The following is a 57050-nucleotide window of genomic DNA, read 5'->3' as shown; positions in this document are numbered from 1 at the left end:
TTAGTCAGGCTGAAACCATTAATCGTCTCTGGTTGACCTGGTATCTCAATTTATTCTGATTTAATTGAATTTTTTATTCGACACCTTCCATGATCACCGGCGTAACAAAATCTCACTGATATGTGCTCCTTGTCATACTTTGACAAATCTCCCGCATTTTTCATTTGATAATTCGCGTCGCGAAAAATAGTCTGTCTGTAGCAATTAGTGCTGTGGGAATAACATCTCGTCGGCAATATTTTTTACCCGTTCGGGTTTTTTATTGGCAGTCGTGCAGGGCAGTGGTGAACACAGGCGGCTGCAACTTTTAAGTTAAGTCAAAGAGGAATTTCAATATGGGTACGCACGGTGCTCAGCGTAAAACGCTGGCGCTCGCAGTCGCGGGCGCGCTGTTGGGAACAGGGTTTGCCATGGCGCCTGAGGCGAAAGCCGCAGGGTTTATCGATGATTCCACGCTGACCGGCGGCATCTATTACTGGCAACGTGAGCGCGACCGTAAAGATCTCAATCCGGACAGCAAGGACTACAACCAATATACCACCAACCTGTCGCACTCCACCGCCAACCTGAGCCTGGATTTCGCTTCGGGCTACGCCTGGGATATGTTCGGTCTGGACGTCGGTGCCTTCACCGCTATCGAGCTGGCGGAATCCAGCGCCAGCGGCCACCCGAACGAGATCGCGTTTTCCTCGAAAAACCGGACCTACGACGAAGACTATTCCGGTGACAAGGGCGGCATCAGCCTGTACAAAGCCGCCGCCAAATTCAAATACGGCCCGGTCTGGGCGCGCGCCGGCTATATTCAGCCGAGCGGCCAAACCCTGCTGGCGCCACACTGGAGCTTTATGCCGGGCACCTATCAGGGGGCCGAAGCCGGCGCCAAGTTCGACTACGGCGATGCCGGCGCGTTGAGCTTCTCCTACATGTGGGCCGACAAATACAAGGCACCGTGGCATATCGAGGTGGACGACTTCCGCCAGAACGACAGGAAAACCCGCGTCTCCTACCTGCACTCGCTGGGCGCCAAATACGATTTCAAAAACGATCTGGTGCTGGAAGCCGCCTTCGGCCAGGCGCAGGGATACGTGAATCAATACTTCACTAAAGCGTCTTACAAATTCGATGTGCTGGGCAACCCGCTGACCACCAGTTACCAGTTCTACGGTGCGGAAGACCGCATCAGCGACAAGAACGATCCAAACAGCATCTACGACGGCCTGGCCTGGCTGCAGGCGCTGACCTTCGGTTACACCACCGGGCAGTTCAACTGGCGTCTGGAAGGCACCATGGTCAAGGCGGAAGGCAACCAGGGCTTCTTCCTGCAGCGCATGACCCCAACCTACGCCTCGTCCAACGGTCGTCTGGACGTGTGGTGGGACAACCGCTCCGACTTTAACGCCAACGGCGAGAAAGCGGTGTACGCCGGAGTGATGTATGACCTCAGCAACTGGAACCTGCCGGGCATGGCGGTCGGCGGCTCCTACGTTTACGCCTGGGACGCCAAGCCGAGCACCAACCCGATCTACGATCAAAGCCAGCGCCTGAAAGAGAGCGCCTGGAGCCTGGACGCGATGTACACCATCCAGGAAGGGCGCGCCAAGGGCACGCTGATCAAGCTGCACTACACCCAGTATGACAACCACACCAACATCCCGAGCTGGGGCGGCGGTTACGGCAACATCTTCCAGGACGAGAAAGACGTCAAGTTCATGGTCATCGCGCCATTCACCATCTTCTGATGCGTTCCCCGGCCTCGCCGCCGGGGGCAGTTAAGGGAATTCAACGATGAAAAAAATCATGCTGATGTTGGCGGCCGCCGCGGCCTTGAGCGCCTGCGCGCAACCCGCCGCGCCGCCGGAAGACGCCAAATTGAAGCAGGCTTACAGCGCCTGCATCAACACCGCCGAAGGTTCACCGGAGCGTCTGCAGCCCTGCAAGGCGGTGCTGAACGTGCTGAAGCAAGAGAAGCAGCACCAGCAGTTCGCCGCGCAGGAAACGGTGCGGGTGATGGATTATCAGAACTGCATTATGGCGGTTCACAGCGGCAACGGTCAGGCTTACGACGCCAAGTGCGGCAAGCTGTGGCAAGAAATTCGCGATAACAATAATTAAGAAGGACAAGAACATGAACGCATTCAAACTGAGCGCATTAGCCGCTTTGACGGCAACGATGGGATTCCTGGGCGGCATGGGAAACGCCATGGCTGATCAACAGCTGGTGGATCAACTGAGTCAGCTGAAGCTGAACGTGAAAATGCTGGATAACCGCGCCGGCGAAAACGGCGTGGATTGCGCGGCGCTGGGCGCCGACTGGGCCTCTTGCAACCGGGTGTTGTTCACCCTCAGCAACGACGGCCAGGCGATCGACGGCAAAGACTGGGTCATCTATTTCCACAGCCCGCGCCAGACTCTGCGGGTGGACAACGACCAGTTCAAGATCGCTCACCTCACCGGCGATCTGTACAAGCTGGAGCCGACCGCCAAATTCAGCGGTTTCCCGGCCGGTAAGGCGGTGGAAATTCCAGTGGTGGCCGAATACTGGCAGTTGTTCAGAAACGACTTCCTGCCGCGCTGGTATGCCACGTCCGGCGACGCCAAGCCGAAAATGCTGGCGAATACCGATACCGAAAATCTGGATCAGTTCGTGGCGCCGTTCACCGGCGACCAGTGGAAGCGCACCAAGGACGACAAAAACATTCTGATGACGCCGGCTTCGCGCTTTGTCAGCAATGCCGATCTGCAGACGCTGCCTGCCGGCGCGCTGCGCGGCCAGATCGTGCCGACGCCGATGCAGGTGAAAGTGCACGCGCAGGATGCCGATCTGCGTAACGGCGTGGCACCGGATCTGAGCACGCTGGTCAAGCCGGCGGCGGACGCCGTCAACCAGCGCTTTGCGCTGCTGGGCGTGCCGGTTCAGGCCAACGGCTATCCTATCAAGACCGACATTCAGCCGGGCAAGTTTAAAGGCGCGATGGCGGTGTCAGGCGCCTATGAGTTGAAAATCGGCAAGAAAGAGGCGCGAGTGATCGGTTTCGATCAGGCCGGGGTGTTCTACGGGCTGCAGTCGATCCTGTCGTTAGTGCCGAGCGACGGCAGCGGCAAGATCGCCACGCTGGACGCCAGCGATGCACCGCGCTTCGAGTATCGCGGCATTTTCCTCGACGTGGCGCGCAACTTCCATAAGAAGGACGCGGTGCTGCGCCTGCTGGATCAGATGGCGGCCTACAAGCTCAACAAATTCCACTTCCACCTGAGCGATGACGAAGGCTGGCGCATCGAGATCCCCGGTTTGCCTGAGCTGACGGAAGTCGGCGGCCAGCGCTGCCACGATCTGAGCGAAACCACCTGCCTGCTGCCGCAGTACGGCCAGGGGCCGGACGTCTACGGCGGCTTCTTCAGCCGTCAGGACTATATCGACATCATCAAATACGCCCAGGCGCGCCAGATTGAAGTGATCCCGGAGATCGACATGCCGGCGCACGCCCGCGCCGCGGTGGTCTCGATGGAAGCGCGCTATAAAAAGCTGCATGCCGCCGGGAAAGAGCAGGAGGCCAACGAATTCCGCCTGGTGGATCCGACCGATACCTCCAACACCACCTCCGTGCAGTTCTTTAACCGCCAGAGCTACCTGAACCCGTGCCTGGACTCTTCCCAGCGCTTTGTCGACAAGGTGATCGGCGAAATCGCCCAGATGCATAAAGAAGCCGGCCAGCCGATCAAGACCTGGCACTTCGGCGGCGACGAAGCGAAAAACATTCGCCTGGGCGCCGGCTATACCGACAAGGCGAAACCGGAGCCGGGCAAAGGCATCATCGATCAGAGCAACGAAGACAAGCCGTGGGCCAAGTCGCAGGTGTGCCAGACGATGATCAAAGAAGGCAAGGTGGCCGACATGGAGCACCTGCCGAGCTACTTCGGCCAAGAGGTCAGCAAGCTGGTGAAGGCGCACGGCATCGACAGAATGCAGGCCTGGCAGGACGGCCTGAAAGACGCCGAGAGCGCGAAGGCGTTCGCCACCTCGCGCGTGGGCGTCAACTTCTGGGATACCCTGTACTGGGGCGGTTTCGATAGCGTCAACGACTGGGCCAACAAAGGGTATGAAGTGGTGGTTTCCAACCCGGACTACGTCTATATGGACTTCCCTTACGAGGTGAACCCGGACGAGCGCGGTTACTACTGGGGCACCCGCTTCAGCGACGAGCGCAAGGTGTTCAGCTTCGCGCCGGACAACATGCCGCAGAACGCGGAAACCTCGGTCGACCGCGACGGCAACCCCTTCAGCGCTAAGAGTGACAAGCCGTGGCCGGGCGCCTACGGGCTGTCCGCTCAGCTGTGGAGCGAAACCCAGCGCACCGATCCGCAGATGGAATACATGATCTTCCCACGCGCGCTGTCGGTGGCGGAACGCGCCTGGCACCGCGCCGGTTGGGAGCAGGACTATCGCGCCGGCCGCGAATACAAAGGCGGGGAAACCCACTTTGTCGATACCAAGGCGCTGGAGAAAGACTGGCTGCGCTTCGCCAATATTCTGGGCCAGCGTGAACTGGCCAAGCTGGACAAAGGCGGCGTCGCTTACCGTCTGCCGGTGCCGGGCGCGCGCGTAGCGGGCGGCAAGCTGGAGGCGAATATCGCGCTGCCGGGATTGGGCATCGAGTATTCCACCGACGGCGGCAAGCAGTGGCAGCGCTATGACGCCAAGGCCAAACCGGCGGTTTCCGGTGACGTTCAGGTGCGTTCGGTCAGCCCGGACGGTAAACGCTACAGCCGCGCCGAGAAGGTTTAAGCCCGGTGCAACGGCCTGCTGCCCGGCGGCAGGCCGTATAACGAAGGGGGAATGCGTCTGCCTTCGCGCGTGTCGGCGCGGGGCGGACGTTGAAGTGAGAGTAGTACGTGGAGTCGCAGTGCCGCTGTAATTGTGATATTTCATGACATGATTTTCCCCGGCTGGTCCGGGGATTTTTTTGCCCGTTGCACGGCGGGCATAAAAAAACCGCCTCGGTGTGAGGCGGTTTTTCATAGCCGGTCAGGCTTATTTCTTGTCGTGCAGCGTTTCGTCTTCACGACAGTCACCGGTTTCGCAGTGGCCGTACAGGTACAGGCTGTGGTTGGTGAGCTTGATGCCGTGCTGCTTGGCGATATCACGCTGGCGAACTTCGATGGATTCGTCGCTGAATTCAATCACTTTGCCGCAGTCCAGGCAAATCAGGTGATCGTGGTGATGCTGTTGGGTCAGCTCGAACACGGACTTGCCGCCTTCGAAATTGTGACGTGTCACAATGCCCGCATCGTCAAACTGGTTCAGTACGCGATAAACCGTTGCCAGCCCGATCTCTTCGCCCATATCAATCAGTTTTTTGTACAAATCTTCCGCACTGACGTGATGGCATTCCGGATTTTGCAGTACTTCCAGGATTTTGAGTCGCGGAAGCGTGACTTTTAAGCCGGCCTTCTTCAGTGCGATGTTGTTGTCGGTCATGCGAATTCAGTCCTGTTACTATGCTAATCAAGTTGAGGCGTACTCGCCTGTGGCATCGGTCGGCACAAAGAGTTAATGCGTCTCATTATAGAACCGGTTGTACTAAATAGAAACCGCCGGTTGTTAACAAAGATATAATTGCACTATTGCATGTTTTGCATGCAACGCCTTGATGGATGGGATAAACCGATATCTCAGTCTACCGTGACGGGGTGGGAAGTTACAAATCTGTAGCTTCTATCGCAGCAATCCCTGCTGCCGATGACGGCCCTGTGGGCACACTATGCACTTTACAGGGCCTTTGTTCAACCTTTCGCCAGCACCGGGGCTTAGCCGACGATATCGGCCAGGCTCAGCTCTTCGACGATCTGTTTGACCCAGGCGTCCACGCGTTCGTTGGTCAGCTCCGGCTGGCGGTCTTCGTCGATCGCCAAACCAATGAAGTGATCGTCGTCCGCCAGGCCTTTGGAGGCCTCGAAGTGGTAGCCTTTGGTCGGCCAGTGGCCCACGATGGCCGCGCCGCGCGGTTCGATGATGTCGCGGATGGTGCCCATCGCGTCACAGAAGTATTCCGCGTAGTCTTCCTGGTCGCCGCAGCCGAACAGCGCCACCAGTTTGCCGTTGAAGTCGACTTCTTCCAGCGTCGGGAAGAAATCATCCCAGTCACACTGTGCTTCACCGTAGTACCAGGTCGGGATACCCAGCAGCAGGATATCGAACCCTTCCAGGTCTTCTTTGCTGCTTTTAGCGATGTCATGCACTTCAGAGACGTCGTCGCCAAACTGTTTCTGGAGAATTTTCTGGATCATTTTGGCAATGTTTTCGGTATTGCCAGTGTCGCTGCCAAAGAAAATGCCTACAGTAGCCATATCGCGTATAACCTTTAAATTCAAGTAATTGCATTACTCGACGCCGGCACTGCCGCCGCTGACGCCGATTAAAATGATGCCATGGCAAGAGCCTTTCGCCTCCGGGGCGGGCGCCGACAGGCGCAGTCTCTAGCCGGTAAATGCGTATCATGCCAGAAAGTGGCGCCGGGGTTTTATCGCATTTATGCGATGCCGGAGAATGAAGAAAAGCGTGGTCGATCCGGCGTTGTCCTTAACGCCGCGCCGCGCGTGCGGCCGAAGAGATCAATGTTCCGGCTGTTCTTCCGCCAGTTGCGCCAACAGCATCTGCTCGATGAGTTCGCTGCGGCTGATGTTGCGCTGTTCCGCCAGTTTGTTCAGGGCGTCCACCGCATCCGCGTTGATTTTCAGCTCTACGCGCCGCAATCCACGCACTTTATCGCGCCGTAACTGATTGCGCTTATTGATTCTAAGCTGTTCATCGCGGGAGAGCGGGTTGGTTTTCGGGCGCCCCGGACGGCGTTCATCTGCGAACAGATCCAGCGTCGTGCGATCCGTTTGTTCTTTTGCCATAGGTAGCGGTACTGCAAGGGAGTTTGCATCAAAAAGCGCTCGCACGCTTCCGGAGGCATCGGTTAACACACTTCGGGCCAATAAACCCTAACCCAAATTCACCCCCGAACCGGCGTTCGTGAACGCGCTGGCGCGGCGGCAAAATTATAGCGCGCCATATTACCCCAGCAGATGGAGCGGCGACAATGCCTAACTGCGGGCTAAACGCGCTAAGCCGTTATCTTTAGCGCGTTTTTTCGCCAGGGGAGCGTGTTTTTCAGGCTTCGTCGAGGAAACGGTGGATGGCGCGCAGCACCGCTTCCGGTTTTTCGGCGTGCACCCAATGGCCGGTACCGGCGACGACGTGCGCGCGGGCCTGCGGGAACTGGCGGGCGATGTCCGCACGGTAACTGTCCTGCACGTACGGCGACAGGCCGCCGCGAATGAACAGGGTCGGGTGCGGCCAGGCCGGGACTTCCTGCCAGCCGGTGATGTCTTCGTAGCGTGCGATCAGCACCGGCAGGTTGAAGCGCCATTCGCCGTTGTGGAATGACTTCAGCAGGAACTGGATCACGCCTTCTTCCTGCAGGTAGTCGCGCATCAGCTCGGCGGCCGCCTGGCGCTGGGTGATGCCGGCGGCGCTGATGGCATTCAGCGCGGCGAAAATCTCGTCGTGGCGGCGGGTCTGGTAATCCACCGGCGCGACGTCGATAACGATCAGCCTGGCGACGCGCTCGGGCGCGATGGCGGTCAGCGCCATCGCCGCTTTGCCGCCCATCGAATGGCCGATGACGATCGCTTTCTCCAGCTGCAGTTCGTCGAGCAGCGCCAGCAGATCCTGCGCCATGGCGGGGTAGTTCATGTCGTCGGCGCGCGGGGAGAGGCCGTGATTGCGCAGATCGACCTTGATCACCGTGTGCTGTTTATGCAGATCGCGCGCCAGCACGCCCAGGTTGTCCAGATTGCCGAACAGCCCGTGGATCAGCAGCACCGGCAGTGCGTCTGACTCGGCGGCCAGCAGTTGATAATGTAATTTCATGGCGAAGTTCATACTGAGAGAGATTCAGATTAGGGTATCATGATTGAATCGCACGATGAATCATGCGGAATTTTCGCGGCGCGGGCTTGGCAGTGCCGGCTATAGGTATTAGTCTGCATTTGCCGTCCGGAGGCACATTGTTGTGTTCGCCCCAGCGCTTTTAACCTTATAATCCCATGGCTTGAATGCAGGATCTGGCTTCAGGTTCTAAGTAGAAAAAACAGTATTGGATAAAGATGAAAACTATTGAAGTCGACGAAGAGCTTTACCGTTATATTGCCAGCCACACGCAACACATCGGTGAAAGCGCGTCCGATATTTTACGCCGCATGTTGAAATTCACCGCCGGGCAGCCGGTGCGCGCGTTGCCTGCCGCCAGTGCCCCGCAGTCCGTCGAGCTGGAAAAAGCGGCGCCGGCGCAGCGTCCGCGGGATCGCGTGCGCGCCATGCGTGAGCTGCTGTTATCGGATGAATACGCCGAGCAGAACAAAGCGGTCAACCGTTTCATGCTGGTGCTGTCCACGCTGTACACCCTCGATGCCGCCGGTTTCGCCGCCGCTACCGAGGCGTTGACCGGCCGTACCCGCACCTATTTCGCCGGCGATCAGCAGACCCTGCTGGCCAACGGCACGCACACCAAGCCGAAGCATGTACCGGGCACCCCTTACTGGGTGATCACCAATACCAATACCGGCCGCAAACGCAGCATGATCGAACACATCATGCAGACGATGCAGTTCCCGGCGGAACTGATCGAGAAAGTTTGCGGTACCGTCTAATTTAGCGAACAGCCCGTCATGCTGGCCGTGCGCGACGTATTGCCCGGTCACCGACAGGGATGAGGGAGATATGTCGATGGCGAATAATCCACGTGCCGGGCAGCCCGCCCGCCAAAGCGATCTGATCAACGTAGCCCAGCTGACGTCGCAGTACTATGTGCTGCAACCTGAAGCCGGCAATGCCGCACACGCGGTGAAGTTTGGCACCTCCGGCCACCGCGGCAGCGCGCAGCGCCACAGCTTCAACGAAGCGCACATCCTCGCCATCGCTCAGGCGATCGCCGAAGTTCGTCATCAGCAGGGCACCACCGGCCCGTGCTACGTGGGCAAAGACACCCATGCGCTGTCTGAGCCGGCCTTCATTTCCGTGCTGGAAGTGCTGACCGCCAACGGCGTCGATGTGATCGTGCAGGAAAATAACGGTTTCACGCCAACGCCGGCGGTATCGCACGCCATTCTGTGCCACAACCGCCGCGGCGGCGCGCAGGCCGACGGCATCGTCATTACGCCGTCCCACAACCCGCCGGAAGACGGCGGCATCAAATACAATCCGCCGAACGGCGGCCCGGCTGACACCAACCTGACGTCGGTGATCGAGAAGCGCGCCAACGAACTGCTGGCGCAGCAGCTGAAAGGCGTTCAGCGCCAGTCGCTGGACAAGGCCTGGAACAGTGGCCACCTGCACGCCAAAGACCTGGTGCAGCCTTATGTCGAAGGCCTGGTTGAGGTGGTCGACATGCCGGCCATTCAACGCGCCGGCCTGAAGCTGGGAGTGGATCCGCTCGGCGGCTCCGGCATCGCCTATTGGCAGCGCGTGGCGGAACACTACAAGCTGGATCTGACGCTGGTGAACGATTCCATCGATCAGACCTTCCGCTTTATGCACCTGGATCACGACGGCATCATCCGCATGGACTGCTCGTCCGAGTCGGCGATGGCCGGCCTGCTGGCGCTGCGCGACAAATTCGATCTGGCGTTCGCCAACGATCCGGATTACGACCGCCACGGCATTGTCACGCCGAAAGGCCTGATGAACCCGAACCACTATCTGGCGGTAGCCATCAACTACCTGTTCCAACATCGCCCGCAGTGGGGCGCCGATGTCGCAGTCGGTAAAACGCTGGTGTCCAGCGCGATGATCGACCGCGTGGTGGCCGACCTGGGCCGCAAGCTGGTGGAAGTGCCGGTCGGTTTCAAATGGTTTGTGGACGGCCTGTTCGACGGCAGCCTGGGCTTCGGCGGCGAAGAGAGCGCCGGGGCTTCGTTCCTGCGCTTCAACGGCCAGCCGTGGTCGACGGACAAAGACGGCATCATCATGTGCCTGCTGGCGGCTGAAATCACCGCGGTAACCGGTGAGAATCCGCAGCATCACTATGACGATCTGGCCAAGCGTTTCGGTGCGCCGAGCTATAACCGCATCCAGGCGCCGGCAACCCATGCGCAGAAAGCGGCGCTGTCCAAGCTGTCGCCGGAGATGGTCAAGGCCAGTACGCTGGGCGGGGATCCGATCACCGCACGTTTGACCGCGGCACCGGGTAACGGCGCCTCGATCGGCGGGCTGAAAGTGATGACCGACAACGGCTGGTTCGCGGCCCGTCCTTCCGGTACCGAAGAGGCTTACAAGATCTATTGCGAGAGCTTCCTCGGCGCGGAACACCGCGAGAAGATTGAGCATGAAGCGGTCGAAATCGTCAGCGAAGTGCTGGCTTCCGCCAAGTAATCACTTTCCCTGATTGATAAAAAGCGCTGTTTTTACAGCGCTTTTTTTATGCCTGAAATTTAGATATATCTTTTTATCGGTGCGCGCTTGCGCATTTAGATATATCGATCTAGATTAGCGTTATCGACGCTGTTTAGATATATCTAAACAACCTCGTATTGATGTTCACTGTTAAAGCGAGGTATCACCCTATGTTTCATCGATTAGGTTTACACCGGCATCACCATCACCATCATGAATGTGAAGAGGGCCGCCGTCATCGCGGCGGGCGCCATCATTTCGGCGGCGACGGCGAAGAGCACGGCCGGGGTGGGCGCGGCGGCCGGGGCGGGCGTCATCGTCTGTTCGAACACGGCGATCTGCGCCTGGTGCTGCTGGCGCTGGTGGCGCGCAAGCCCAGCCACGGCTATGAGCTGATCAAGGCGATTGAGGAAGCCTCTTCCGGCCTGTACGTGCCGAGCCCGGGGGTGATTTACCCCACGCTGACGCTGCTGGAAGAGCAGGATTTCCTTGAGCCGCTCACCACCGGCAACGGCCGCAAAAGCTACCGCATCACCGCGGCGGGCGAGGGCGAGCTGCAAAAGCATCAACAGGCGGTTGACGTCATTCTGGCGCGCCTGGCGGGCGCCGGCCGCGAGCATCATCGGCACGGCAACCTGGCGGAAGGCATCTACGACGCCATGAACCGCCTGCGCAGCCTGCTGCGCGGCAACGTGATGCGCGCCGATCTTACGCCGCAGCAGGTGGAGCGCATCAACGCCGCGTTGCTGACCGCCGTGGCGGCGATCGAAAGCGAAATGCATATTCAACCCACGCAGCAGGAGAAGAACTGATGCCCGGCCACCGTTTTACTATTACCGTTGAAGCCCTGAGCGATCGCCAGGGCAATCCCGTCGAGAAAGCGCCGCTGAGTTTTGAAGTGACCAACCACGACGATATTCTCGAGATCGTCGAGCGCATCCGGGCGCGTGACGATCTGAACTTCGGCCCCGAGCAGAGCGCGGCCTTCGCCGTAGGCTTGAAGCTGTTCTCCGAAGTGATGATCGAAAACCGCAAACACCCGGTGTTCGCTCCGCTGCGCGATGCGTTTAAGGAATTTATGGTCGGATTGAAGAAAGGCCCGGCGGCGTAAAGGCGCGGCACACCGCGCCCGCCGGGGTTAAGGCATGAAGCGGTAGCCGACGCCGGTTTCGGTCAGCAGGTGTTTGGGCCGGGCCGGATCGGCTTCCAGCTTCTGCCGCAGATGGCCCATGTAGATGCGCAGGTAGTGGCTGTGCTCCACGTAGTTCGGCCCCCAGACGTGGCTCAACAGCTGACGTTGGGTGATCACCTTGCCGGCGTTGGCCAGCAGTTCCGCCAGCAGGCGAAACTCGATCGGCGTCAGGTGCAAATCTTCGTCGTTGCGCAGCACCCGGCGATTCACCAGATCGACGGTGATCGCTGAAAAACTCACCAGCGGGCTTTCCTGCTGGCTGGCGGAGTGGCGGCGCAGTGCGACCCGCACCCGCGCCAGCAGCTCGCCGATGCCGAACGGCTTGCTGAGGTAGTCGTCGGCGCCGGCGTCCAGTGCGGCGATCTTGTCCTCCTCGGCGTTGCGTGCCGACAGCACGATCACCGGAATGGCGCTCCACTGCCGCAGATCGCGGATGTAGCTCAGCCCGTCGCCATCCGGCAACCCCAAATCAAGGATGATCAGATCCGGTTTGCGCGTGCCGGCTTCAATCAGCCCGCGCTGCAGCGTTTCACTTTCAAATACCCGCAGGCCTTCGCTCTCCAGCGCGGTGCGCACGAAGCGGCGGATCTCTTTTTCATCTTCAACAATCAGAATGTTGGTTGGCGTTATGCTCACGTTTCCCCTGCGTTGATTACAGATCGAAGGCGTCGCCGTCGATCTCGGGCGGTTTTTCCAGCGGCAGCACGAAGCGGAAGCTGGCGCCGCCGTTGGCGCCGTTTTCCGCCCAGATGCGGCCATCATGCACTTCAATAATGGCACGGCAAATCGCTAACCCCAAGCCGACGCCGGGGATCGCCGACTCTTTATTGCCGCGTGAAAACTTGTCGAAAATCAGCTGCAGCTGATCGGCGGGGATGCCGGGGCCGTTATCCCAGACCTCGACTTCCAGCCACTCGGGCAGCGTGCGGGCGCGAATGCCGATGGTGGCCTCGGCGCCGGCGTATTTATTGGCGTTTTCCAACAGGTTGGTGAACACCCGTTCCAGCAGGCTGCCGTCGCAGTTGACCAGGATCTGTTCCGGCGGCAGCTCGACCACGATCGGATGCTGGCTGAGCAGCGGCTCCAGCATGTGCAGCGAGGCGCCGACGATCTCTTCCAGCGACTGCCACTCTTTGCGCAGGCTGAAACCGCCGGACTGGATGCGCGCCATATCCAGCAGGTTGTTCACCAGCCGGGTGGTGCTCAGCACCTGCTGGCGGATCTGGCTGGCCTGGGTGGCGTGATTGGAGCCTTCGGCCGCCAGGTCCAGCGTGAGGATTTCCGCCTGGCCGAACAGCACGGTCAGCGGCGTGCGCAGATCGTGCGACAGCGCCGCCAGCAGCGAGTTGCGCAGCTGTTCGCGCTCGGCGTCCAGCTTGGCTTCTTCGGCGCTGCGCGCCAGGTGCAGCCGCTCCAGTGCGCTGGCGATAAGCACCGCGAAGGTCTGCAGCAGCCGCTGCTGTTCCGGCACCATCAGCTGGCGCAGGTTGTTGGGCTCGATCGCCAGCAGGCCGAAGGTCTGCTTGGGGGTATTGAGCGGCAGCAGCTGGTAAGGCACGCCGGGCAGGGTGTCGGTGCCGGCGCCGGCCGGCAGGCCTTTGTCGAAGCTCCAGCGCGCGATGGCTTCATCTACCGACAGCAGCCCGCCTTCCTCGCCGACCATCTGTTGCAGGCGGCCGTCTTCCTGCGGCAGCAGCAGCACGGTTTTCGCCTGGAAACTGCTGGAGAGGAAGTGGCGGCTGGTGTTGGCGATGTCGGCCACGGTCAGCGCGCGGCTCAGCCCGCGCGACATTTCGTACAGGTGACGCGCCCGCTGCTCGCGGTAGCGCGCCACCCGGGCCTGATAACGCACCCCGGCGGTCAGGTTGCCGATGATGATGCCGACGGCGAGCATTACGCCGAAGGTCAGCAGATACTGCATATCGCTGACGGCGAACGACCATTCGGGCTGGACGAAGAACAGATCGAAGCTGGCGACGTTGATCACCGCCGCCAGCACCGACGGCCAGCGGCCGAAGAACAGCGCGACGATCGCCACGCCGAGCAGATAGATCATCACCAGGTTGGCCTGATCGAAGCCCGGCAGCAGCCACTGCGAGAGCAGGGTGATCAGCGCGCACAGCGCCACCGCCACCGCGCAGCCGCGCAGCTGCATGCGCCATTTCTCATTGAAGCTGCGGCCGTCGTGCTCCTTACCCGGCGGCGGCTGCGCGGCGTCGTTCTCCAGCGCCACGATCACCAGATCGAGATCCGGGCCCAGCCGGCCGAGGCGATCGGCGAAGCTGCCGCGCAGCTTCCAGCGCTGTTCGCTGCGGCGGCCGATGATGATTTTGCCGAGGTTATGCTCGCGGGCGTAGCGCAGCACCGCGCGCTCTTCGGACGGATCGGCCAGGGTGGCGGTTTCTGCCCCCAGCTCCTGCGCCAGCCGCAGCGCGCGCAGAATGGCGCGGCGCTGGTTTTCCGGCAGCCGGTGCAGCTTGGGGGTTTCCACATAGACCGCATGCCAGTGGCAGCCAAGCCGCGCCGCCAGTCGGGCGGCGATGCGCACCAGCTTTTCGTTGCCGCTGTTGTGGCCGACGCACAGCAGAATGCTGTCGCGGGTATGCCACACTTTCTCGCGCCCCTGGGTATCGCGAAACTCGCGCATCTGATCATCGACCCGATCGGCGGTGCGGCGCAGCGCCAGCTCGCGCAGGGCGATCAGGTTGCCTTTGCGAAAGAAGTGCTCGATGGCGCGCTCGGCCTGACCGGGAATATACACTTTGCCTTCGTGCAGCCGCCGGCGCAGATCGTCCGGCGGCAGATCGACCAGCACCACTTCGGCGGCTTCGTCAAACACGTGGTCGGGCACCGTTTCGCGCACCCGCACGCCGGTCACGCCGCCCACGACGTCGTTCAGGCTTTCCAGATGCTGCACGTTGACGGTAGTCAGCACGTCGATGCCGGCGTCCAGCAGCTCTTCCACATCCTGCCAGCGTTTGGGGTGGCGCGAACCCTGGGCGTTGCTGTGCGCCAGTTCGTCCATCAGCACCAGCGCCGGGTGGCGCGCCAGCGCGGCGTCGAGATCGAATTCATGCACCAGCCGGCCGCGATGCTGGATGCGTTTTTGCGGCAGCAGCGACAGGCCGTCGAGCAGGGCGGCGGTCTCGCTGCGGCCGTGGGTTTCCACCACGCCGACCAGCACGTCCAGCCCCTGAGCGCGCAAACGCTGGGCCTCCTGCAGCATGGCGTAGGTTTTGCCCACGCCGGCGCAGGCGCCGAAGAATACCTTCAACCGGCCGCGCGGCTTTTCATTGGCCAGCGCCAGCAGGCTATCGGGATCGGGGCGCTGCTGCTCTTCTTCGACCATGACAATTCCTTGTGTTACCAAGCAAAAAGGGGTTCGGCATGCCGAACCCTATCACTATGCTGAATACGGCGCGTTACTTCAACGCATCCAGCGCCAGGTTCAGCTTCAGCACGTTGACCACCGATTCCCCCATGAAGTTGGGCGTGGCCCGATCGGTATTGTCGTCGATCAGTTTGGCGACCTGTTCCGGCGGCAGATGACGCGCCGCCGCGACCCGCGCCAGCTGATATTGCGCGGCGGCGATCGAGATCTGCGGATCCAACCCGCTGCCGGAGGTGGTCAGCAGATCGACCGGGATCGGGCCGCTCATTGCCGGGTTGGCCTGGCGCAGCTGCGCTGCGCGTTCGGCGATAGCCTTATCCAGCGCCGGGTTGGTGGCCGCCAGGTTGCTGCCGGCGGAGGCCTGTGGATTATAGGCCGAATCGCCGGTGGCCGACGGGCGGCCCCAGAAATAGTCGGCGCGCGTAAAGTTCTGGCCGATCAGCGCGGAGCCGACCGCCTTGTCGCCTTGGTACAGCAGCGAGCCGTTGGCCGCGGCCGGAAACAGCAGCTGCGCCAGCCCGGTGGTCAGCAGCGGATAGGCGATGCCGGTGATCAGCGTCAGCAAAATCAGCATCACCAGCGCAGGTCGTAAATAAGTCATGTTCATTTCCCTCAATGGTTAACCGGCGACGTGCAGTGCGACCAGGATCAGGTCGATCAATTTGATGCCGACGAACGGCACCAGCAGACCGCCGACCCCGTACAGCCACAGGTTGCGGCGCAGCAGGGCCGCGGCGCTCATCGGTTTATAGCTCACCCCTTTCAGCGCCAGCGGGATCAGGAACACGATCACCAGGGCGTTGAAGATCACCGCCGACATGATGGCGGAGGCGGGGGAGTGCAGGTGCATCACGTTCAGCGCGTTCAGCTGCGGGTAGGTGGCCGCGAACGCCGCCGGAATGATGGCGAAGTATTTGGCCACGTCGTTGGCGATGCTGAAGGTGGTCAGCGAGCCGCGCGTCATCAGCATCTGTTTGCCGATGTGCACCACTTCGATCAGCTTGGTCGGGTTGGAATCCAGATCGACCATGTTGCCCGCCTCTTTGGCGGCCTGGGTGCCGGAGTTCATCGCCACCGCCACATCGGCCTGCGCCAGCGCCGGGGCGTCGTTGGTGCCGTCGCCGGTCATCGCCACCAAACGGCCTTCTCCCTGATACTGGCGGATCAGCGCCAGCTTGGCTTCCGGCGTGGCTTCCGACAGGAAATCGTCCACCCCGGCTTCGGCGGCGATCGCCGCCGCGGTCAGCGGGTTATCGCCGGTGATCATCACCGTTTTGATGCCCATCTTGCGCAGCTCATTGAAGCGTTCCTTGATGCCGCCCTTGACGATATCCTTCAGCGCCACCACGCCCAGCACCCGGGCGCCTTCCGCCACCACCAGCGGCGTGCCGCCGGTGCGCGCCACGCTTTCCACCAGATCGTCCACCGCCCGCGGGAAGTGGCCCTGATTGGTTTCGACGTGGCGGCGAATGGCGTCCACCGCGCCTTTGCGGATCATGCGCTCCTGCACGTTGACGCCGCTCATGCGGGTCTGGGCGGAGAAGGGCACGAAGGTGGCGTTCAGCGCCTGCAGATCGCGTTCGCGCAGGTTGAAGCGCTGTTTGGCCAGCACCACGATGCTGCGGCCTTCCGGCGTTTCGTCCGCCAGCGAGGCCAGCTGCGCGGCGTCCGCCAGCTCTTGCTCTTTCACGCCCGGCGCCGGCAGGAACTCCGAAGCCTGGCGGTTGCCCAGCGTGATGGTGCCGGTTTTATCCAGCAGCAGCACGTCCACGTCGCCGGCGGCTTCCACCGCGCGGCCGCTGGTGGCGATCACGTTGGCGCCGAGCATGCGGCTCATCCCGGCCACGCCGATGGCGGACAGCAGGCCGCCGATAGTGGTGGGGATCAGGCAGACCAGCAGCGCGACCAGCACGGTGATGGTGACCACGCTGCCGCTGCCGGCCGCTTCCACGCTGTATTGCGAGAACGGGAACAGGGTGGCGGTGGCCAGGACGAACACGATGGTCAGCGCCACCAGCAGGATAGTCAGTGCGATCTCGTTCGGCGTTTTGCGGCGTTTGGCGCCTTCCACCATGGCGATCATGCGATCGAGGAAGGTTTCCCCCGGGTTGACGCTGCACTGCACCACCAGCCAGTCGGATAGCACGCGGGTGCCGCCGGTGACCGAGGAGAAGTCGCCGCCGGACTCGCGGATCACCGGCGCGGATTCGCCGGTGATGGCGCTTTCATCCACCGAGGCGCCGCCTTCCAGCACTTCGCCGTCGCACGGGATGGTATCGCCGGCTTCCACCAGCACGATATCGCCTTTGCGCAGGCTCTCGGCGGCCACTTTCTCCGTGGCGCCGTCGCGGCGCGGGCCGGCCAGCTTTTTCGCCCAGCTGGTTTTCTTGGTGCCCTTCAGGCTTTCCGCCTGGGCCTTGCTGCGCCCTTCGGCCAGCGCCTCGGCGAAGTTGGCGAACAGCACGGTGAACCACAGCCACAGGGCGACGCTGCCGGTGAAGGCGGCGGCGCCGTCGGTTTGGCCGGTGAGGATCGCCAGCCAGATGGCGGTGGTCAGAATGCTGCCGATATACACCACGAACATCACCGGGTTGCGCCATTGAACGCGAGGGTCCAGTTTTTTCACCGCATCGATCAGCGCGGTGCGCACCAGAGCCGGTTCAAACAGCGCGCGTTGTTTGCGAGTCATCTCTTATTCTCTCTCTGTGACGTCGATTAGTTTGCCAACCAAAGCTGCAAATGCTCGGCCACCGGGCCCAGCGCCAGCGCCGGCACGAAGGTCAGCGCGCCCACCAGCAGCACGGTGCCGATCAGCAGGCCGATAAACAGCGGCCCATAGGTCGGCAGGGTGCCGTTGCCCGCCGGCTGGCGCTGCTTGGCGCTCAGCGAGCCGGCGATCGCCAGCACCGGCAGGATCACCCCGAAGCGGCCGACGAACATGGCGAAGGCCAGCAGCAGGTTGTAGAACGGCGTATTGACGCTCAACCCGCCGAAGGCGCTGCCGTTGTTGTTGGCGGCGGAGGACAGGGCGTACAGCACTTCGCTGAAGCCGTGGGCGCCCGGGTTGAGGATGCCGGCGCGGCCCGCGTCGGTGCCGATGGCCAGCGCGCTGCCCAGCAGCACCAGCGTCGGCGTGACCAGGATCGCCAGCGCGGTCATCTTCATGTCGTAAACGTCGATCTTCTTGCCCAGATATTCCGGGGTGCGGCCGATCATCAGACCGGCGATAAACACCGTCAGCAGCACGAACAGCAGCATGCCGTACAGGCCGGAGCCGACGCCGCCGAACACCACTTCGCCGATCTGCATCAGCCACATCGGCACCATGCCGCCCAGCGCGGTGAAGGAGTCGTGCATGGCGTTAACCGCCCCGCAGGACGCGGCGGTGGTGACTACCGAGAACAGGCTGGTGGCGAGAATGCCGAAGCGCGACTCTTTGCCTTCCATATTGATGTTGCTGTCGGCGCCCAGCGCGCTCAGGTGCGGGTTGCCTGCCAGCTCGGCGACCATCACCGCCACCACCGCCGCCACGAAGATCAGCGCCATCGCCCAGATCAGCGCATGGCCCTGGCGGTTTTCACCGGCCAACTGGCCGAAGGAGAAGCACAGCGCGCAGGGGATCAGGAAGATGGCCAGCATCTGCACGAAGTTGGTCAGCACGGTTGGGTTCTCGAACGGGTGCGCCGAGTTGGCGCCGAAGAAGCCGCCGCCGTTGGTGCCGAGCATCTTGATCGCTTCCTGCGAGGCCACCGGCCCCATCGGCAGCGTCTGCTGCGCGCCTTCGAGCGTGGTGACGTGCAGGTAAGGCAGGAAGTTTTGCAGCGTGCCCTGGCTGACGAAGAACAGGGCGATCAGCAGCGCGATCGGCAGCAGCACATACAGCGTGATGCGGAACAGATCGGCCCAGGCGTTGCCGACGGTCTTGCCGGCGCGGCGGGTAAAGGCGCGGATCAGCGCAAAGGCCACGGCGATGCCGGTAGAGGCGGAGACGAAGTTCTGCACCGCCAGCCCGGCCATCTGGCTTAAATAGCTGAGGGCGCTTTCGCCGCTGTAGGCCTGCCAGTTGGTGTTGGTGACGAAGCTGACGGCGGTGTTGAGCGCCAGATCCCAGGAGAGGCCCGGGAAGCCTTGCGGGTTGAGCGGCAGCGAGCCCTGTGTCATCAGCAGGGCGAACAGCAGCGCCAGGCCGAGCAGGTTGAACGCCAGTATTGCCAGCGCGTACTGCCACCAGTTCATCTCGGTGGCGCGGATGCCGCAGGCGCGCCAGACGCCGGCTTCCACCCCGCGCAGCGCAGGCAGCGGTTCACCTTCGATCAGGCGCGCCATAAAGCCGCCCAGCGGCCGGGCCAGCAGCAGAAGCACCAGCAGGAAGCTGGCGATCAGTAAAAAGGCTGAAGCCGCCATCAGAAATCCTCCGCGTTAAACAGGGCGTAGACCAGATAGGCCAACAGCAGCAGAACCAACAGCGCACCACCAATAACGCTGAAACTCACGGGACACCTCCAGAGGTGTTGTTTTTGATAGAGGCAGTGTAGGGAGAGGGGTAGAAAGAAGATGAAAAAATCGCGCGGGCGGGTGTAAAAAAAGTATAAAAATGGCTGAAATTTCAGCGAAAATTTAGCATTTCAATCATCAGGCCGGTGGCGAGATTGTCCCTGATGGGGGAGGGAGAACAGGCGTAAGCGGGAAATAATGAACCAGATAATAACCACAATGTAACTCATGGTAAGTTAAAAATTAACCTTGCTGTAACAAAATTACGGATCGCGGCGGCGATTAGCGATTTTTTGTGCGATTTAGTGGTCGGATGAGTAGTAAACTTTCATCAAGTGCGCTAAAATTTTGTCCAGTTACCAAATTACCGATTGTTCATTTGATACGCCGACGCCGTTTTCCCTGACAAATCAACGGCAGGCGTTTTTAAGGAGGTTCGCATGTCTACGACCTATCACGCTTATTCACTGCATCGGATTCTCCTGCGCCGCAGCGCAGTGGTTATCGCGGGCATTTTGGCCCTGCCGGTGATGCTGTTCCGCAGCGATCGCGGGCGTTTTTACAGCTACCTGCACCGCGTCTGGTCAAAAACCAGCGATAAGCCGGTTTGGCTGCAGCAGGCGGAACTGGCGTCCTGCGATTTCTACTGAGCCACTGCCGATTCACGAAAACCCTCGCCCTGCGGCGAGGGTTTTTTTATGCCTATAGTCGGCCCTATCAAGCGCAAGGTCGTATTCGGCAAGCCATTCTTCTACACTTTCCTCATCGGTCAACAACACGGGAGAGCGGTATGAGCGACAAGATCCCTATCGGCATCAGCGCCTGTTTACTGGGCGACGCGGTGCGTTTCGACGGCGGCCACAAACGGCTGGCCTTTGCGGTGGAACAGTTGGCGCCCTATGTGCGCTTTGAGCCCGTTTGCCCGGAAATGGCGATCGGCCTGCCTACGCCACGCCCGGCGCTGCGCCTGGTGAAGCAGGCGCAACCGTGGCCGGCGATGCGCTACAGCAACGACGCCGGCGTGGATCTGACCGAGGAGATGCGCGGCTTCTCCGCGCAGCGCGTGGCGGCCTTGCAGCATCTGTGCGGCTATATCGTCTGCGCCAAGTCACCGAGCTGCGGCCTGGAGCGGGTGCGGGTCTACAGCGAAAACGGCAAGGACTCGCGTAAAAACGGCGTCGGGCTGTTTACCGCCGAACTGCTGCGCCAGATGCCGTGGCTGCCGGTGGAAGAAGACGGACGATTGCAGGATGCGGCACTGCGGGAAAACTTTATCGAGCGGGTGTACGCGCTGTACGAGTTGAACATGCTGTGGCGCCAGGGGCTGACCCGCGGCGGGCTGATCGCGTTTCACAGCCGCTACAAGCTGTCGCTGCTGGCGCATTCGCAGCCGGCGTATCGCGAGCTGGGGCGCTTCGTCGCCGATATTCACCGCTGGGATTCGCTGGAGGCCTTCGCCGTGGAATACCGCAGCCGCCTGATGGCGCTGTTGGCGCACAAAGCGACGCGGCGCAACCACACCAACGTGTTGATGCACGTGCAGGGCTACTTCCGCCGTCAGCTCAGTACGGCGCAGCGCCAGGAGCTGGCGCACCTGATCGACCGCTACCGGCAGGGCATGCAGCCGCTGTTGGCGCCGATCGCGCTGCTCAAGCATTACATGGCGGAATACCCCGATCGCTATCTGGCGGAACAACGCTATTTCGAACCTTATCCGGAGGCGCTGCGTTTGCGTTACGGCCATTGATTGACAAGGAGTTTTATGACCACGCATCTGGTCTGGTTGCGTAACGATCTGCGTATCACCGACAACAAAGCCCTGCACGCCGCCTGCAGCGATCCCGAAGCCCGGGTGCTGGCGGTGTTTATCGCCACACCGCAGCAGTGGCGGCAACATGAGATGGCGCCGCGGCAGGCGGCGCTGATCCACGCCAGCCTGCAGGCGGTGCAGCAGGCGCTGGCGCACAAGGGCATTGCGCTGCATTGCCATTCCTGTGCGGACTTTGCCGCGTCGATCGACTGGCTGGCGGACTATTGCGAGCGAGAGCAGGTGGATGCGCTGTTTTACAATCGCCAGTACGAACTGAACGAACGGCGGCGCGATGCGCGGCTGGAACAGCGGTTGAGTGGCCGGGTGAGGTGTCACGGTTTCGATGACAGCCTGCTGTTGCCGCCAGGCAGCGTACTCACCGGCGGCGGCGAGATGTACAAGGTCTATACGCCGTTTCGCAACGCTTTTCTTCAACGCCTGACCGAGTCCGACGTGAGCTGCCTGCCGGCGCCGAAGACTCGCGCCGGTGGTGCGTTACTTATGCCTGAAGCGCCGGCGGCGTTCGATTACCCTACGGCGGAGACTGGGGATGGCTATCCCGCCGGTGAGGAGGCCGCGTTGCAGCGGCTGCGGGCCTTTTGCCGCGAGCAGGTGCAGGATTACCTCCGGCAGCGCGATCTGCCGGCCCTCGCCGGCACCAGTAGCCTGTCGCCCTATCTGGCGATCGGCGTGCTGTCGCCGCGCCAGTGCTTCAACCGCCTGCGCGCCGAATGCCCGCAGCTGCTGGAAGATCGCGAAAGCGGTGCCTTCGCCTGGCTCAACGAGCTGATTTGGCGTGAGTTCTATCGCCATCTGCTGGTGGCCTATCCCGATCTGTGCCGCCATCGGCCGTTTATTGCCTGGACGGACAAGGTGCGCTGGTGCGATGACGCGGCGAAGCTGCACGCCTGGCAGCGGGGCGAGACTGGCTATCCGATCGTCGATGCCGCCATGCGCCAGCTGAACGCCACCGGCTGGATGCACAACCGGCTGCGCATGATCAGCGCCAGTTTTCTGGTGAAGGATCTGTTGATCGACTGGCGCGCCGGGGAGCGCTATTTCATGTCGCAACTGCTGGATGGGGATCTGGCGGCCAACAACGGCGGCTGGCAGTGGGCGGCATCCACCGGCACCGACGCCGCGCCGTATTTCCGCATCTTCAACCCGACGACTCAGGGTGAACGTTTTGATCCACAAGGCACTTTTATCCGTAAATGGTTGCCGGAACTGGCGGATGTGCCCGACAATGACATCCATCATCCCCATCGCTGGGCGGAAAAGCAGCGATGCACGCTGAACTACCCGCTGCCGATCGTCGATCATAAGCAAGCCCGGCTGGAGACGCTGGCGGCGTTCGAGGCGGCAAAACGGGGAGAGTCTTGAGGCAACTGCAAGGAGCGATGCAATGATGAAAAAGGTGCTGGCCCTGTGCCTGAGCGGCTATTCCGCGCTGGCGATCGCCGGCTTTGACGTGGTGGCGCTGGGCGTCGACGGCGGCGTCAGCGACGGCAATCTGACCTCCTACCTGATCCGCAGCGACAATCAGCCGCGGTATGTGGCGCTGGACGCCGGTTCGCTGCTGCCGGGCATCGCCAAAGGGCTGGAGAAGGGCAGTTTCCCGCAGGTGACGCCCGAGCTGGCCGCGCCTTACACGCCGCAGGGCTATGTGTTCCGGCAGTTGATCGGCAGCTACTTTATCAGCCACGGCCACCTGGACCACGTGGCGGGGCTGATCCTCGGCTCACCCGAGGACAATAAAAAAACCGTTTACGCCCAGGCGGACACCGTGCTGACCCTACGTAATCACTACTTCAACTGGAAGGCGTGGCCGAACTTTACCGACGCCGGCAACGGCTCGCGGCTGGGCACCTACCGGCTGCAAACGGTGCGGCCGCAGCAGCGGTTTACCCTCGGCCTGACCGGATTGACCGGCGTGATGTACCCGCTCAGCCACGATCGCTATCCGTCGTCGATGCTGCTGATTTCCAACGGCAACGAGTTCTTCGCCTACTTCGGCGATACCGGGCCGGATAAGGTGGAGCAGTCGCGCGATCTCGATACCGTCTGGCGCGCGCTGGGGCCGCTTGTCGAGCAGAAGAAGCTCAAGGGCATGATTATCGAAACCTCTTACCCTAATGGGGTGGAGGATAAACATCTGTACGGCCATTTGACGCCGGCCTGGCTGCTGAAGGAGCTGAAGAACCTGACGCAGTACAGCGGCGGCGATGGCTCGCTGAACGGTTTGCCGGTGGTGATCAGCCACATCAAGCCCAGCCTGAAGCAGGGCGAAGATGCGCGCGCCGCCATTGCGCAACAGCTGGCGCAGGGCAACGATCTGGGGGTGAAATTCATCCTGATGGCGCAGGGCGACCGGCAGACATTTTGACTATGAAGAGAGAAGAGAATGCGTAACCTCGATCTGGAACAACTGATCAACACGGAACTGAACGCCGCGGCGTTTCAGGACTACGCCCCCAACGGATTGCAGGTAGAAGGCCGCCCGCACGTGCAGCGCATCGTGACCGGCGTCACCGCCTGTCAGGCGCTGCTGGACGCCGCGGTGGCGCATCAGGCCGACGCGATTATCGTGCACCACGGCTATTTCTGGAAAAACGAGGCGCCGGCGGTGCGCGGCATGAAGCGCAACCGCCTGAAAACGCTGCTGACCCACGATATCAACCTGTACGGCTACCACCTGCCGCTGGACGCGCATCCGGTGCTGGGCAACAACGCGCAGCTGGCGCAGGCGCTGGGCATTCGGGTGATTGGCGACGTCGAGCCGCTGGTGCCGCACGGCGAATTTGAACAGCCGCTGACCGGCGAAGCGCTGCAGCAGCGTATCGAAAGCCGGCTGGGGCGCGCGGTGCTGCACTGCGGCGATAACGCGCCTGAGCACATTCGCCGGGTGGCCTGGTGCACCGGCGGCGGCCAGGGCTTTATCGACAGCGCGGCGCGCTTCGGCGTCGATGCGTTCATCAGCGGTGAAGTGTCTGAGCAGACCATTCACAGCGCGCGCGAAATGGGCGTGCATTTCTTCGCCGCCGGCCACCACGCCACCGAGCGCGGCGGCGTGAAGGCGCTGGGCGACTGGCTGGCGCAGCACCACGGCTTTGATGTGACCTTTATCGACATCCCGAATCCCGCCTGATTTTTTTCTTCCCCGGATCCAGCCCGGCCTGTGCGCCGGCTGAATCCTTCTATCGCGCTATTTCCTTATTTTCCCTATGGTTGCGTTCTATTGACAGCCGGGGCCGCGTCACGCATAACTGGTGTGTTTTTCATCGCGATAATAATAAGGAGAATAAGGGTGCAACAAGCACGTTATTACCTGTTGGGTGAAAGAGCGGTAGTGCTTGAACTGTCGCCGCCGGTGACCTTACCGAGCCAGCAGCGCATCTGGGCGCTGGCGGAAAAGCTGAATCACCACCCCGACGTGCGGGAAGTGGTGCCGGGGATGAACAACCTGACGCTGTTGCTGCATACGCCGCAGGCCGACGCCGAAGCGATGCTCGCGCTGCTGCAGCAAGGTTGGGAAAGCAAAGAGAGCCTGACGCCGGAATCGCGCCAGGTGGATATTCCGGTGGTCTACGGCGGGGAGCAAGGCCCCGATCTGGATGAAGTGGCGCGCCATACCGGCATGACACCGCGGCAGGTGGTGGAATGCCACGCGGCGGCGGCCTACGTGGTCTATTTCCTCGGCTTTCAGCCGGGCTTCTCCTATTTGGGCGGCATGCCGGAACAACTGGCGACGCCGCGCCGCGCGGAACCGCGTCTGGCGGTGGCGGCCGGTTCCGTTGGCATCGGCGGCGGCCAGACCGGTATCTATCCGCTGGTGACGCCCGGCGGCTGGCAGCTGATCGGCCGCACGCCGCTGGCGCTGTTCAATCCGCATGAAATGCCGCCGACGCTGCTGCGCCCGGGCGATAACGTGCGCTTCGTGCCGCAGAAGGAGGGCGTATGCTGATTATTCTGCGTGCCGGCATCTATACCACGGTGCAGGATTTGGGCCGCGAGGGATTCCGCCGCCTGGGCATCAGCACCGGCGGGGCGCTGGATCAACCGGCGCTGAAGATCGCCAACCTGCTGGTGGGCAATGCGCCGGAGGCCGCCGGGCTGGAGATCACCCTCGGCCAGTTCAGCGCCGAGTTTACCCGCCCTGGCTGGATCGCCTTGACCGGTGCCGGCTGCGACGCGCAGCTGGACGGCAAGCCGCTGTGGACCGGCTGGCGCTACCCGGTGAAAAAGGGGCAGCGGCTGGCGCTGGGCACGCCGAAACGTGGCATGCGCAGCTACCTGGCGATCTCGGGCGGCATCGCCGTGCCGGAAATGCTGGGCTCGTGCAGCACCGACATGAAAGCCGCCTTTGGCGGCCACGAAGGCCGTAATCTGAAGGACGGCGATCGGTTGCCGCTGGGCAAATCCACCGTGCTGCCGCAACACCGCTGCGGCGTGAAGCAACTGCTGTTCACCAACCGCATTCGCGCGCTGCCGGGGCCGGAGTACGCTGAGTTCAGCGAAGAGGCGCAGGACACGTTCTGGCGCACCGCCTGGCAGCTCAGCCCGCAGAGCAACCGCATGGGCTACCGCCTGCACGGCGGTACGCCGCTGGAGCGCACCACCGACCGCGAGATGCTGTCGCACGGCCTGCTGCCCGGCGTGGTGCAGGTGCCGCACAACGGCCAGCCGATCGTGCTGATGGCCGATGCGCAAACCACCGGCGGTTACCCGCGTATCGCCTGCGTGATCGAGGCCGATCTCTACCACTTGGCGCAGATCCGTCTCGGCGAACCGATCCACTTCGTTCTCTGCTCACTGGCCGAGGCGCAGCGCGCCAAAGCCGAGCAGGATCTCTTCCTTCGACAGATTGCCTGGGGGTTACATGATCGTTGATTTGAACGCCGATCTCGGCGAAGGCTGCGCCAACGACCAGGCGCTGTTGCAACTGGTGAGCTCGGCCAACATCGCCTGCGGCTTCCACGCCGGCGATGCGCAGACCATGCGTCAGTCGGTGCGCTGGGCATTGCAGTACGGCGTGGCGATCGGCGCTCACCCGAGTTTTCCCGATCGGGAGAACTTCGGCCGCACCCGCATGCAGCTGCCGCCGGAAACGGTGTACGCGCAGGTGGTGTATCAGCTCGGGGCGCTGGCGGCGATCGCCCGCGCCGAGGGCGGGGTGATGGTGCACGTTAAGCCGCACGGCATGCTGTACAACCAGGCGGCGGTTGAGCCGGCGCTGGCGGAAGCGATCGCCCGGGCGGTGCAGGCGGTCGATCCGGCGCTGCGGCTGGTGGGGCTGGCCGGCAGCGAACTGATCCGCGCCGGGGAACAACTCGGTCTGACCACCCGGCAAGAGGTGTTCGCCGATCGCGGCTATCAGGCCGACGGCACGCTGGTGCCGCGCGGTTTGCCGGGGGCGCTGATTGAGGATGACGAACAGGCGCTGGCGCAAACGCTGGAGATGGTGCGCCATCACCGGGTGCGCAGCGTGGATGGCGTCTGGACCGCCGTTCAGGCGGAAACCGTCTGCCTGCACGGGGACGGCGAGCATGCGCTGGCGTATGCGCGCAAGCTGCGGGACAGTTTTGTTCAGCAGGGCATCCGCGTTAGCGCGGAGCAATAAAGCAAGACACAACATCACAAGCAAAAAACTATTAGAAAATATCGAGGGAAGACTATGGAACAGGCCGTGAATCTCTGGCCACTGATTGGCATCGCCGCCATCGTGGTCGGGTTTGTATTGCGTTTCAACCCGGTGCTGGTGGTGATCGCCGCCGGTATCATCACCGGTCTGGCGGCGCTGATGCCGCTGGACGTCATTCTGGAAAAGCTCGGCGAGGGCTTTCTCAATACCCGCAACCTGCCGCTGATCCTGCTGCTGCCGCTGGCGGTGATCGGCCTGCTGGAGCGCCACGGGCTGAAAGAACGGGCGCAGGCGTGGATCGCCAGGATCAAAAGCGCCACCGCCGGCCGTCTGCTGATCGTCTACCTGTTCGTGCGCGAGATTACCGCGGCGATGGGGCTGACCAGCCTGGGCGGGCATCCGCAGATGGTGCGGCCGCTGCTGGCGCCGATGGCGGAAGGGGCAACGGAAAACCGCTACGGCGAGCTGCCGGAGCGCACGCGCCACCGTTTGCGTGCCATGTCGGCCGCGACCGACAACGTCGGGCTGTTCTTCGGCGAAGATATCTTCGTCGCCTTCGGCGCGATCATCTTCATGCACAACTTTATGCTGGAGTCCGGCGGCATTCAGACCGAGCCGCTGCATATCGCGCTGTGGGGCATTCCGACCGCGATTTTCGCTTTCCTGATCCACGCGTTCCGGCTGTATCGGATGGATAAGCAGCTGAGCGCAGAGCTGGCGCAGCTGAATCAGGCGGCGCTGCAGGCGAAGGGGGAGGCACGATGAACTTCCAGCAACAATACCTCTACTGGCTGGCCGGCGCGGTGCTGCTGATTGTGGCGGTGATGTCCTTCCGCGATCGCGCCAACCCGCGCCGCATCACCACCGGGCTGTTTTGGGGGCTGTACGGCCTGGTGTTCCTGGTCGGCGACTGGACTTACCGCCTGTTGGGCGACGTGCTGGGCGAGGGCAGCAACGAAAAACGCATGCTGCATATCATCGTTGGCGTGGTGGTGGTGGTGATGGCCCTGATTGCCGGTTTCGGCGGTGTGCGCCTCGGCAGCTATCATCAACGGGCGCCGCAGGAGCGCGAGGCCAGCGCCAAGCGCCTGGGCAACAAGCTGTTTATCCCCGCTCTGGCAATCCCGGTGGTGACGGTGATCGGCGTGCTGTTGTTCAACAACGTGCCGGCGTTGCAAAGCGCGGTATTCGGCAGCGGCAACCATGCGACGCTGATCACCCTGTTCTCGATGACCGTCGGCTGCCTGATTGGCCTGGCGATCGCGGTGAAAATGACCCACGAGAAGGCCCTGCAGCCAGTGCAGGAAGCGCGGCGCCTGCTGGATTCGATCGGCTGGGCGTTCATTCTGCCGCAGATCCTTGCCACGCTGGGGCTGCTGTTTACCGTCGCCGGCGTCGGCACCGCGATCTCGCATTTGACCCAGGAGTATCTGGCGGTGGATAACCGCTTTATCGCCGTGGCGGTCTACGCTATCGGTATGGCTGTGCTGACCATGGTGATGGGCAACGCCTTCGCCGCTTTCCCGATCGTTACCGCCGGCATCGGCATTCCGATCCTGGTGTTGCAGCACGGCGGCAACCCGGCGGTGATGGCGGCGATCGGCATGTTCTCCGGCTATTGTGGCACCCTGATGACGCCGATGGCGGCGAACTTTAACATCGTGCCGGCGGCGCTGCTGGAGCTGCCGGACAAGAATGCGGTGATCAAGGCGCAGGTGCCGACCGGCGTGCTGCTGCTGCTGGTTAACGTGTTCCTGCTGTATTTCCTGATGTTCCTGTAGGAGTAAGGATGCAAAAAGTATTGATTACCGGCTTTGAGCCGTTTGGCGGCGAGCGCCTTAACCCCTCCTGGGAAGTGGTGAAGCAGCTCAATGATATGGAGCTGGTCGGCACGCGCATCGTGGCGCGCCAGCTGCCGTGCGTGTTCGGCGCGGCGCTGGAGGCGCTCAATGCGGCGATCGACGAGGTGCAGCCGGTGATGGTGCTGGCTATCGGCCAGGCCGGCGGCCGCACCGACATCACGATTGAACGGGTGGCGATCAACGTCGACGATGCGCGTATCCCCGACAATCAGGGGCAACAGCCGGTGGACGAGCCGATCGTCGCCGGCGGCCCGGCGGCCTATTTCAGTACCTTGCCGATTAAAGCGATGGTCAGTTCGATGCGCGAGGCTGGCATTCCGGCCGCCGTTTCGCAGACCGCCGGCACCTACGTGTGCAACCATGTCATGTATGGCCTGCTACACCGTTTGAGCGGCCAGCGCGAGGTGAAGGGCGGCTTTATCCATATCCCGTATCTGCCGGAGCAGGCGGCGGCGCACCCCGGCGCGCCGAGCATGGCGGCTTCGACGGTGCTGTTTGCATTGGAGCTGGCCGTTTCCATCGCTTTGCAGGTGGAACACGATCTGAAAGTGGTGGGCGGCGCGACGCATTAATCAAGAAAATCCCCGGCGTAGCGCGCTGCGCCGGGTCTACGTAAGGAGTGGTCTATGCCGGAAGGACCGGAGATTCGCCGGGCGGCGGACAAACTGGCGGCGGCGGTGATCGATCAGCCGTTGACCGCCGTCGATTTCGCTTTTCCCCAGCTGAAACACTACCGCCAGCGTCTGCTCGGCGAGCGCATCGTCGCCATTGAGCCGCGCGGCAAGGCGCTGCTGACCCATTTCTCCAACGGGCTGACGATGTACAGCCACAACCAGCTGTACGGCGTGTGGAAAGTGGCGGCGGCCGGGGAGACGCCGGAGACCAGGCGCGATCTGCGGGTGCGGCTGGAAACCGCCCGCAGCGCGATATTGCTCTACAGCGCTTCCGACATTACCGTCGGGCCGCGCGAGGAGATAGAGCAGCACCCGTTTTTGCAACGCATCGGCCCCGACGTGTTGGACATGTCGTTGACGGTGGAAGATGTGGCGGAGCGGTTGCTGACGCCGCGTTTTCGCCGCCGGCAGCTGGGCGGCATGCTGCTCGACCAGGCGTTTCTCGCCGGATTGGGCAATTATCTGCGCGCCGAAATCCTGTGGCAGGCCGAACTGGCGCCGCAGCACAAACCGCAGGATCTGCCGCCGGAAGCGCTGCGTCGCCTGGCGGACGCATTGCTGGCGGTGCCGCGCCTTTCCTACCAGACGCGCGGGCAGGCGGATGACAACCGGCATCACGGCGCGCTGTTTCGCTTCAAGGTGTTTCATCGCAGCGGCGAGCCCTGCGAACGCTGCGGCGGGATGATCGTGCGTACCGATCTGTCGTCGCGGCCGTTTTATTGGTGCCCGGGCTGCCAGAAATAACCAAAAAAAACGCCGCCCGAAGGGGCGGCGCGGTGCAGCTTCAGCCGGGAAAGCGGCTTACTTGTTTTTCAGCTGGGATTTGAAATCGCGTTCGGCATAGCCGGTGTACAGCTGACGCGGACGGGCAATTTTGATGCCTTCGTCGTGCATTTCGTTCCAGTGGGCGATCCAGCCGATGGTGCGCGCGATGGCGAAGATCACGGTGAACATGGAAGAAGGAATGCCCATCGCCTTCAGGATGATGCCGGAGTAGAAGTCGACGTTCGGGTACAGTTTCTTCTCGATGAAGTACGGGTCGTTCAGCGCGATGTGTTCCAGCTCCATCGCGACCTGCAGCAGGTTGTCGTCCTTCTTGTTCAGCTCTTTCAGCACTTCGTGACAGGTTTCGCGCATCACGGTAGCGCGCGGATCGTAGTTCTTGTACACGCGGTGGCCGAAGCCCATCAGGCGGAAGGAGTCGTTCTTGTCCTTGGCACGCTTGATGAATTCCGGAATGTGCTCGACGGTCTTGATCTCTTCCAGCATTTTCAGCGCCGCTTCGTTGGCGCCGCCGTGTGCCGGCCCCCACAGGGAGGCGATGCCGGCCGCGATGCAGGCGAACGGGTTGGCGCCGGAAGAGCCGGCGGTGCGCACGGTAGAGGTAGAGGCGTTCTGCTCATGGTCGGCGTGCAGGATCAGGATGCGATCCATGGCGCGTTCCAGCACCGGGTTCACCACGTACTCTTCGCACGGGGTGGCGAACATCATGTGCAGGAAGTTGCCGGCATAGGACAGATCGTTGCGCGGGTAAACGAACGGCTGGCCCAGGGAGTATTTGTAGCACATCGCCGCCACGGTCGGCATTTTGGACAGCAGGCGGAACGCGGTGATTTCACGGTGACGCTCGTTGTTGACGTCCAGCGCATCGTGGTAGAACGCCGCCAGCGCGCCGGTCACGCCGCACAGCACCGCCATCGGGTGCGAGTCGCGACGGAAGCCACGGAACAGATGGGTGATCTGGTCGTGGATCATGGTGTGGCGGGTGACGGTGGTTTTGAAGGTCTCGAACTCTTCCGGCGTTGGGGTCTCGCCGTAGAGCAGGATGTAGCACACTTCCAGGTAGGAAGATTCTTTCGCCAGCTGCTCGATAGGGAAGCCGCGGTGCAGCAGCACGCCTTTGTCGCCGTCGATGAAGGTAATCTTGGATTCGCAAGAAGCGGTGGAGGTAAAGCCGGGATCAAATGTGAAATAACCTTTGGAACCCAGAGCGCGGACATCGAGGACATCGGGGCCCAGTGTCGGTGTCAATACGCCCAGTTCGATCGGAGCTTCGCTGTCGTTAATGGTTAGCGTCGCTTTCTTATCAGTCATTTACTGTCTCCTTAGCGCCTTATTTTAAAAACCACTAACAACTGAAATACCTTAAATCTCTGCAGGTTGCCCGCAAAAAAATGGTGCGGACGCTAACTCTGTGAGCGACTGCGCAACTGTGCGCGGGTAGGGTACAGAGTGCTGACCAGGCGAACGAGACGGGTGACCAGTTGTTAACGATTCATAGTAATTCGTTATAGTCTGTTAATCTTACCTATGAGCTGTTCGAAGAGATGTGAACCTATCCCAATAATCTGTTTTTATTTGCTTTATTTGCTTTTTGACGCCGGCAAAATCGAGCGGGAAACAACGGCTATTGGGATAGGTTCGTCAAATACACTGTTGCACAACTCGAACCCGGGGGGAAGTGTATCTGCTGACCCATAGCGCATCATAGGACCGTTTGTGCCCCTATATGTAATGGAAATGTTGATCTCTTGTCAAATCAGATAATTAATTTTGCACTAATTGTGAAATCCGTGATCTGAATCACTGTTCGGGGGAAATGTTATCAAAGCGGTTGTATGAGAATTGTAATCAGAATGTGATCCTCCTATACTGCCGCCAGGTCTCCGGATTACCCTGAAGTAGGAGCACCCAGCGTTATAAATGCGCGCCGTTTGAGCACAGAGGATGTTGATGTTTGAGCGCGTGACGTGTAAGGGTTTTAGGCTCTTAACGCTGTCTGATCCCCGCCCAGGCCCGGAGGAAGGAAAATAATAAGAGCTGTGTGGGCAAATACGTGAAAAAACAACGACCTGTCAACTTGGATCTGCAAACGATCCGGTTCCCCGTAACTGCGATAGCGTCTATCTTACACCGAGTCTCTGGCGTAATTACCTTCGTTGCCGTGGGTATCCTCCTCTGGCTGCTGGGCCTGTCACTCTCTTCCCAAGAGGGGTTCCTGCAGGCGGCCGCCATCATGAATAGCTTCATCGTCAAATTCATATTCTGGGGCATCCTCACGGCGCTGGCCTATCACATTTGCGGTGGCATCCGTCACTTGTTAATGGATTTTGGCTACATCGAAGAGAGTTTGGCCGCCGGTACCCGTTCCGCCCAGGTGGCGATCGGTCTGACCGTCGTGCTGTCAGTTCTGGCTGGAGTCCTCGTATGGTAAACAACGTTTCTGCATTAGGGCGCAACGGCGTGCACGATTGGCTGCTGCTGCGCGCTTCCGCTATCATTATCACCCTGTACGTCCTGTATATCCTGGGCTTCTTCGTCACGGCTCCGGAACTCACTTATGACATCTGGCGCGGTTTCTTCGCCACTTCCATTACGAAAGTGTTCACTCTGCTGACCTTGCTGTCGATTCTGGTGCACGCCTGGATCGGGCTGTGGCAGGTGCTGACGGACTACGTCAAGCCGCTGGCGGTTCGCCTGGTGTTGCAGCTGGCTGTCGTGGTCGCGTTGCTGGTCTATTTACTGTACGGAACAATCGTAGTGTGGGGTGCTTAAATGAAACTGCCAGTCAGAGAGTTTGATGCCGTCGTAATCGGCGCCGGCGGTGCGGGCATGCGTGCCGCGCTGCAAATTTCCCAAGCGGGCTCGACCTGTGCCCTGCTGTCCAAAGTTTTCCCGACCCGTTCCCATACCGTGTCCGCACAGGGCGGCATCACCGTCGCGCTCGGCAACAGCCACGAGGACAACTGGGAATGGCATATGTACGACACGGTGAAAGGTTCCGACTATATCGGTGACCAGGACGCCATCGAATATATGTGCAAAACCGGCCCGGAAGCGATTCTGGAACTGGAACACATGGGCCTGCCGTTCTCTCGTCTGGACGACGGCCGCATCTATCAGCGCCCGTTCGGCGGCCAGTCGCTGAACTTCGGCGGCGAGCAGGCGGCGCGTACCGCAGCCGCAGCCGACCGTACCGGCCACGCGCTGCTGCACACCCTGTACCAACAGAACCTGAAAAACCACACCACCATCTTCTCCGAGTGGTATGCGCTCGATCTGGTGAAAAACCAGGACGGCGCGGTGGTTGGCACCACGGCTATCTGCATCGAAACCGGTGAAGTGGTTTACTTCAAAGCCAAGGCCACCGTGCTGGCGACTGGCGGCGCAGGCCGTATTTACCAGTCCACCACCAACGCCCACATCAACACCGGCGACGGTGTCGGCATGGCGCTGCGCGCCGGCGTGCCGGTGCAGGACATGGAAATGTGGCAGTTCCACCCGACCGGCATCGCCGGCGCGGGCGTGCTGGTGACCGAAGGCTGCCGCGGCGAAGGCGGTTACCTGCTGAACAAACACGGTGAGCGCTTCATGGAGCGTTATGCGCCGAACGCCAAAGATCTGGCGGGCCGCGACGTGGTTGCCCGTTCGATCATGATCGAAATCCGCGAAGGCCGCGGCTGCGACGGTCCTTGGGGCCCGCACGCCAAGCTGAAGCTGGATCACCTGGGTAAAGAGGTGCTGGAATCCCGTCTGCCGGGCATTCTGGAACTGTCCCGCACCTTTGCGCACGTCGATCCGGTGAAAGAGCCGATCCCGGTTATCCCAACCTGTCACTATATGATGGGCGGCATTCCGACCAAGGTGACCGGCCAGGCGCTGACCGTGAACGAGAAAGGCGAAGACGTGGTGATCCCGGGGCTGTTCGCGGTGGGCGAAATCGCCTGCGTATCGGTGCACGGCGCCAACCGCTTGGGCGGCAACTCGCTGCTCGACCTGGTGGTGTTCGGCCGTTCCGCCGGCATGCACCTGCAGGAATCGCTGGAAGAGCAGGGCGTGAGCCGTGACGCCAGCGACTCCGACGTGGAAGCCTCGCTGGACCGTCTGAACCGTTGGAACAACACCCGTTCCGGCGAAGACCCGGTCGAAATTCGCAAAGCGCTGCAGTCTTGCATGCAGCACAACTTCTCGGTATTCCGCGAAGGCGATGCGATGGCCAAGGGCCTGGAAGAACTGAAAGTGATCCGTGAACGTCTGAAGAACGCACGCCTGGACGATACCTCCAGCGAGTTCAACACCCAGCGCATCGAGTGCCTGGAGTTGGATAACCTGATGGAGACCGCGTATTCCACCGCCGTGTCGGCCAACTTCCGTACCGAGAGCCGCGGCGCGCACAGCCGCTTCGACTACCCGGAACGCGATGACGCCAACTGGCTGTGCCATTCGCTGTATCTGCCGCAATCGGAAAGCATGACACGTCGTGAAGTGAACATGCAACCGAAGCTGCGCCCGGCATTCCCGCCGAAAGTGCGTTCTTACTAATTGCGGAGATCGACAGATGAAACTCGAATTTTCCATTTATCGCTACAACCCGGATGTCGATGACGCGCCGCACATGCAGGATTACACCCTGGAAGCGGAAGAAGGTCGCGACATGATGCTGCTGGATGCGTTGATCCAGCTGAAAGAAAAAGACCCGACCCTGTCGTTCCGTCGCTCATGCCGCGAAGGCGTGTGCGGTTCCGACGGCCTGAACATGAACGGTAAAAACGGCCTGGCGTGCATCACCCCGATTTCGTCGCTGCGCAAAGGTAACGGCAAGATCGTGATCCGTCCGCTGCCGGGCCTGCCGGTGGTGCGCGATCTGGTGGTGGATATGGGCCAGTTCTACACCCAGTATGAAAAGATCAAGCCATACCTGCTGAACGACGGCAAGAACCCGCCGGCGCGCGAGCACCTGCAGTCGCCGGAGCAGCGCGCCAAGCTGGACGGTCTGTACGAGTGCATTCTGTGCGCCTGCTGCTCGACCTCTTGCCCATCGTTCTGGTGGAACCCGGACAAGTTCATCGGGCCTGCCGGTCTGCTGGCGGCGTATCGCTTCCTGATCGACAGCCGTGACACGGAAACGCAAGAACGTTTAGATGATCTGGACGACGCTTTTAGTGTTTTCCGCTGCCATAGCATTATGAATTGTGTCAGTGTATGTCCTAAAGGCTTGAACCCGACGCGTGCGATCGGGCATATCAAGTCCATGCTGCTGCAACGCGGCGCATAAACGGAATGAGATGCTGCGCCGGGCTCTTTTCCGGCGCACATCCCATAGGGGAGGGAACCTCTAAAAACTGACCCGCGGCTGCGGCGCTATGCAGCCTGGTTCTTCCGCCGGTTTTTAGAGGTTCCTTGTAAGGGACCGCAAGGTCCATAACAGAACGTATCGGGCCGTCATGGCCGCAAGTACGTCGAGTGAACCGTTTTACGGCAAACCGTATTCATCACGGTAATTATGTTAACCACGGCGAAAACTAAAGCTTCAAAGCTTAAGGGATCATGATGCAGAACGGCGCAATGAAGGCCTGGCTGGATTCCTCCTATCTGGCGGGCGCGAACCAGTCTTACATAGAGCAGCTCTATGAAGACTTCTTAACCGATCCGGGTTCCGTTGAAGATAGCTGGCGTTCCATTTTTCAACAGCTACCAACCGCGGGTGTCAAACCCGATCAGCTTCACTCTCAAACGCGCGATTACTTCCGCCGCCTGGCGAAAGACTCCGCGCGCTACAATACCACCATCACCGATCCGGAAACCGACGCCAAACAGGTCAAGGTACTGCAGCTGATCAACGCCTTCCGCTTCCGCGGGCATCAGCATGCCAACCTCGATCCGCTCGGCCTGTGGCAGCGCGAGCAAGTTCCTGACCTTGATCCCGCTTACCACAACCTGACCGAAGCCGATTTCCAGGAAACCTTCAACGTGGGCTCTTTCGCCATCGGCAAAGAAACCATGAAGCTGGGCGATCTGTACGCCGCGCTGAAGCAGACCTATTGCGGCTCGATCGGCGCTGAGTACATGCACATCACCAACACCGAAGAGAAACGCTGGATCCAACAGCGCATCGAGTCGGTGGTGGGGCGCGCCAGCTTTACCGCCGACGAAAAACGCCGTTTCCTGAACGAGCTGACCGCGGCGGAAGGCCTGGAACGTTACCTGGGCGCCAAATTCCCGGGCGCCAAACGCTTCTCGCTGGAAGGCGGCGACGCGCTGGTGCCGATGCTGAAAGAGATGGTGCGCCACGCCGGTAAGAACGGCACGCGCGAAGTGGTGTTGGGCATGGCCCACCGCGGCCGTCTGAACGTGCTGATCAACGTGCTGGGCAAAAAGCCGGCCGATCTGTTCGACGAATTCGCCGGCAAGCATAAAGAACACCTCGGCACCGGTGACGTGAAATATCACCAGGGCTTCTCTTCCGACGTGGAAACCGAAGGCGGCATGGTTCACCTGGCGCTGGCGTTCAACCCGTCGCACCTGGAGATCGTTAGCCCGGTGGTCATGGGCTCGGTTCGCGCCCGTCGCGATCGCTTGGACGAAGCGCGCAGCAACATGGTGCTGCCGATCACCATTCACGGCGACGCCGCCATCACCGGCCAGGGCGTGGTTCAGGAAACCCTGAACATGTCTCAGGCTCGCGGCTACGAAGTGGGCGGCACCGTGCGCATCGTCATCAACAACCAGGTTGGTTTCACCACCTCCAACCCGCTGGATGCGCGCTCTACCGAATACTGCACCGACATCGCCAAAATGGTTCAGTCGCCGATCTTCCACGTCAACGCGGACGATCCGGAGGCCGTGGCCTTCGTCACCCGCCTGGCGTTGGATTTCCGTAACACCTTTAAGCGTGACGTGATGATCGATCTGGTTTGCTACCGTCGCCATGGGCACAACGAGGCCGACGAGCCGAGCGCCACCCAGCCGGTGATGTATCAGAAGATCAAGAAACACCCTACGCCGCGCAAAATCTACGCTGACGTTCTGACCGAACAGAACGTGGCCAGCCTGGAAGATGCCACGGAAATGGTCAACCTGTACCGCGACGCGCTCGACCGCGGCGATTGCGTGGTTGAAGAGTGGCGTCCGATGAACCTGCACTCCTTCACCTGGTCACCGTACCTGAACCACGAGTGGGACGAAGAGTACCCGAGCAAGGTTGAGATGAAGCGCCTGCAGGAGCTGGGCCGCCGCATCAGCACCGTGCCGGAAGCGATCGAAATGCAGTCGCGCGTGGCGAAAATCTACGCGGACCGCGCCGAGATGGCGGCGGGCAACAAGCCGTTCGACTGGGGCGCCGCCGAAACGCTGGCCTACGCCACCATGGCGGATGAAGGCATTCCAATCCGCATCTCCGGCGAAGACGCCGGCCGCGGCACCTTCTTCCACCGTCACGCGGTGGTGCACAACCAGAAAAACGGTTCGGTCTACGTTCCGCTGGCGAATATTCACAGCGGCCAGGGCGAATTCAAGGTCTGGGATTCCGTGCTGTCTGAAGAAGCGGTGCTGGCGTTCGAATACGGCTACGCCACGGCGGAACCGCGCACGCTGACCATCTGGGAAGCGCAGTTCGGTGACTTCGCCAACGGCGCGCAGGTCGTTATCGACCAGTTCATCAGTTCCGGCGAGCAAAAATGGGGCCGTATGTGCGGCCTGGTGATGCTGCTGCCGCACGGCTATGAAGGCCAGGGCCCAGAGCACTCTTCCGCGCGTCTGGAACGCTATCTGCAGCTGTGCGCAGAGCAGAACATGCAGGTGTGCGTCCCGTCCACGCCGGCGCAGGTTTACCATATGCTGCGCCGTCAGGCGCTGCGCGGTATGCGCCGTCCGCTGGTGGTGATGTCGCCGAAGTCGCTGCTGCGTCACCCGCTGGCGATTTCTTCACTGGACGAACTGGCCAACGGCACCTTCCTGCCGGCGATCGGCGAGATCGACGACTTGGATCCGAAAGCGGTCAAGCGCGTCGTGCTGTGCTCCGGCAAGGTCTACTACGACCTGCTGGAACAGCGTCGCAAGAACGAGCAGAAAGACGTGGCCATCGTGCGTATCGAGCAGCTGTATCCGTTCCCGCATCAGGCCGTGCAGGCCGTGCTGGAGCAATACTCGCACGTGCATGATTTCGTCTGGTGTCAGGAAGAGCCGCTGAACCAGGGCGCCTGGTACTGCAGCCAACACAACTTCCGTGAAGTGGTGCCGTTCGGGGCTTCTTTACGTTACGCAGGACGTCCGGCCTCCGCTTCTCCGGCGGTGGGCTATATGTCCGTACACCAGAAGCAGCAGCAGGCTCTGGTGAACGACGCGCTGAATATTGACTAATGTTCGCTCGCTTGCCGGCCGAGGGGCCGGCAAGCAGATGATAAAAAACTTAAGGGAAAGCTAAATGAGTAGCGTAGATATTCTGGTTCCTGACCTTCCTGAATCGGTTGCCGATGCGACCGTAGCCACCTGGCACAAAAAACCGGGCGACAGCGTGCAGCGTGATGAAGTCCTGGTTGAAATCGAAACCGACAAAGTGGTGTTGGAAGTGCCGGCCAGTGAAGCGGGCATTCTCGATGCTATCGTGGAAGAAGAGGGCGCGACCGTACTGTCTCGCCAGCTGCTCGGCCGCATCCGTCCGGGCGACAGCTCCGGCAAGCCGACCGCTGAGAAGAGCCAGGAGAAAGAAGCCACGCCTGCACAGCGCGCTACCGCGAGCCTGGAAGAAGAAAGCAATGACGCGCTCAGCCCGGCGATTCGCCGCCTGATCGCCGAACACGATCTCGATGCCGGCACCATCAAAGGCACCGGCGTGGGTGGCCGCATCACGCGTGAAGACGTGGAAGCGCACCTGGCCAAAGGCGGTGCCGCCGCCAAACCGGCCGCCACCGCTGAAGCCGCGCCGCAGCCTGCTCTGGCCGGCCGCAGCGAAAAACGCGTGCCGATGACTCGCCTGCGCAAACGCGTCGCCGAGCGTCTGCTGGAAGCGAAGAACAGCACCGCGATGCTGACCACCTTCAACGAAATCAACATGCAGCCGATCATGGATCTGCGCAAGCAGTACGGCGAAGCCTTCGAGAAGCGCCACGGCGTGCGTCTGGGCTTCATGTCCTTCTACATCAAGGCGGTGGTTGAAGCACTGAAGCGCTTCCCGGAAGTGAACGCGTCGATCGACGGTTCTGACGTGGTTTACCACAACTACTTCGACATCAGCATCGCGGTTTCGACCCCGCGCGGCCTGGTGACGCCGGTACTGCGCGATGTGGACGCCATGAGCATGGCTGACATCGAGAAGAAAATCAAAGAGCTGGCCGTTAAGGGCCGCGACGGCAAACTGACCGTGGAAGAGCTGACCGGCGGTAACTTCACCATTACCAACGGCGGCGTATTCGGCTCCCTGATGTCTACCCCGATCATCAACCCGCCGCAGAGCGCCATCCTGGGCATGCACGCCATTAAAGATCGCCCAATGGCGGTCAATGGTCAGGTGGTGATCCAGCCGATGATGTATCTGGCGCTGTCTTATGACCACCGCCTGATCGACGGTAAAGAATCCGTCGGTTATCTGGTGACGGTCAAAGAGATGCTGGAAGATCCGGCTCGTCTGCTGCTGGACGTCTAGTAACCCTTGCCGGGCGCGGCATGCCGCGCCCGCACTCTGTGCTATGTGGCCGGAAAACCATGCGGTTTACCGCGTAATAATGGTCCGGCTAAAAACCTTCAGAACTGAATGGATAGAACATCATGAATTTACACGAATATCAGGCAAAACAGCTGTTTGCTCGGTATGGCATGCCGGCACCAACCGGTTACGCCTGTACCACTCCGCGTGAAGCAGAAGAAGCCGCATCCAAAATCGGCTCCGGCCCGTGGGTGGTGAAATGTCAGGTTCATGCTGGCGGCCGCGGTAAAGCGGGCGGCGTAAAAGTCGTCAACAGCAAAGAAGATATCCGTGCCTTCGCGGAAGCCTGGTTGGGCAAGCGTCTGGTGACTTACCAGACTGACGCGCTGGGCCAGCCGGTTCACCAGATCCTGGTAGAAGCGGCGACCGACATCGATAAAGAGCTGTACCTGGGCGCGGTAGTGGATCGTTCTACCCGTCGCGTGGTGTTCATGGCGTCTACCGAAGGCGGCGTGGAAATCGAGAAGGTGGCGGAAGAAACCCCTGAACTGATCCACAAAATGACCATCGATCCGCTGGCGGGTCCACAGCCTTATCAGGGCCGTGAGCTGGCCTTCAAACTGGGCCTGACCGGTAAGCAAGTCAGCCAGTTCGCCAAGATCTTCATGGGCCTGGCGACGCTGTTCCTGGAGCGCGATCTGGCGATGGTTGAGATCAACCCGCTGGTGATCACCAAGCAGGGCGATCTGGTGTGCCTGGACGGCAAACTGGGCGCCGACGGCAACGCCCTGTTCCGCCAGCCGGAACTGCGTGAAATGCGTGACCCTTCCCAGGAAGACGAGCGCGAATCCCGTGCGGCTCAGTGGGAGCTGAACTACGTTGCCCTCGACGGCAACATCGGCTGCATGGTTAACGGCGCCGGCCTGGCGATGGGCACCATGGACATCGTTAAACTGCACGGCGGCGAACCGGCCAACTTCCTGGACGTTGGCGGCGGCGCGACCAAAGAGCGCGTGACCGAAGCGTTCAAAATCATCCTGTCCGACGACAAGGTGAAAGCGGTTCTGGTTAACATCTTCGGTGGTATCGTACGTTGCGATCTGATCGCCGACGGCATCATCGGCGCAGTGGCCGAAGTGGGCGTTAACGTCCCGGTGGTGGTGCGCTTGGAAGGGAACAACGCCGAACTGGGCGCCAAGAAACTGGCGGACAGCGGCCTGAATATCATTGCTGCGACCAGCCTGACTGATGCGGCTCAGCAAGTTGTTGCAGCAGTGGAGGGTAAATAATGTCCATTTTAATCGATAAGAACACCAAAGTAATTTGCCAGGGCTTCACCGGTAGCCAGGGGACTTTCCACTCCGAACAAGCTATCGCTTACGGCACCAAAATGGTTGGCGGCGTAACCCCGGGCAAAGGCGGCACTCAGCACCTGGGCCTGCCGGTGTTCAACACCGTGCGCGAAGCGGTTGAAGCGACCGGCGCCACTGCCTCGGTGATCTACGTTCCAGCGCCGTTCTGCAAAGACTCCATCCTGGAAGCGATCGATGCCGGTATCAAACTGATCATCACCATCACCGAAGGCATCCCGACCCTGGACATGCTGACCGTGAAAGTGAAGCTGGACGAAGCCGGCGTGCGTATGATCGGGCCGAACTGCCCAGGCGTGATCACCCCAGGCGAGTGCAAAATCGGCATCATGCCTGGCCACATCCACCTGCCGGGCAAAGTGGGCATCGTTTCCCGCTCCGGCACCCTGACCTATGAAGCGGTGAAACAAACCACCGATGCCGGTCTGGGCCAATCCACCTGCGTGGGCATCGGCGGCGACCCGATCCCGGGCTCCAACTTCATCGATATCCTGAAGATGTTCCAGCAGGATCCGCAGACCGAAGCGATCGTGATGATCGGTGAGATCGGCGGCAGCGCTGAAGAAGAAGCAGCAGCTTACATCAAAGAACACGTCACCAAACCGGTTGTCGGCTACATCGCCGGCGTAACCGCGCCGAAAGGCAAGCGCATGGGCCACGCGGGCGCCATCATCGCAGGCGGCAAAGGCACGGCGGACGAGAAGTTTGCTGCGCTGGAAGCGGCGGGCGTGAAAACCGTTCGCAGCCTGGCGGACATCGGCGACGCGGTAAAAGCGGTGCTGAAGCGCTAAGCATTTAGTACGAAATAACACTATCTCGACATGTTTGGCCACCCATTGGGTGGCCTTTTTTATGGGCGACGATCAGAAGTCGTTGAGCGCCTTGATCAGCGCGATCCGATCCTGCAGGCGGCGCTGTTGCACCGGATCCACGGCGGCTTGGCGCTGTTGCTCCAGCGAGGTGAGGGCGGCGCGGTAATCGTCGGCGTTGCGGAACAGCGCGTTTTTGACGTTGATCGACGCGACGTTGGTGTAGCGGCCGTCGTCGGTGGTCGGTACCTGGATAACGCCCTCATTGAGCAGCCGTTTGACGATCGCCCGCTGCGGTTCGTATCCCTCCATGCCGATCAGCTTCCAGCGCTGCGGCGGCACGCCCTGATACTGGCCGTGTTTCACCTCCGTCAGGTAGCGCAGGGTCAGGTGGCGAATGGTGCCTTCTTCTTCACCGTATTGCGCTTTGCTGTCGAACAGCACCGGGAAGGATTGCCCCTCCAGCGCGCCACCCTTTTGCGTCAGGTGGCCCATGCGGTAACTGTTCATGCCCAGACGGATCGGCATATCGTCGGTGACCGGCGTGCCGTCCGTCAGGCGCAGATCGACAATGCGCGCGCCGGTGGGTTGGCGCAGATCGATGGTGTAAGTGACGCCGTCGAAGAAATCGTTGGTGGAATATTTGGACGATCGCCGCGCCGGGTTAAAGCTGTAGGTGACGTCGCCCGGCTGCAGCTGATTGAAATAGTCGGCGGACCACTCCATGTAGCGTTTAAGCGCTTTGCCGTTGAGCTGATACACGGTGATCTCGCCGCCGGCGTATTGGTAGTTAAAGGCGATATCCTTGGCCTTGATGTCGCCGACGTCCAGTTTGGCGCGATCGTTGTCGATCTGCAGGGCGATCACCTGCGCCAGCGGCGCATAGTGGCGGGCGGCCTGCTGGAACAGCGCGTTGATGCCGGTATCCTGCACGTGCACCTGGGGAATGCCGCGGAATTCGTCGGCGGGCACCAGATCGCTGCCGCTCAGCTTCGCCACGACCCGGTTGGCATTGGCGCGCAAAATGTCATGGTACGGCTGGTAGAGAGCCTGCATGGCGCTGTCCGGCGTCATCCCCTTGATGGGGTAGGTGTAGCTGTTTTTGTCGATCAGCGTGAATTTGCCGTCGCGGCGTTCAAACTGCAGATCGATGCGCGACAGCGCGCGGCCGTATTTATCCGGCTCGGTGATGATGACGCCGTTAACCACCGCTTTGTCGATCTTCACATGCATATGGCCGGCGACGATCGCCGCCAGCTCCGGGTTGGCGTTGGCGATGTCGGCCACGCCGGTGCCGGGGCGCTGGTTCTCATTGTCGATGCCCATATGCGCCACCAGCACGATGGCGTCGACCTGGCCGTCGATTTGCCTGATGACCTGCTTCACCGCCTGCACCGGATCGGTGAAGTTCAGCCCTTTGATGCGATCGGTGCCCTTGGCGAATTCCGCGGTCATCGGCGTGTCCATGCCGATAATGCCGATCTTCACGCCCTGGCGTTCGACGATGGTGTAGGCCGGCAGATAGGGCTTGCCGTTGTCCCAGACGATATTTCCCGCCAGCGCCGCGCCCTTGAACTGCTTGAGCGGCGTAGCCAGCACCGGCAGGCCGAAGTCGAACTCGTGGTTGCCCATCACCCAGACGTCATAATTGAGCGCGTTGAGGCCCAGCATCATCGGGCTGACGGCCTCATGCTTGAAGGTTTCGACGAAGTTGCCCTGAATGGTGTCGCCGGCGTCCACCAGGATCAGGTTGGGCTGCTCGGCGCGCACCTTTTTCACCTGGGTGGCTATCTGGCTCAGGCTGCCCGCCAGATTCTCCGTGTCGCTGGCGTAGTCCCAGGGCACGAAGGTGCCGTGCAGATCGGAGGTGCCCAGCAGGGTGATATTTACCGTTTCGGCGGCCATGGCGTTTCCCGAGAGTCCCAAGACAGAGGCAAAGATGATTTTTTTCATAAGTTATTGTCACTCAATGCAATTTTAACATAAGCGGTCATTCTGCTACAAAATCGCAACCTTTACGATCCCATCGCGAGAAATAGACTAATATTGGAGAGAGATTTGTTGTTTTGTGACTGCTATCACTGTCACGGCTTATTGGAAATAAAAGGTTAATTATGTCGCATAATAAGCGCGTAATAATACAATGGCGGCTCTTTTAAATTACATTTATTTAACACAAAAATATCATTAAAAAACAATTAAACCATTGCGCAACATGACCCTAAGAAAATTATGCGAAATGTGCTGATGAATATGGAAATAAGATGCGGATAGGCTTAAATTGTCTCAGATCAAATTAGCCCGAAGTACCTCTTTCGGCTAAGATTTGACCTGTAACCAAAAGTCTAACCCACGTCACGTAAAAACCTATTTATTGTGTGGGATTGGGCGAGTATCATCCATGTTGTGATTATGGATGGTTGATCTTGTTGCATTTGTTACCCGTTGTCGGTTTTCAGTGGCGTGCTTGTCGAGGGCCCGAGGGGCTATTGGCCGAGTGTGCGGTTGAAAGCGGAGAAGCTGGATCAAATTTGTTGTGTTTAAGGGCATTCACTGCGGGGCGTTACTGGCGGCTTTGAAAGAGGCGTGCCGATAACCGCGTGTCGGAGTCTTCCTGCGAGGAGCAAGGAGTCAAGATGTTTGATATTGTCGAACTGTCGCGCTTACAGTTTGCTTTAACGGCGATGTACCATTTCTTATTTGTCCCATTAACGCTCGGTATGGCGTTCTTGCTGGCAATTATGGAAACGGTATATGTCCTGTCTGGCAAACAAATCTATAAAGACATGACCAAATTCTGGGGAAAGTTATTTGCGATTAACTTTGCTCTGGGTGTGGCCACCGGTTTGACCATGGAGTTCCAGTTCGGGACTAACTGGTCGTATTTCTCTCACTACGTCGGCGATATCTTCGGGGCCCCACTGGCTATCGAAGGTCTGATGGCGTTCTTCCTTGAATCGACGCTGGTCGGCCTGTTCTTCTTCGGCTGGGATCGTCTGAGCAAGGTGCAGCACATGGCGGTAACCTGGTTTGTGGCCCTCGGCTCCAACCTGTCCGCGCTGTGGATCCTGGTCGCCAACGGCTGGATGCAGAACCCGATCGCGTCGGATTTCAACTTCGAAACCATGCGCATGGAGATGGTCAGCTTCTCCGAACTGGTGCTTAACCCGGTTGCGCAGGTGAAATTCGTTCACACCGTGGCTTCCGGCTACACCTGCGGCGCGATGTTCGTTCTGGGCATCAGCTCCTACTACCTGCTGAAAGGCCGCGACATCGCCTTCGCCAAGCGCTCCTTCGCCATCGCTGCCAGCTTCGGTATGGCTGCCATTCTGTCCGTTATCGTTCTGGGTGATGAATCCGGCTACGAAATGGGCGACGTGCAGAAAACCAAACTGGCCGCTATCGAAGCGGAATGGGACACCCAGCCGGCGCCAGCGTCCTTCACCCTGTTCGGCATTCCCGATCAGGACAAGATGGAAAACTCCTTCTCTATTCAGATCCCGTATGCGCTTGGCCTGATCGCCACCCGCTCCACGGACACTCAGGTCACCGGCCTGAAAGATCTGATGGCGCAGCATGAAGTGCGCATCCGCAACGGGATGAAAGCCTACCAGCTGCTGGAAGAGCTGCGCGGTGGCAACACCGATCCTGCGGTGCGCGCCGAATTCAACAAAACCAAGCAAGACCTGGGCTACGGCATGCTGCTGAAGCGCTATACCCCGAACGTCACCGACGCGACGGAAGCGCAGATCCAGCTGGCGACCAAGGACTCCATTCCGCGCGTGGCGCCGCTGTACTTCGCCTTCCGCATCATGGTGGCCTGTGGCGTGATCATGCTGTTGATCATCGGCCTGTCGTTCTGGAACGTGATCCGCGGCCGCATCGGCCAGAAAAAATGGCTGCACCGCGCGGCGCTGTACGGTTTGCCGCTGCCTTGGATCGCGATCGAGTCCGGCTGGTTCGTGGCGGAATACGGCCGTCAACCGTGGGCGATTGGTGAGGTGCTGCCGACGGCGGTCGCCAACTCTTCGCTGACCGCGGGCGACATTCTGTTCTCGATGGGGCTGATCTGCGGCTTGTACACCCTGTTCCTGGTGGCTGAATTGTACCTGATGTTCAAGTTTGCGCGTCTGGGTCCAAGCAGCCTGAAAACCGGCCGCTATCACTTTGAACAACCGACTGCCGCCGTGCAGGAAGCGCGCTAAACAGGAGTCCACGTATGTTTGACTATGAAGTACTGCGATTTATTTGGTGGGTCCTGGTTGGCGTACTGCTGATCGGCTTCGCCGTCACCGACGGTTTCGACATGGGCGTCGGCATTCTGGTGCGCATCATCGGGAAAACCGATACCGAGCGCCGGGTGATGATCAACTCCATCGCCCCGCACTGGGACGGTAACCAGGTGTGGCTGATCACCGCAGGCGGCGCGCTGTTCGCAGCCTGGCCGATGGTCTACGCAGCGGCCTTCTCCGGCTTCTACGTCGCCATGATCCTGGTGCTGGCCGCCTTGTTCTTCCGCCCGGTCGGTTTCGACTACCGTTCCAAGCTGGAGAGCAGCCGCTGGCGCAACATGTGGGACTGGGGCATCTTCATCGGCTCCTTCGTGCCTGCCGTGGTCTTCGGCGTGGCGTTCGGCAACCTGCTGCAGGGCGTGCCGTTCCACATGGACGAGTACATGCGCCTGTTCTACACCGGCAACTTCTTCCAACTGCTGAATCCGTTCGGTCTGTTGGCGGGCGTGGTCAGCCTGACCATGCTGGTCACCCAGGGGGCGACCTACCTGCAAATGCGCACCACCGGCGAGATCCACCTGCGTTCACGCGCTGCGGCGCAGATCGCGACGCTGATCATGGCGGTGTGCTTCCTGCTGGCGGGCGTATGGCTGGTGAAAGGCATCGACGGCTTCGTCGTGACGTCGGCGCTGGACACCCTGGCGGAATCCAACCCGATGCGTAAAGAAGTGGCGCATCAGGCCGGCGCCTGGCTGATCAACTTCAACAAGTATCCGCTGCTGTGGGCGTTGCCTGCGCTGGGCGTGGTGCTGCCGTTGTTCACCATCCTGTTCTCGCGTCTGGAGAAAGGCGCGCTGGCGTTCGTCACCTCGTCGCTGACCATCGCCTGCGTCATCCTCACCGCCGGGGTCACCATGTTCCCGTTCGTGATGCCGTCCAGCACCGTGCCTAACGTCAGCCTGACCATGTGGGACGCGACGTCGAGCCTGTTGACGCTGAAAGTGATGACCGTCGTGGCGGCGATCTTTGTGCCTATCGTTTTGGCGTACACCAGCTGGTCGTACTACAAAATGTTCGGTCGCCTCGACAAGAACTACATCGAAAACAACAAGCATTCGCTGTACTAAGGATAAGGAGCTAAACCATGTGGTATTTTGCCTGGATTCTCGGAACGCTTCTTGCCTGCGCCTTCGGCATCATCACGGCGCTGGCGCTTGAGCAGAGCGAAGCAACCAAAGCTCAGCAAGACGGTAAGTGATGAGCTCGTCCGTGATTGACAAGCTGTACGCTGTCACCGACAAGGGCCCGATCCGGGCCCTTTCCCTGGTGCTGGCGTTGGTTTTGGCGGGGTGCGTGTTCTGGGATCCGACGCGTTTCGCCGCCAAAACCAGCTCGCTGGAGATTTGGGAAGGGCTGTTGCTGATTTGGGCGGTGTGCGCCGGGGTGATCCACGGTTTCGGATTCCGCCCGCAGCGCAGCGTCTGGCGCGCTTTTTTTGCGCCGCTTCCCGCAATTGTGATCTTGTGCGCAGGATTACTTTACGTTTCTTTATAATCTCCCCGATGTCCCCATGTTATGGGCTCTCACGGCCCATAATTATTTTCATTCCCATCTTGTAACCCATTCCCAACCCGATCCGTCTTGCGTATAGTAGCAGCGTTAAATTGCATTGCTGGGAAGTAGAGTGAGTAATACGTTGTTTCGATGGCCGGTTCGCGTTTACTACGAGGATACCGATGCCAGTGGTGTGGTCTATCACGCCCGCTACGTCGCCTTTTTTGAAAGAGCGCGCACAGAGATGCTGCGTCAGCACAACTTTCATCAACAGCAGCTGCTCAGTGAACAAGTCGCTTTTGTCGTCCGGCGCATGACGGTGGATTATCTGGCTCCGGCTCGTCTCGACGAGCAACTGGAGGTGCAGAGTGAAATCACCTGTCTGCGCGGGGCTTCTCTCACGTTTGCTCAACGCATTGTCAATTCTGACGGGGCCCTACTGAGCCAGGCAGATGTCCTGATTGCCTGTATTGATCCACACCAAATGAAGCCGAGAGCGCTTCCTAAGTCTATTGTCGCGGAGTTTAAGCAGTGACTGACATGAACATCCTAGATTTATTCTTGAAGGCGAGCCTGCTGGTTAAGCTTATCATGTTGATTTTGATATGCTTCTCGGTAGCCTCCTGGGCGATCATCATTCAGCGCACCCGCATCCTCAATGCGGCGACGCGTGACGCCGAAGCCTTTGAAGACAAATTCTGGTCCGGTATCGAGCTTTCCCGTCTGTATCAGGAAAGTCAGGCGCGTCGCGATAGCCTGACCGGCTCCGAGCAGATCTTCCATTCCGGCTTCAAAGAGTTCGCCCGCCTGCACCGCGCCAACAACCATGCGCCGGAGTCGGTGATCGAAGGGGCGTCGCGCGCGATGCGCATTTCGATGAACCGCGAGCTGGAAACGCTGGAAACCCATATTCCGTTCCTCGGCACCGTCGGTTCGATCAGCCCGTACATCGGCCTGTTCGGCACCGTGTGGGGGATCATGCACGCCTTTATCGCACTGGGCGCGGTGAAGCAAGCCACGCTGCAGATGGTGGCGCCGGGTATCGCCGAAGCGCTGATCGCCACCGCGATCGGTCTGTTCGCCGCCATCCCGGCGGTCATGGCCTACAACCGTCTCAACCAGCGCGTCAACAAGCTTGAGCAGAATTACGACAACTTTATGGAAGAGTTCACCGCTATTCTGCATCGTCAGGCCTTCTCCAGCGACAGCAAATAAGTAGGAGGTAGCATGGCGAGAGTACGTGGACGTAGTCGGCGCGAGCTGAAGTCCGAAATTAACATCGTTCCGCTGCTCGACGTGTTGCTGGTGCTGCTGCTGATCTTTATGGCAACCGCGCCAATCATCACGCAGAGCGTGGAGGTTGACCTGCCGGACGCCACCGATTCCAAAACGGTGTCCAGCGATGACAATCCGCCGGTGATCCTCGAGGTTTCCGGCGTAGGTCAATACACCCTGGTGGTGGATCACAACCGTATGGAGCTGTTGCCGCCTGAGCAAGTCGCGGCCGAAGCCAAGTCGCGTTTGGCGGCTAACCCGAAAACGGTCTTTTTGATCGGCGGTGCGAAGGAAGTCCCTTACGATGAGATTATCAAGGCATTGAATATTCTCCATCAGGCGGGCGTGGCTTCCGTAGGGCTGATGACCCAGCCAATCTGACCGTAAGGCGAACGGCAACCCGGTTCCTGCGCTGCGGCCAGGAACCCCGTATAAGCAACACCAGTTTTTGGGAATCTATTTTGGTAAAGGCAACTGAGCAAAACGATAAGCTGAACCGCGCCGTTATTGTTTCGGTCGTTCTGCACTTCATACTGATTGCCCTGCTGATTTGGGGATCGCTGCAGGAAAATGTCGACATGGGCGCCGGCGGTGGCGGTGATGGCACCGTGGTGGGCGCGGTGATGGTCGATCCCGGCGCGGTGGTGGAGCAGTACAATCGCCAGCAGCAGCAGAGCAACGATGCGCAGCGTGCCGAAAAGCAGCGCCAGAAAAAGGCGGAGCAACAGGCCGAAGAGCTTCAGCAGAAGCAGGCGGAGCAACAGCAGCGCCTGAAAGAGCTGGAGAAAGAGCGTTTGGCGGCGCAGGAGAAAGCCGCGCAGGACGCCAAAGCGCAGGCTGAGCAACAGCAGAAGGCGGCGGAGCAGCAGAAACAGGCCGCCGAGCAGCAAAAAGCGGCGGAAGCCGCCGCAGCCAAGGCCAAAGAGCAACAGAAGGTCGCCGAGGCCGCCGCCGCGAAGGCGAAGGCTGAAGCGGACAAGATAGCCAAAGCGCAGGCGGACGCGCAGAAGAAAGCCGAAGCGGAAGCCAAGAAAGAAGCGGCCGCCGCTGCCGCCGCCAAGAAACAGGCGGAAGAGGCGAAGAAAGCCGCGGCCGCCGCCGCAGAGCAAAAAGCCGCAGAAGCTGCGGAGAAGAAAGCGGCCGCTGAAGCCGAGAAAAAAGCCGCAGCGGAAGCCGAGAAGAAAGCTGCGGCCGAGAAAGCCGCTGCCGCCAAGAAAGCAGCCGCGGACGCCAAGAAGAAGGCCGCCGCTGAGGCTGCGAAGCAATCGGAGGAGGTCAACGATCTGTTTGGTGGCCTGGCGGACGGCAAGAACGCGCCGAAAGGCGGCGGTGCCAAATCGAAGGGCGACGGTAAACCGGCCGGGCAGGGCAATGCCAAAACGGCTGGGGCCAGCGGGGCGGATATCAGCGGTTATATGGGGCAAATTCAGGGGGCGATTCAGAGCAAGTTCTATGACGCCAGCTCGTTCGCCGGCAAAACCTGCGATCTGCGTATCAAGCTGGCGCCGGACGGCCTGCTGATAAGCGTACAAGCGGCGGGCGGCGATCCGGCGCTGTGTCAGGCCGCGGTGTCTGCCGCCAAGTTGGCGCATATACCGAAGCCGCCGAGCGATGCCGTTTATCAGCACTTTAAGAATTCTATCCTTGAATTCAAACCGAAATAACGGTTGATTGACTGAGTGATATCACAGGGATGTACTAAGGTAACCAACAGGGATTATGTAGTTTTACGTAAGTTGGTTTGTTAAAATTCTGCTAATTTATCGCAGGCATCCCGCCTGGATAAGGGAGATGAGATGAAGCAGGCATTTCGAGTAGCGCTAGGTTTTTTAATTCTGTGGGCGTCCGTGCTGCACGCGGAAGTTCGCATTGAAATCACCCAAGGGGTCGACTCCGCTCGTCCGATTGGCGTGGTGCCGTTTAAATGGGCGGGCCCAGGCACGCCGCCGGAAGATATCGGCAAGATTGTCGGCGCGGATCTGCGTAACAGCGGCAAATTCAACCCGATCGACGTGGCGCGCATGCCGCAGCAACCGACCTCCGCGTCTGAAGTGACTCCGGCGGCCTGGACTGCGCTGGGCATCGACGCCGTGGTTGTCGGCCAGGTTCAACCTGGCGCCGACGGTAGCTACCTGATCTCCTACCAGCTGGTGGACACCTCGGGTTCGCCGGGCACCGTATTGGCGCAGAACCAGTATAAAGTGACCAAACAGTGGTTGCGTTATTCTGCCCATACCGCCAGCGACGAAGTGTTCGAGAAGCTGACCGGCATCAAGGGCGCGTTCCGTACCCGTATCGCCTACGTCGTGCAGACCAACGGCGGGAAATTCCCGTATGAGCTGCGCGTAGCGGATTACGACGGTTACAACCAGTTTACGGTGCACCGTTCGCCTGAGCCGCTGATGTCCCCGGCCTGGTCGCCGGACGGCAGCAAACTGGCTTACGTGACCTTTGAGAGCGGCCGTTCCGCGCTGGTGGTGCAGACCCTGGCTAACGGCGCCATCCGCCAGATCGCCTCGTTCCCGCGCCACAACGGTGCGCCGGCGTTCTCGCCGGACGGCAGCAAACTGGCCTTCGCGCTGTCCAAGAGCGGCAGCCTGAACCTGTACGTGATGAACCTCGGCTCCGGCCAGATCACGCAGCTGACCGATGGCCGCAACAACAACACCGAACCGACCTGGTTCCCGGATGGCCAGTCTCTGGCGTTTACCTCCGACCAGGGCGGGCGTCCGCAGATTTATAAAATCAGCGCCAGCGGCGGTGCCGCACAGCGCCTGACGTGGGAAGGCTCTCAGAACCAGGATTCTGAAGTCAGCTCCGACGGTAAATTCCTGGTGATGGTCAGCACCAACAGTGGTGCGCAACACATCGCCAAACAAGATCTTGGATCGGGCGCCGTTCAGGTTTTGACCGGTACCTTCCTCGATGAAACGCCTAGTATTGCGCCAAACGGCACCATGGTGATCTATAGCTCGACGCAAGGTATGGGCTCCGTGCTGCAGTTGGTGTCAACTGATGGGCGTTTCAAAGCGCGTCTTCCGGCAACTGATGGACAGGTCAAATTCCCTGCCTGGTCGCCGTATCTGTGATGCATGTGTAAATATGTATGGCAAACTATAAAAGGATCAAAGAAATGCAACTGAACAAAGTGCTGAAAGGGCTTCTGCTGGCACTGCCAGTTCTGGCTGTAGCAGCTTGTAGTTCTAACAAAAGCGCAAACAACGACCAATCTGGTATGGGCGCTGGCACTGGTATGGAAAACGGCAGCAGCAACCTGTCTTCCGAAGAACAAGCTCGTCTGCAGATGCAAGAACTGCAGAAGAACAACATCGTTTACTTCGGCCTGGACAAGTATGACGTAAGCTCCGAATTCGCTCAGATGCTGGACGCGCACGCTGCATTCCTGCGTAACAACCCGTCTTACAAAGTGACCGTTGAAGGCCACGCTGACGAACGCGGCACGCCGGAATACAACATCGCTCTGGGTGAGCGCCGTGCTAACGCCGTTAAAATGTACCTGCAGGGTAAAGGCGTTTCCGCTGACCAGATCTCTATCGTTTCTTACGGTAAAGAAAAACCAGCAGTACTGGGCCACGACGAAGCGGCTTATGCTAAAAACCGTCGTGCCGTTCTGGTTTACTAAGAGAATCGCATGAACAGTAACTTCAGACGTCACCTGTTGAGTCTGTCGTTACTGGTTGGCGTAGCGGCCCCCTGGGCCGCTACTGCCCAAGCGCCAATCAGTAATGTCGGCTCCGGCTCGGTCGAAGACCGCGTCACCTCGCTTGAGCGCATCAGCAATGCTCAAGGCCAGCTTTTAAATCAACTCCAGCAACAACTCTCTGATAACCAACGCGACATTGATTCTCTCCGTGGGCAAATCCAGGAAAGCCAGTATCAGTTGAATCAGGTGGTTGAACGCCAGAAGCAAATCTATCAGCAGATGGATAGCCTCAGCCAGGGCGGCGCTCAGAGCGCCTCTGCGGCCGCGGGCGCTGCCGGCGGGGCAGCCGCAGGCGCATCTTCCGATGCGAGCGGCAGCGCTCCCGCAGCCGCCTCCGCCACGCCGAGCGGCGGTGATGAGAACAGCGACTACAACGCCGCTGTTTCTCTGGCACTGGAAAAAAAACAGTATGACCAGGCGATTTCCGCCTTTCAGTCCTTCGTAAAACAGTACCCGAAGTCTACTTACCAGCCCAACGCCAACTATTGGCTGGGCCAGTTGTTCTACAACAAGGGTAAAAAAGACGACGCGGCCTACTATTTTGCGGTGGTGGTGAAGAATTACGCTAAATCACCGAAGGCGCCGGACGCCATGTACAAGGTGGGTATCATCATGCAGGAGAAAGGGCAGGCCGATAAAGCCAAAGCCGTGTTCCAGCAGGTGATTAAACAGTACCCAACCAGTGCGGCGGCCAAACAGGCGAAAAGTCGCGTAGGCGGTTAACAGTCAGAAAAATGAGCCCAGAAGTTAGTCGATTTGACCGATTTCTGGGCTCATTCGCGTGAAGAACAAGCAGTTGAACGCATCGGTAAAAAATTTAGGTTGCGCTGCCAAGATAAATTAGTAATATATGCCGCCGTTGCCAAGACATCTTGCAAGATGTTAAAGCGGCAGGGAAATTGGGTCGTTAGCTCAGTTGGTAGAGCAGTTGACTTTTAATCAATTGGTCGCAGGTTCGAATCCTGCACGACCCACCATTCTTTAAGAATGGCTGCGATAGAGAATCGTAAAGGATGAGAACCGTTAAGGTTCGAGTCTCGCGAAGCGAGACAACATCACTCCGGTGATGTCCCGCAAGGGCGAGGCCAAAGGCCGAGTTATCCTGCACGACCCACCATTCTTTAAGAAAGAATGACAGCTTCAGAATCGGTTTGATGTGGCAAAGTAAAGGTCTGAGTCGAGTACCCGTCGAGTTGTCCTGAACATCCCCATCCTTGTTTTCCGCGAGTTGGTTTCAGTAACCCATTCGCCATCAGCAGTAAACCACATCAGTGGGTCGTTAGCTCAGTTGGTAGAGCAGTTGACTTTTAATCAATTGGTCGCAGGTTCGAATCCTGCACGACCCACCACTCTTTAATAGAGCAAGGTGTTAAATCGTCAGGATGAGAACCGTAAAGGTTCGAGTCTCGCAAAGCGAGACAACATCACTCCGGTGATGGCCCGAAGGGCGAGGCCAAAGGCCGAGTTATCCTGCACGACCCACCACTCTTTGATAGAGCAAGGTGTGAAAAATAGCAGTACCACAGCAGTGGGTGATTAGCTCAGTTGGTAGAGCATCTCCTTTACACGGAGGGGGTCGGCGGTTCGAGCCCGTCATCACCCACCACACTGCGGGTCGTTAGCTCAGTTGGTAGAGCAGTTGACTTTTAATCAATTGGTCGCAGGTTCGAATCCTGCACGACCCACCAATTCAGAAAAAAGCGCCTTTTGGCGCTTTTTTCGCATCTGCGCCACCAGATTCTGCTTTATCCTCTTGCCAACAGAGTTCACCGAGTCGTGCGGGTGAGAGCCTGCGCTCAGGTTCGAGCATCGCGCAGCGATACGACAACGCGCAGCGTTGCCGTTGCCCGCAGGGTGAGGCCACAGGCCGAATCAATCCTGCACGACCCACCAATTCAGGAAAAAGCGCCTTTTGGCGCTTTTTTCGCATCTGCAGCACCGTAATCTACATTCGTGCTTTCTCGTTTCAACACCGCACCGATCGTCATCCCGCTCTTTTCTGAACGGCTATACGTTCTCGCCAGGCTGTTAATCCACTGTGAACTGCGCGGGTAACTCCTGTTTTTTAATTCATTAAACAATAGGTGCGCAAATATGAAAATATCAGCGGACTTTTCGCGCAAGTTTAGGTATTTTGTTTAGTATATAAAACGAAGGGCGTTGCGGCAGGCGATATTCACGCGGCAGGCGCCCAGCCTAGCATGAGATTGCAGCGATGAGTGAAATGTTTGATGTCAATGCGGCGGTGTATCCCTTCCCGCCTAAACCGGTACCGCTGGACGTAGCCGAAAAAGCCTTTTATCGCGAGAAGATCAAAACCCTGCTCAAGCAGCGCAATGCGGTGATGGTCGCCCACTATTATACCGATCCGGAAATCCAGGCGCTGGCGGAAGAAACCGGCGGCTGCGTGGCGGATTCGCTGGAAATGGCGCGCTTCGGCAGCGCCCATCCGGCTTCCACGCTGCTGGTGGCCGGCGTGCGTTTCATGGGGGAAACCGCCAAGATCCTCAGCCCGGAAAAGCAGGTGCTGATGCCGACGCTGTTTGCCGAATGTTCGCTGGATCTGGGCTGCCCGGAAGAGGAGTTTCATGCGTTTTGCGACAGCCATCCCGATCGTACCGTGGTGGTCTATGCGAACACCTCGGCGGCGGTCAAAGCGCGCGCTGACTGGGTGGTCACTTCCAGCATCGCCGTCGAGCTGATCGAACACCTGGACAGCCTGGGCGAGAAGATCATCTGGGCGCCGGATCGCCATCTCGGCAGCTACGTGCAAAAGCAGACCGGCGCCGACGTGCTGTGCTGGCAAGGCGCCTGCATTGTCCATGACGAGTTCAAGACTCAGGCGCTACGGCGCATGAAGGCGCTCTATCCGCAGGCGGCCATCCTGGTGCATCCCGAATCGCCACAGGCGGTGGTTGAATTGGCGGATGCGGTGGGATCGACCAGCCAACTGATCCAGGCGGCGAAAACATTGCCGCATCAACAGCTGATCGTCGCCACCGATCGCGGTATCTTTTACAAGATGCAGCAGACCTGTCCGGACAAGGAGCTGTTCGAAGCGCCGACCGCCGGAGAAGGGGCGACCTGCCGCAGCTGCGCGCACTGCCCGTGGATGGCGATGAATGGTCTGAAGGCGATTGCCGAAGGGCTGGAGCAGGGGGGCGCGCAGCATGAGATCCACGTGGACGCCGCGCTGCGTGAAAAGGCGCTGGTGCCGCTGAACCGCATGCTGGATTTCGCCGCTCAGCTTAAAATGCAGGTTAAAGGCAACGCTTAACCGTTTAAAAGGATGACTTCATGAGCTTCTTCAGTACCAGCAATATTCTGGTGCACATTCCGCTTGGCGCGGGCGGTTACGATCTGTCGTGGATCGAAGCCATCGGCACGCTGTTCGGGTTGCTGTGCATCTGGTACGCCAGCAAGGAAAAAATCATCAACTACCTGTTCGGCCTGATCAACGTCACGCTGTTCGCGGTGATTTTCTTCCAGATCCAGCTGTACGCCAGCCTGCTGCTGCAGCTGTTCTTTTTCGGCGCCAATATTTACGGTTGGTATGCCTGGAGCCGCCAGACCCAGGATAATCAGGCTGAGCTGCAGATCCGCTGGCTGCCGCTGCCGAAAGCGTTGGCCTGGGCGGCGGTCTGCGTCATCGGCATCGGCCTGATGACCTTCAATATCGACCGCGTGTTCGCCTGGCTGACGCAGATCGCGGTGGCAGTGATGCAAGGGCTGGGGCTGAACGTGCAGATGCCTGAGCTGCAGCCGGACGCGTTCCCGTTCTGGGATTCGGCGATGATGGTGCTCTCCATCGTGGCGATGATTCTGATGACGCGCAAGTACGTGGAAAACTGGCTGCTGTGGGTGGTTATCGATGTCATCAGCGTGGCGATCTTCGCCTACCAGGGGGTGTACGCGATGGCGCTGGAGTATGTCATTCTGACGCTGATTGCCCTGAACGGCTCCTGGCTATGGATCAAGAGCGCCGGGCGCAATGGTTCCAACCCGCTCTCTTCCGCACCTTAACAACGCAGAGGGCGCCGTGATGGCGCCCTCTTGTCTTAGTGGCGATGTCCCAGATGGGAGTGGGCTTCGGCATGTGAGTGTTCACTCGGCTCCGGTGCCCGGTTGATACCGCAGTCCGGTGTCTCGCAGTGCCGGTACTCCATC

Annotated in this window: 53 protein-coding genes, 4 tRNA genes and 3 other RNA genes (1 of these 60 only partly in view); 47 read left to right on the top strand and 13 right to left on the bottom strand. The window is 60.1% G+C overall.

The window, feature by feature from the left end:
- Positions 1-335 precede the first annotated feature (335 nt).
- From chiP to ACJ8HN_RS11920, 3 genes are read left to right on the top strand one after another with little or no spacing between them, the layout of a single operon-like run.
- A complete protein-coding gene (gene chiP / locus ACJ8HN_RS11930) occupies positions 336-1739 on the top strand; it encodes a chitoporin ChiP (RefSeq protein WP_047568891.1) in 1404 nt (467 codons plus the stop codon).
- Between the two features lie 46 nt (positions 1740-1785).
- On the top strand, positions 1786-2112 hold the full coding sequence (gene chiQ, locus ACJ8HN_RS11925; protein ID WP_004939944.1) for a ChiQ/YbfN family lipoprotein: 327 nt from the start codon (positions 1786-1788) through the stop codon (positions 2110-2112).
- A 13-nt stretch (positions 2113-2125) separates the two neighbouring features.
- Positions 2126-4783: a beta-N-acetylhexosaminidase gene (locus tag ACJ8HN_RS11920; RefSeq protein WP_041033874.1), complete on the top strand. Its 2658-nt coding sequence runs from the start codon at positions 2126-2128 to the stop codon at positions 4781-4783.
- 246 nt (positions 4784-5029) lie between these two features.
- Here the strand turns inward: ACJ8HN_RS11920 and fur are convergent, their stop codons facing one another.
- The 4 genes from fur to ybfF all read right to left on the bottom strand — a co-directional run bounded on the left by fur (position 5030) and on the right by ybfF (position 7927).
- Positions 5030-5476 (bottom strand): ferric iron uptake transcriptional regulator, encoded by a 447-nt coding sequence (gene fur / locus ACJ8HN_RS11915; RefSeq protein WP_019454058.1) that lies wholly within the window; start codon positions 5474-5476, stop codon positions 5030-5032.
- Positions 5477-5805: 329 nt separating this feature from the next.
- Positions 5806-6345 carry a flavodoxin FldA gene (gene fldA / locus ACJ8HN_RS11910; protein WP_025301862.1) on the bottom strand — a complete coding sequence of 180 codons (540 nt, stop codon included), beginning with the start codon at positions 6343-6345 and terminating at the stop codon, positions 5806-5808.
- Between the two features lie 264 nt (positions 6346-6609).
- A complete protein-coding gene (gene ybfE / locus ACJ8HN_RS11905; protein ID WP_004939936.1) occupies positions 6610-6897 on the bottom strand; it encodes a LexA regulated protein in 288 nt (95 codons plus the stop codon).
- 256 nt (positions 6898-7153) lie between these two features.
- On the bottom strand, positions 7154-7927 hold the full coding sequence (gene ybfF / locus ACJ8HN_RS11900; protein ID WP_442523450.1) for an esterase: 774 nt from the start codon (positions 7925-7927) through the stop codon (positions 7154-7156).
- 224 nt (positions 7928-8151) lie between these two features.
- Between ybfF and seqA the strand changes: the two genes are divergently transcribed.
- The 4 genes from seqA (at position 8152) to ACJ8HN_RS11880 (ending at position 11546) form a co-directional block, all read left to right on the top strand.
- Positions 8152-8694, top strand: coding sequence for a replication initiation negative regulator SeqA (gene seqA / locus ACJ8HN_RS11895; RefSeq protein WP_442523449.1), 543 nt, complete (start codon positions 8152-8154; stop codon positions 8692-8694).
- 76 nt (positions 8695-8770) lie between these two features.
- On the top strand, positions 8771-10414 hold the full coding sequence (gene pgm / locus ACJ8HN_RS11890; protein ID WP_033638690.1) for a phosphoglucomutase (alpha-D-glucose-1,6-bisphosphate-dependent): 1644 nt from the start codon (positions 8771-8773) through the stop codon (positions 10412-10414).
- Between the two features lie 191 nt (positions 10415-10605).
- Complete coding sequence (locus ACJ8HN_RS11885; RefSeq protein WP_060420297.1) at positions 10606-11247, top strand: PadR family transcriptional regulator; 642 nt, start codon at positions 10606-10608, stop codon at positions 11245-11247.
- On the top strand, positions 11247-11546 hold the full coding sequence (locus tag ACJ8HN_RS11880; protein ID WP_033655173.1) for a DUF3861 domain-containing protein: 300 nt from the start codon (positions 11247-11249) through the stop codon (positions 11544-11546). Before ACJ8HN_RS11885 ends, ACJ8HN_RS11880 begins: the two co-directional genes overlap by 1 nt.
- A gap of 27 nt (positions 11547-11573) precedes the next feature.
- Here ACJ8HN_RS11880 and kdpE read toward each other — a convergent pair whose 3' ends face one another.
- The 6 genes from kdpE to ACJ8HN_RS11850 all read right to left on the bottom strand — a co-directional run bounded on the left by kdpE (position 11574) and on the right by ACJ8HN_RS11850 (position 19511).
- Positions 11574-12263, bottom strand: a complete 690-nt coding sequence (gene kdpE, locus ACJ8HN_RS11875) for a two-component system response regulator KdpE (protein ID WP_033637458.1) — start codon at positions 12261-12263, stop codon at positions 11574-11576.
- Between the two features lie 16 nt (positions 12264-12279).
- A complete protein-coding gene (gene kdpD / locus ACJ8HN_RS11870; RefSeq protein WP_033637459.1) occupies positions 12280-14976 on the bottom strand; it encodes a two-component system sensor histidine kinase KdpD in 2697 nt (898 codons plus the stop codon).
- A 73-nt stretch (positions 14977-15049) separates the two neighbouring features.
- Entirely contained in the window at positions 15050-15619 is a 570-nt protein-coding gene (kdpC, locus tag ACJ8HN_RS11865) for a potassium-transporting ATPase subunit KdpC (RefSeq protein ID WP_033647498.1), read from the bottom strand.
- Between the two features lie 18 nt (positions 15620-15637).
- Positions 15638-17707, bottom strand: a complete 2070-nt coding sequence (gene kdpB, locus ACJ8HN_RS11860; RefSeq protein ID WP_033637460.1) for a potassium-transporting ATPase subunit KdpB — start codon at positions 17705-17707, stop codon at positions 15638-15640.
- A gap of 26 nt (positions 17708-17733) precedes the next feature.
- On the bottom strand, positions 17734-19422 hold the full coding sequence (gene kdpA, locus ACJ8HN_RS11855; RefSeq protein WP_193169000.1) for a potassium-transporting ATPase subunit KdpA: 1689 nt from the start codon (positions 19420-19422) through the stop codon (positions 17734-17736).
- Entirely contained in the window at positions 19422-19511 is a 90-nt protein-coding gene (locus ACJ8HN_RS11850) for a K(+)-transporting ATPase subunit F (RefSeq protein ID WP_016928742.1), read from the bottom strand. The genes kdpA and ACJ8HN_RS11850 overlap by 1 nt, the downstream gene beginning before the upstream one ends.
- A 441-nt stretch (positions 19512-19952) precedes the next feature.
- On the opposite strand from ACJ8HN_RS11850, the gene ACJ8HN_RS11845 reads away from it, so the two are divergent.
- From ACJ8HN_RS11845 to nei, 12 genes are all read left to right on the top strand, one after another.
- Positions 19953-20162 carry a YbfA family protein gene (locus ACJ8HN_RS11845; protein WP_004939916.1) on the top strand — a complete coding sequence of 70 codons (210 nt, stop codon included), beginning with the start codon at positions 19953-19955 and terminating at the stop codon, positions 20160-20162.
- Between the two features lie 140 nt (positions 20163-20302).
- Complete coding sequence (locus ACJ8HN_RS11840) at positions 20303-21259, top strand: YbgA family protein (RefSeq protein WP_033647169.1); 957 nt, start codon at positions 20303-20305, stop codon at positions 21257-21259.
- A gap of 15 nt (positions 21260-21274) precedes the next feature.
- Complete coding sequence (gene phrB, locus ACJ8HN_RS11835) at positions 21275-22705, top strand: deoxyribodipyrimidine photo-lyase (protein ID WP_308414124.1); 1431 nt, start codon at positions 21275-21277, stop codon at positions 22703-22705.
- A 22-nt stretch (positions 22706-22727) separates the two neighbouring features.
- Positions 22728-23708: an MBL fold metallo-hydrolase gene (locus ACJ8HN_RS11830; RefSeq protein ID WP_047568879.1), complete on the top strand. Its 981-nt coding sequence runs from the start codon at positions 22728-22730 to the stop codon at positions 23706-23708.
- Positions 23709-23726: 18 nt separating this feature from the next.
- On the top strand, positions 23727-24470 hold the full coding sequence (locus ACJ8HN_RS11825; protein WP_025301873.1) for a type 2 GTP cyclohydrolase I: 744 nt from the start codon (positions 23727-23729) through the stop codon (positions 24468-24470).
- A 159-nt stretch (positions 24471-24629) separates the two neighbouring features.
- On the top strand, positions 24630-25286 hold the full coding sequence (gene pxpB / locus ACJ8HN_RS11820) for a 5-oxoprolinase subunit PxpB (RefSeq protein ID WP_004939909.1): 657 nt from the start codon (positions 24630-24632) through the stop codon (positions 25284-25286).
- Positions 25280-26212: a 5-oxoprolinase subunit PxpC gene (gene pxpC / locus ACJ8HN_RS11815; RefSeq protein ID WP_060426417.1), complete on the top strand. Its 933-nt coding sequence runs from the start codon at positions 25280-25282 to the stop codon at positions 26210-26212. Before pxpB ends, pxpC begins: the two co-directional genes overlap by 7 nt.
- Positions 26202-26942 carry a 5-oxoprolinase subunit PxpA gene (gene pxpA, locus ACJ8HN_RS11810; RefSeq protein ID WP_033647161.1) on the top strand — a complete coding sequence of 247 codons (741 nt, stop codon included), beginning with the start codon at positions 26202-26204 and terminating at the stop codon, positions 26940-26942. Before pxpC ends, pxpA begins: the two co-directional genes overlap by 11 nt.
- A 54-nt stretch (positions 26943-26996) precedes the next feature.
- The gene (locus ACJ8HN_RS11805; RefSeq protein ID WP_015376970.1) at positions 26997-27728 is read left to right on the top strand and encodes a DUF969 domain-containing protein; all 732 of its coding nucleotides are present in this window, start codon (positions 26997-26999) and stop codon (positions 27726-27728) included.
- Positions 27725-28744, top strand: coding sequence for a DUF979 domain-containing protein (locus tag ACJ8HN_RS11800; protein ID WP_094860042.1), 1020 nt, complete (start codon positions 27725-27727; stop codon positions 28742-28744). Before ACJ8HN_RS11805 ends, ACJ8HN_RS11800 begins: the two co-directional genes overlap by 4 nt.
- Before the next feature lie 8 nt (positions 28745-28752).
- Positions 28753-29397, top strand: coding sequence for a pyroglutamyl-peptidase I (pcp, locus tag ACJ8HN_RS11795; RefSeq protein WP_016928732.1), 645 nt, complete (start codon positions 28753-28755; stop codon positions 29395-29397).
- 54 nt (positions 29398-29451) lie between these two features.
- Positions 29452-30243: an endonuclease VIII gene (gene nei / locus ACJ8HN_RS11790; RefSeq protein WP_041033904.1), complete on the top strand. Its 792-nt coding sequence runs from the start codon at positions 29452-29454 to the stop codon at positions 30241-30243.
- Positions 30244-30300: 57 nt separating this feature from the next.
- Here the strand turns inward: nei and ACJ8HN_RS11785 are convergent, their stop codons facing one another.
- Entirely contained in the window at positions 30301-31593 is a 1293-nt protein-coding gene (locus ACJ8HN_RS11785) for a citrate synthase (protein WP_016928730.1), read from the bottom strand.
- Positions 31594-32323: 730 nt separating this feature from the next.
- Here ACJ8HN_RS11785 and sdhC point away from each other — a divergent pair.
- The 8 genes from sdhC to sucD all read left to right on the top strand — a co-directional run bounded on the left by sdhC (position 32324) and on the right by sucD (position 42080).
- Complete coding sequence (sdhC, locus tag ACJ8HN_RS11780; protein WP_004939893.1) at positions 32324-32713, top strand: succinate dehydrogenase cytochrome b556 subunit; 390 nt, start codon at positions 32324-32326, stop codon at positions 32711-32713.
- Positions 32707-33054: a succinate dehydrogenase membrane anchor subunit gene (gene sdhD / locus ACJ8HN_RS11775; RefSeq protein ID WP_004939891.1), complete on the top strand. Its 348-nt coding sequence runs from the start codon at positions 32707-32709 to the stop codon at positions 33052-33054. The genes sdhC and sdhD overlap by 7 nt, the downstream gene beginning before the upstream one ends.
- On the top strand, positions 33055-34821 hold the full coding sequence (gene sdhA / locus ACJ8HN_RS11770) for a succinate dehydrogenase flavoprotein subunit (RefSeq protein WP_015376974.1): 1767 nt from the start codon (positions 33055-33057) through the stop codon (positions 34819-34821).
- Positions 34822-34837: 16 nt separating this feature from the next.
- A complete protein-coding gene (locus tag ACJ8HN_RS11765; protein ID WP_004939885.1) occupies positions 34838-35554 on the top strand; it encodes a succinate dehydrogenase iron-sulfur subunit in 717 nt (238 codons plus the stop codon).
- Between the two features lie 275 nt (positions 35555-35829).
- Positions 35830-38637, top strand: a complete 2808-nt coding sequence (sucA, locus tag ACJ8HN_RS11760) for a 2-oxoglutarate dehydrogenase E1 component (protein ID WP_033638693.1) — start codon at positions 35830-35832, stop codon at positions 38635-38637.
- Between the two features lie 64 nt (positions 38638-38701).
- A complete protein-coding gene (gene odhB, locus ACJ8HN_RS11755) occupies positions 38702-39919 on the top strand; it encodes a 2-oxoglutarate dehydrogenase complex dihydrolipoyllysine-residue succinyltransferase (RefSeq protein ID WP_161726980.1) in 1218 nt (405 codons plus the stop codon).
- Between the two features lie 122 nt (positions 39920-40041).
- A complete protein-coding gene (gene sucC, locus ACJ8HN_RS11750) occupies positions 40042-41208 on the top strand; it encodes an ADP-forming succinate--CoA ligase subunit beta (protein WP_025301883.1) in 1167 nt (388 codons plus the stop codon).
- Complete coding sequence (gene sucD, locus ACJ8HN_RS11745; protein WP_004939878.1) at positions 41208-42080, top strand: succinate--CoA ligase subunit alpha; 873 nt, start codon at positions 41208-41210, stop codon at positions 42078-42080. Before sucC ends, sucD begins: the two co-directional genes overlap by 1 nt.
- 72 nt (positions 42081-42152) lie before the next feature.
- Here the strand turns inward: sucD and ACJ8HN_RS11740 are convergent, their stop codons facing one another.
- Positions 42153-44051, bottom strand: coding sequence for a bifunctional metallophosphatase/5'-nucleotidase (locus ACJ8HN_RS11740; RefSeq protein WP_442523444.1), 1899 nt, complete (start codon positions 44049-44051; stop codon positions 42153-42155).
- Positions 44052-44734: 683 nt separating this feature from the next.
- Between ACJ8HN_RS11740 and cydA the strand changes: the two genes are divergently transcribed.
- The 20 genes from cydA to pnuC all read left to right on the top strand — a co-directional run bounded on the left by cydA (position 44735) and on the right by pnuC (position 56906).
- Positions 44735-46303 carry a cytochrome ubiquinol oxidase subunit I gene (gene cydA, locus ACJ8HN_RS11735; protein ID WP_019454034.1) on the top strand — a complete coding sequence of 523 codons (1569 nt, stop codon included), beginning with the start codon at positions 44735-44737 and terminating at the stop codon, positions 46301-46303.
- 14 nt (positions 46304-46317) lie between these two features.
- A complete protein-coding gene (cydB, locus tag ACJ8HN_RS11730) occupies positions 46318-47457 on the top strand; it encodes a cytochrome d ubiquinol oxidase subunit II (protein ID WP_019454033.1) in 1140 nt (379 codons plus the stop codon).
- Positions 47458-47474: 17 nt separating this feature from the next.
- Positions 47475-47588 (top strand): cytochrome bd-I oxidase subunit CydX, encoded by a 114-nt coding sequence (gene cydX, locus ACJ8HN_RS11725; RefSeq protein WP_004939868.1) that lies wholly within the window; start codon positions 47475-47477, stop codon positions 47586-47588.
- Positions 47588-47884 carry a cyd operon protein YbgE gene (gene ybgE / locus ACJ8HN_RS11720; protein WP_033637471.1) on the top strand — a complete coding sequence of 99 codons (297 nt, stop codon included), beginning with the start codon at positions 47588-47590 and terminating at the stop codon, positions 47882-47884. The genes cydX and ybgE overlap by 1 nt, the downstream gene beginning before the upstream one ends.
- Before the next feature lie 130 nt (positions 47885-48014).
- Positions 48015-48419, top strand: a complete 405-nt coding sequence (gene ybgC, locus ACJ8HN_RS11715; RefSeq protein ID WP_025160034.1) for a tol-pal system-associated acyl-CoA thioesterase — start codon at positions 48015-48017, stop codon at positions 48417-48419.
- Positions 48416-49099 (top strand): Tol-Pal system protein TolQ, encoded by a 684-nt coding sequence (gene tolQ / locus ACJ8HN_RS11710; protein ID WP_004939862.1) that lies wholly within the window; start codon positions 48416-48418, stop codon positions 49097-49099. Before ybgC ends, tolQ begins: the two co-directional genes overlap by 4 nt.
- A gap of 12 nt (positions 49100-49111) precedes the next feature.
- Positions 49112-49540 carry a colicin uptake protein TolR gene (gene tolR, locus ACJ8HN_RS11705; RefSeq protein WP_004939859.1) on the top strand — a complete coding sequence of 143 codons (429 nt, stop codon included), beginning with the start codon at positions 49112-49114 and terminating at the stop codon, positions 49538-49540.
- An 80-nt stretch (positions 49541-49620) separates the two neighbouring features.
- Entirely contained in the window at positions 49621-50823 is a 1203-nt protein-coding gene (gene tolA, locus ACJ8HN_RS11700; protein ID WP_033647156.1) for a cell envelope integrity protein TolA, read from the top strand.
- A 132-nt stretch (positions 50824-50955) separates the two neighbouring features.
- Entirely contained in the window at positions 50956-52248 is a 1293-nt protein-coding gene (tolB, locus tag ACJ8HN_RS11695; protein ID WP_004939856.1) for a Tol-Pal system beta propeller repeat protein TolB, read from the top strand.
- Positions 52249-52292: 44 nt separating this feature from the next.
- On the top strand, positions 52293-52802 hold the full coding sequence (pal, locus tag ACJ8HN_RS11690) for a peptidoglycan-associated lipoprotein Pal (protein ID WP_025160033.1): 510 nt from the start codon (positions 52293-52295) through the stop codon (positions 52800-52802).
- A gap of 9 nt (positions 52803-52811) precedes the next feature.
- A complete protein-coding gene (gene cpoB, locus ACJ8HN_RS11685; RefSeq protein ID WP_060706282.1) occupies positions 52812-53606 on the top strand; it encodes a cell division protein CpoB in 795 nt (264 codons plus the stop codon).
- A 178-nt stretch (positions 53607-53784) separates the two neighbouring features.
- Positions 53785-53860: transfer RNA gene (locus ACJ8HN_RS11680), tRNA-Lys, on the top strand.
- Positions 53861-53875: 15 nt separating this feature from the next.
- Positions 53876-54000: non-coding RNA, RtT sRNA (locus tag ACJ8HN_RS11675), on the top strand.
- Positions 54001-54156: 156 nt separating this feature from the next.
- Positions 54157-54232 (top strand) — tRNA-Lys (locus ACJ8HN_RS11670).
- Between the two features lie 13 nt (positions 54233-54245).
- Positions 54246-54368: non-coding RNA, RtT sRNA (locus tag ACJ8HN_RS11665), on the top strand.
- 45 nt (positions 54369-54413) lie between these two features.
- A tRNA-Val gene (locus ACJ8HN_RS11660) sits at positions 54414-54489 on the top strand.
- A 6-nt stretch (positions 54490-54495) separates the two neighbouring features.
- Positions 54496-54571: transfer RNA gene (locus tag ACJ8HN_RS11655), tRNA-Lys, on the top strand.
- A gap of 74 nt (positions 54572-54645) precedes the next feature.
- Positions 54646-54776, top strand: a non-coding RNA gene (locus ACJ8HN_RS11650) — RtT sRNA.
- 322 nt (positions 54777-55098) lie between these two features.
- Positions 55099-56160: a quinolinate synthase NadA gene (gene nadA / locus ACJ8HN_RS11645; RefSeq protein WP_033653534.1), complete on the top strand. Its 1062-nt coding sequence runs from the start codon at positions 55099-55101 to the stop codon at positions 56158-56160.
- 20 nt (positions 56161-56180) lie between these two features.
- The gene (gene pnuC, locus ACJ8HN_RS11640; protein WP_033637475.1) at positions 56181-56906 is read left to right on the top strand and encodes a nicotinamide riboside transporter PnuC; all 726 of its coding nucleotides are present in this window, start codon (positions 56181-56183) and stop codon (positions 56904-56906) included.
- Positions 56907-56941: 35 nt separating this feature from the next.
- Here pnuC and zitB read toward each other — a convergent pair whose 3' ends face one another.
- Positions 56942-57050 carry the 3' end of a CDF family zinc transporter ZitB gene (gene zitB / locus ACJ8HN_RS11635; RefSeq protein WP_033637476.1) on the bottom strand. The gene runs 854 nt beyond the window's last position, so the window shows 109 of its 963 coding nt (coding positions 855-963); the start codon falls outside the window, past its right edge — the gene reads right to left on this strand; it ends in the stop codon at positions 56942-56944.

This window comes from Serratia sp. CY29653, assembly GCF_052169255.1.
Taxonomy (GTDB): domain Bacteria; phylum Pseudomonadota; class Gammaproteobacteria; order Enterobacterales; family Enterobacteriaceae; genus Serratia; species Serratia sarumanii.
This window is presented reverse-complemented; position numbering and strand designations above follow the sequence as displayed.

Coding starts and splice junctions, on each gene's coding strand:
- ACJ8HN_RS11740 (WP_442523444.1), bottom strand. CDS start 44,051: ATGAAAAAAATCATCTTTGCCTCTGTCTTGGGACTCTCGGGAAACGCC.
- ACJ8HN_RS11805 (WP_015376970.1), top strand. CDS start 26,997: ATGGAACAGGCCGTGAATCTCTGGCCACTGATTGGCATCGCCGCCATC.
- ACJ8HN_RS11920 (WP_041033874.1), top strand. CDS start 2,126: ATGAACGCATTCAAACTGAGCGCATTAGCCGCTTTGACGGCAACGATG.
- seqA (WP_442523449.1), top strand. CDS start 8,152: ATGAAAACTATTGAAGTCGACGAAGAGCTTTACCGTTATATTGCCAGC.
- kdpA (WP_193169000.1), bottom strand. CDS start 19,422: ATGGCGGCTTCAGCCTTTTTACTGATCGCCAGCTTCCTGCTGGTGCTT.
- fldA (WP_025301862.1), bottom strand. CDS start 6,345: ATGGCTACTGTAGGCATTTTCTTTGGCAGCGACACTGGCAATACCGAA.
- sucC (WP_025301883.1), top strand. CDS start 40,042: ATGAATTTACACGAATATCAGGCAAAACAGCTGTTTGCTCGGTATGGC.
- pxpA (WP_033647161.1), top strand. CDS start 26,202: ATGATCGTTGATTTGAACGCCGATCTCGGCGAAGGCTGCGCCAACGAC.
- sdhD (WP_004939891.1), top strand. CDS start 32,707: ATGGTAAACAACGTTTCTGCATTAGGGCGCAACGGCGTGCACGATTGG.
- phrB (WP_308414124.1), top strand. CDS start 21,275: ATGACCACGCATCTGGTCTGGTTGCGTAACGATCTGCGTATCACCGAC.
- fur (WP_019454058.1), bottom strand. CDS start 5,476: ATGACCGACAACAACATCGCACTGAAGAAGGCCGGCTTAAAAGTCACG.
- ACJ8HN_RS11830 (WP_047568879.1), top strand. CDS start 22,728: ATGATGAAAAAGGTGCTGGCCCTGTGCCTGAGCGGCTATTCCGCGCTG.
- nei (WP_041033904.1), top strand. CDS start 29,452: ATGCCGGAAGGACCGGAGATTCGCCGGGCGGCGGACAAACTGGCGGCG.
- tolR (WP_004939859.1), top strand. CDS start 49,112: ATGGCGAGAGTACGTGGACGTAGTCGGCGCGAGCTGAAGTCCGAAATT.
- odhB (WP_161726980.1), top strand. CDS start 38,702: ATGAGTAGCGTAGATATTCTGGTTCCTGACCTTCCTGAATCGGTTGCC.
- cpoB (WP_060706282.1), top strand. CDS start 52,812: ATGAACAGTAACTTCAGACGTCACCTGTTGAGTCTGTCGTTACTGGTT.
- ACJ8HN_RS11825 (WP_025301873.1), top strand. CDS start 23,727: ATGCGTAACCTCGATCTGGAACAACTGATCAACACGGAACTGAACGCC.
- ACJ8HN_RS11880 (WP_033655173.1), top strand. CDS start 11,247: ATGCCCGGCCACCGTTTTACTATTACCGTTGAAGCCCTGAGCGATCGC.
- kdpC (WP_033647498.1), bottom strand. CDS start 15,619: ATGACTTATTTACGACCTGCGCTGGTGATGCTGATTTTGCTGACGCTG.
- ACJ8HN_RS11800 (WP_094860042.1), top strand. CDS start 27,725: ATGAACTTCCAGCAACAATACCTCTACTGGCTGGCCGGCGCGGTGCTG.
- ACJ8HN_RS11885 (WP_060420297.1), top strand. CDS start 10,606: ATGTTTCATCGATTAGGTTTACACCGGCATCACCATCACCATCATGAA.
- pal (WP_025160033.1), top strand. CDS start 52,293: ATGCAACTGAACAAAGTGCTGAAAGGGCTTCTGCTGGCACTGCCAGTT.
- tolB (WP_004939856.1), top strand. CDS start 50,956: ATGAAGCAGGCATTTCGAGTAGCGCTAGGTTTTTTAATTCTGTGGGCG.
- chiQ (WP_004939944.1), top strand. CDS start 1,786: ATGAAAAAAATCATGCTGATGTTGGCGGCCGCCGCGGCCTTGAGCGCC.
- pgm (WP_033638690.1), top strand. CDS start 8,771: ATGGCGAATAATCCACGTGCCGGGCAGCCCGCCCGCCAAAGCGATCTG.
- ACJ8HN_RS11840 (WP_033647169.1), top strand. CDS start 20,303: ATGAGCGACAAGATCCCTATCGGCATCAGCGCCTGTTTACTGGGCGAC.
- pxpC (WP_060426417.1), top strand. CDS start 25,280: ATGCTGATTATTCTGCGTGCCGGCATCTATACCACGGTGCAGGATTTG.
- sucD (WP_004939878.1), top strand. CDS start 41,208: ATGTCCATTTTAATCGATAAGAACACCAAAGTAATTTGCCAGGGCTTC.
- ACJ8HN_RS11845 (WP_004939916.1), top strand. CDS start 19,953: ATGTCTACGACCTATCACGCTTATTCACTGCATCGGATTCTCCTGCGC.
- ACJ8HN_RS11765 (WP_004939885.1), top strand. CDS start 34,838: ATGAAACTCGAATTTTCCATTTATCGCTACAACCCGGATGTCGATGAC.
- chiP (WP_047568891.1), top strand. CDS start 336: ATGGGTACGCACGGTGCTCAGCGTAAAACGCTGGCGCTCGCAGTCGCG.
- kdpD (WP_033637459.1), bottom strand. CDS start 14,976: ATGGTCGAAGAAGAGCAGCAGCGCCCCGATCCCGATAGCCTGCTGGCG.
- ACJ8HN_RS11785 (WP_016928730.1), bottom strand. CDS start 31,593: ATGACTGATAAGAAAGCGACGCTAACCATTAACGACAGCGAAGCTCCG.
- kdpB (WP_033637460.1), bottom strand. CDS start 17,707: ATGACTCGCAAACAACGCGCGCTGTTTGAACCGGCTCTGGTGCGCACC.
- ybgE (WP_033637471.1), top strand. CDS start 47,588: ATGAGCTCGTCCGTGATTGACAAGCTGTACGCTGTCACCGACAAGGGC.
- cydX (WP_004939868.1), top strand. CDS start 47,475: ATGTGGTATTTTGCCTGGATTCTCGGAACGCTTCTTGCCTGCGCCTTC.
- sucA (WP_033638693.1), top strand. CDS start 35,830: ATGCAGAACGGCGCAATGAAGGCCTGGCTGGATTCCTCCTATCTGGCG.
- pcp (WP_016928732.1), top strand. CDS start 28,753: ATGCAAAAAGTATTGATTACCGGCTTTGAGCCGTTTGGCGGCGAGCGC.
- ybfE (WP_004939936.1), bottom strand. CDS start 6,897: ATGGCAAAAGAACAAACGGATCGCACGACGCTGGATCTGTTCGCAGAT.
- cydA (WP_019454034.1), top strand. CDS start 44,735: ATGTTTGATATTGTCGAACTGTCGCGCTTACAGTTTGCTTTAACGGCG.
- nadA (WP_033653534.1), top strand. CDS start 55,099: ATGAGTGAAATGTTTGATGTCAATGCGGCGGTGTATCCCTTCCCGCCT.
- pnuC (WP_033637475.1), top strand. CDS start 56,181: ATGAGCTTCTTCAGTACCAGCAATATTCTGGTGCACATTCCGCTTGGC.
- cydB (WP_019454033.1), top strand. CDS start 46,318: ATGTTTGACTATGAAGTACTGCGATTTATTTGGTGGGTCCTGGTTGGC.
- ybfF (WP_442523450.1), bottom strand. CDS start 7,927: ATGAACTTCGCCATGAAATTACATTATCAACTGCTGGCCGCCGAGTCA.
- sdhA (WP_015376974.1), top strand. CDS start 33,055: ATGAAACTGCCAGTCAGAGAGTTTGATGCCGTCGTAATCGGCGCCGGC.